55 protein-coding genes and 3 pseudogenes (1 of these 58 cut by a window edge) are annotated in these 57,671 nt (G+C 46.1%); 45 read left to right on the top strand and 13 right to left on the bottom strand.

Annotation, left to right across the window (positions count from 1 at the left end):
• Nucleotides 1-210: 210 nt before the first annotated feature.
• Nucleotides 211-1,308 (top strand): helix-turn-helix transcriptional regulator, encoded by a 1,098-nt coding sequence (locus IAE55_RS18525; RefSeq protein WP_200633492.1) that lies wholly within the window; start codon nucleotides 211-213, stop codon nucleotides 1,306-1,308.
• 310 nt (nucleotides 1,309-1,618) lie between these two features.
• Here the strand turns inward: IAE55_RS18525 and IAE55_RS18520 are convergent, their stop codons facing one another.
• Nucleotides 1,619-1,942, bottom strand: a complete 324-nt coding sequence (locus IAE55_RS18520; RefSeq protein WP_200633491.1) for a hypothetical protein — start codon at nucleotides 1,940-1,942, stop codon at nucleotides 1,619-1,621.
• Between the two features lie 350 nt (nucleotides 1,943-2,292).
• Here IAE55_RS18520 and IAE55_RS18515 point away from each other — a divergent pair, with 350 nt between their 5' ends.
• The 8 genes and pseudogenes from IAE55_RS18515 (at nucleotide 2,293) to IAE55_RS18485 (ending at nucleotide 7,699) form a co-directional block, all read left to right on the top strand.
• On the top strand, nucleotides 2,293-2,619 hold the full coding sequence (locus tag IAE55_RS18515; RefSeq protein WP_105442745.1) for an ArsR/SmtB family transcription factor: 327 nt from the start codon (nucleotides 2,293-2,295) through the stop codon (nucleotides 2,617-2,619).
• Nucleotides 2,620-2,706: 87 nt separating this feature from the next.
• Nucleotides 2,707-3,708 carry an NADP-dependent oxidoreductase gene (locus IAE55_RS18510; protein ID WP_145945552.1) on the top strand — a complete coding sequence of 334 codons (1,002 nt, stop codon included), beginning with the start codon at nucleotides 2,707-2,709 and terminating at the stop codon, nucleotides 3,706-3,708.
• Between the two features lie 112 nt (nucleotides 3,709-3,820).
• Entirely contained in the window at nucleotides 3,821-4,288 is a 468-nt protein-coding gene (locus IAE55_RS18505) for an NUDIX hydrolase (RefSeq protein ID WP_200633490.1), read from the top strand.
• A 142-nt stretch (nucleotides 4,289-4,430) separates the two neighbouring features.
• Nucleotides 4,431-4,760, top strand: coding sequence for a helix-turn-helix domain-containing protein (locus IAE55_RS18500; RefSeq protein ID WP_105442747.1), 330 nt, complete (start codon nucleotides 4,431-4,433; stop codon nucleotides 4,758-4,760).
• A gap of 180 nt (nucleotides 4,761-4,940) precedes the next feature.
• Nucleotides 4,941-5,030: pseudogene (locus IAE55_RS34370) on the top strand (hypothetical protein); the annotation flags it as partial.
• Between the two features lie 16 nt (nucleotides 5,031-5,046).
• Nucleotides 5,047-5,526 (top strand): hypothetical protein, encoded by a 480-nt coding sequence (locus IAE55_RS18495; protein ID WP_145163756.1) that lies wholly within the window; start codon nucleotides 5,047-5,049, stop codon nucleotides 5,524-5,526.
• Between the two features lie 179 nt (nucleotides 5,527-5,705).
• The gene (locus tag IAE55_RS18490) at nucleotides 5,706-5,921 is read left to right on the top strand and encodes a transcriptional regulator (RefSeq protein WP_105442751.1); all 216 of its coding nucleotides are present in this window, start codon (nucleotides 5,706-5,708) and stop codon (nucleotides 5,919-5,921) included.
• Nucleotides 5,922-6,328: 407 nt separating this feature from the next.
• Nucleotides 6,329-7,699: a flavin monoamine oxidase family protein gene (locus tag IAE55_RS18485; RefSeq protein ID WP_200633489.1), complete on the top strand. Its 1,371-nt coding sequence runs from the start codon at nucleotides 6,329-6,331 to the stop codon at nucleotides 7,697-7,699.
• A gap of 107 nt (nucleotides 7,700-7,806) precedes the next feature.
• Here the strand turns inward: IAE55_RS18485 and IAE55_RS18480 are convergent, their stop codons facing one another.
• A complete protein-coding gene (locus IAE55_RS18480; protein WP_200633488.1) occupies nucleotides 7,807-8,733 on the bottom strand; it encodes a S66 peptidase family protein in 927 nt (308 codons plus the stop codon).
• 261 nt (nucleotides 8,734-8,994) lie between these two features.
• On the opposite strand from IAE55_RS18480, the gene IAE55_RS18475 reads away from it, so the two are divergent.
• Nucleotides 8,995-9,864, top strand: coding sequence for a chemotaxis protein (locus IAE55_RS18475; RefSeq protein ID WP_200633487.1), 870 nt, complete (start codon nucleotides 8,995-8,997; stop codon nucleotides 9,862-9,864).
• 60 nt (nucleotides 9,865-9,924) lie between these two features.
• On the opposite strand, the gene IAE55_RS18470 is transcribed toward IAE55_RS18475, so the two are convergent.
• Nucleotides 9,925-10,800, bottom strand: coding sequence for an AraC family transcriptional regulator (locus IAE55_RS18470; RefSeq protein WP_145945557.1), 876 nt, complete (start codon nucleotides 10,798-10,800; stop codon nucleotides 9,925-9,927).
• A 150-nt stretch (nucleotides 10,801-10,950) separates the two neighbouring features.
• Between IAE55_RS18470 and IAE55_RS18465 the strand changes: the two genes are divergently transcribed.
• From IAE55_RS18465 to IAE55_RS18440, 6 genes are all read left to right on the top strand, one after another.
• Complete coding sequence (locus IAE55_RS18465) at nucleotides 10,951-11,790, top strand: phytanoyl-CoA dioxygenase family protein (RefSeq protein ID WP_200633486.1); 840 nt, start codon at nucleotides 10,951-10,953, stop codon at nucleotides 11,788-11,790.
• Nucleotides 11,791-11,999: 209 nt separating this feature from the next.
• Nucleotides 12,000-13,193, top strand: coding sequence for a DNA glycosylase AlkZ-like family protein (locus tag IAE55_RS18460; RefSeq protein WP_200633485.1), 1,194 nt, complete (start codon nucleotides 12,000-12,002; stop codon nucleotides 13,191-13,193).
• Between the two features lie 83 nt (nucleotides 13,194-13,276).
• A complete protein-coding gene (locus tag IAE55_RS18455; RefSeq protein ID WP_145163770.1) occupies nucleotides 13,277-13,765 on the top strand; it encodes a GNAT family N-acetyltransferase in 489 nt (162 codons plus the stop codon).
• 539 nt (nucleotides 13,766-14,304) lie between these two features.
• A complete protein-coding gene (locus IAE55_RS18450; protein ID WP_145163774.1) occupies nucleotides 14,305-15,285 on the top strand; it encodes an SDR family oxidoreductase in 981 nt (326 codons plus the stop codon).
• Between the two features lie 456 nt (nucleotides 15,286-15,741).
• The gene (locus tag IAE55_RS18445) at nucleotides 15,742-16,512 is read left to right on the top strand and encodes an SDR family NAD(P)-dependent oxidoreductase (RefSeq protein ID WP_260986993.1); all 771 of its coding nucleotides are present in this window, start codon (nucleotides 15,742-15,744) and stop codon (nucleotides 16,510-16,512) included.
• A 235-nt stretch (nucleotides 16,513-16,747) separates the two neighbouring features.
• The gene (locus IAE55_RS18440) at nucleotides 16,748-17,845 is read left to right on the top strand and encodes an L-dopachrome tautomerase-related protein (RefSeq protein ID WP_200633484.1); all 1,098 of its coding nucleotides are present in this window, start codon (nucleotides 16,748-16,750) and stop codon (nucleotides 17,843-17,845) included.
• 270 nt (nucleotides 17,846-18,115) lie between these two features.
• On the opposite strand, the gene IAE55_RS18435 is transcribed toward IAE55_RS18440, so the two are convergent.
• Together IAE55_RS18435 and IAE55_RS18430 are read right to left on the bottom strand one after the other, a co-directional pair.
• Nucleotides 18,116-18,850 (bottom strand): DUF4241 domain-containing protein, encoded by a 735-nt coding sequence (locus tag IAE55_RS18435; RefSeq protein ID WP_234489666.1) that lies wholly within the window; start codon nucleotides 18,848-18,850, stop codon nucleotides 18,116-18,118.
• Nucleotides 18,851-19,108: 258 nt separating this feature from the next.
• On the bottom strand, nucleotides 19,109-20,497 hold the full coding sequence (locus IAE55_RS18430; RefSeq protein WP_200633482.1) for an MFS transporter: 1,389 nt from the start codon (nucleotides 20,495-20,497) through the stop codon (nucleotides 19,109-19,111).
• Between the two features lie 346 nt (nucleotides 20,498-20,843).
• Here IAE55_RS18430 and IAE55_RS18425 point away from each other — a divergent pair, with 346 nt between their 5' ends.
• Nucleotides 20,844-21,443 carry a TetR/AcrR family transcriptional regulator gene (locus IAE55_RS18425; RefSeq protein ID WP_200633481.1) on the top strand — a complete coding sequence of 200 codons (600 nt, stop codon included), beginning with the start codon at nucleotides 20,844-20,846 and terminating at the stop codon, nucleotides 21,441-21,443.
• A 205-nt stretch (nucleotides 21,444-21,648) separates the two neighbouring features.
• On the opposite strand, the gene IAE55_RS18420 is transcribed toward IAE55_RS18425, so the two are convergent.
• Complete coding sequence (locus tag IAE55_RS18420) at nucleotides 21,649-22,401, bottom strand: SDR family oxidoreductase (protein ID WP_145163962.1); 753 nt, start codon at nucleotides 22,399-22,401, stop codon at nucleotides 21,649-21,651.
• 164 nt (nucleotides 22,402-22,565) lie between these two features.
• Between IAE55_RS18420 and IAE55_RS18415 the strand changes: the two genes are divergently transcribed.
• The 4 genes from IAE55_RS18415 to IAE55_RS18400 all read left to right on the top strand — a co-directional run bounded on the left by IAE55_RS18415 (nucleotide 22,566) and on the right by IAE55_RS18400 (nucleotide 31,506).
• Complete coding sequence (locus tag IAE55_RS18415; protein ID WP_145163783.1) at nucleotides 22,566-23,450, top strand: AraC family transcriptional regulator; 885 nt, start codon at nucleotides 22,566-22,568, stop codon at nucleotides 23,448-23,450.
• Between the two features lie 340 nt (nucleotides 23,451-23,790).
• A complete protein-coding gene (locus tag IAE55_RS18410; protein WP_234489665.1) occupies nucleotides 23,791-26,304 on the top strand; it encodes a LuxR C-terminal-related transcriptional regulator in 2,514 nt (837 codons plus the stop codon).
• Nucleotides 26,305-26,435: 131 nt separating this feature from the next.
• Complete coding sequence (locus IAE55_RS18405; RefSeq protein WP_200633479.1) at nucleotides 26,436-30,611, top strand: S-layer homology domain-containing protein; 4,176 nt, start codon at nucleotides 26,436-26,438, stop codon at nucleotides 30,609-30,611.
• 337 nt (nucleotides 30,612-30,948) lie between these two features.
• A complete protein-coding gene (locus tag IAE55_RS18400; protein WP_200633478.1) occupies nucleotides 30,949-31,506 on the top strand; it encodes a DUF4362 domain-containing protein in 558 nt (185 codons plus the stop codon).
• Between the two features lie 201 nt (nucleotides 31,507-31,707).
• Here IAE55_RS18400 and IAE55_RS18395 read toward each other — a convergent pair whose 3' ends face one another.
• Nucleotides 31,708-32,055 carry a winged helix-turn-helix transcriptional regulator gene (locus tag IAE55_RS18395; RefSeq protein ID WP_105442765.1) on the bottom strand — a complete coding sequence of 116 codons (348 nt, stop codon included), beginning with the start codon at nucleotides 32,053-32,055 and terminating at the stop codon, nucleotides 31,708-31,710.
• A gap of 399 nt (nucleotides 32,056-32,454) precedes the next feature.
• On the opposite strand from IAE55_RS18395, the gene IAE55_RS18390 reads away from it, so the two are divergent.
• The 4 genes from IAE55_RS18390 to IAE55_RS18375 all read left to right on the top strand — a co-directional run bounded on the left by IAE55_RS18390 (nucleotide 32,455) and on the right by IAE55_RS18375 (nucleotide 35,599).
• The gene (locus IAE55_RS18390) at nucleotides 32,455-32,880 is read left to right on the top strand and encodes a MarR family winged helix-turn-helix transcriptional regulator (RefSeq protein WP_200633477.1); all 426 of its coding nucleotides are present in this window, start codon (nucleotides 32,455-32,457) and stop codon (nucleotides 32,878-32,880) included.
• A gap of 204 nt (nucleotides 32,881-33,084) precedes the next feature.
• Nucleotides 33,085-33,816 carry an NADPH-dependent F420 reductase gene (locus tag IAE55_RS18385; protein WP_200633476.1) on the top strand — a complete coding sequence of 244 codons (732 nt, stop codon included), beginning with the start codon at nucleotides 33,085-33,087 and terminating at the stop codon, nucleotides 33,814-33,816.
• Between the two features lie 325 nt (nucleotides 33,817-34,141).
• A complete protein-coding gene (locus IAE55_RS18380; RefSeq protein ID WP_145163793.1) occupies nucleotides 34,142-35,098 on the top strand; it encodes a sigma-70 family RNA polymerase sigma factor in 957 nt (318 codons plus the stop codon).
• A gap of 75 nt (nucleotides 35,099-35,173) precedes the next feature.
• Nucleotides 35,174-35,599 carry an SRPBCC family protein gene (locus IAE55_RS18375; RefSeq protein ID WP_076165061.1) on the top strand — a complete coding sequence of 142 codons (426 nt, stop codon included), beginning with the start codon at nucleotides 35,174-35,176 and terminating at the stop codon, nucleotides 35,597-35,599.
• 80 nt (nucleotides 35,600-35,679) lie between these two features.
• Here IAE55_RS18375 and IAE55_RS18370 read toward each other — a convergent pair whose 3' ends face one another.
• Both IAE55_RS18370 and IAE55_RS18365 read right to left on the bottom strand, forming a co-directional pair.
• Nucleotides 35,680-36,096, bottom strand: a complete 417-nt coding sequence (locus IAE55_RS18370; RefSeq protein ID WP_200633475.1) for a VOC family protein — start codon at nucleotides 36,094-36,096, stop codon at nucleotides 35,680-35,682.
• Nucleotides 36,097-36,194: 98 nt separating this feature from the next.
• Nucleotides 36,195-36,542: a hypothetical protein gene (locus tag IAE55_RS18365; protein ID WP_200633474.1), complete on the bottom strand. Its 348-nt coding sequence runs from the start codon at nucleotides 36,540-36,542 to the stop codon at nucleotides 36,195-36,197.
• A gap of 216 nt (nucleotides 36,543-36,758) precedes the next feature.
• On the opposite strand from IAE55_RS18365, the gene IAE55_RS18360 reads away from it, so the two are divergent.
• Together IAE55_RS18360 and IAE55_RS18355 are read left to right on the top strand one after the other, a co-directional pair.
• Entirely contained in the window at nucleotides 36,759-37,682 is a 924-nt protein-coding gene (locus tag IAE55_RS18360) for a ketopantoate reductase family protein (protein ID WP_145163797.1), read from the top strand.
• Between the two features lie 148 nt (nucleotides 37,683-37,830).
• Complete coding sequence (locus IAE55_RS18355) at nucleotides 37,831-38,595, top strand: alpha/beta fold hydrolase (protein ID WP_186382086.1); 765 nt, start codon at nucleotides 37,831-37,833, stop codon at nucleotides 38,593-38,595.
• Nucleotides 38,596-38,643: 48 nt separating this feature from the next.
• Here the strand turns inward: IAE55_RS18355 and IAE55_RS18350 are convergent, their stop codons facing one another.
• Nucleotides 38,644-39,450, bottom strand: a complete 807-nt coding sequence (locus IAE55_RS18350; RefSeq protein ID WP_116230296.1) for an AraC family transcriptional regulator — start codon at nucleotides 39,448-39,450, stop codon at nucleotides 38,644-38,646.
• Nucleotides 39,451-39,546: 96 nt separating this feature from the next.
• Here IAE55_RS18350 and IAE55_RS18345 point away from each other — a divergent pair, with 96 nt between their 5' ends.
• The 9 genes and pseudogenes from IAE55_RS18345 (at nucleotide 39,547) to IAE55_RS18310 (ending at nucleotide 47,516) form a co-directional block, all read left to right on the top strand.
• The gene (locus IAE55_RS18345) at nucleotides 39,547-41,475 is read left to right on the top strand and encodes a glutaminase domain-containing protein (protein ID WP_200633473.1); all 1,929 of its coding nucleotides are present in this window, start codon (nucleotides 39,547-39,549) and stop codon (nucleotides 41,473-41,475) included.
• 385 nt (nucleotides 41,476-41,860) lie between these two features.
• Nucleotides 41,861-42,160 (top strand): IDEAL domain-containing protein, encoded by a 300-nt coding sequence (locus IAE55_RS18340; RefSeq protein WP_145163804.1) that lies wholly within the window; start codon nucleotides 41,861-41,863, stop codon nucleotides 42,158-42,160.
• Nucleotides 42,161-42,380: 220 nt separating this feature from the next.
• Entirely contained in the window at nucleotides 42,381-42,863 is a 483-nt protein-coding gene (locus IAE55_RS18335; protein ID WP_200633472.1) for a DUF2975 domain-containing protein, read from the top strand.
• A gap of 1 nt (nucleotide 42,864) precedes the next feature.
• Nucleotides 42,865-42,939 (top strand): annotated as a pseudogene (locus IAE55_RS34365) (helix-turn-helix domain-containing protein); the annotation flags it as partial.
• 93 nt (nucleotides 42,940-43,032) lie between these two features.
• A complete protein-coding gene (rarD, locus tag IAE55_RS18330) occupies nucleotides 43,033-43,911 on the top strand; it encodes an EamA family transporter RarD (protein ID WP_200633600.1) in 879 nt (292 codons plus the stop codon).
• Between the two features lie 283 nt (nucleotides 43,912-44,194).
• Nucleotides 44,195-44,653 (top strand): MarR family winged helix-turn-helix transcriptional regulator, encoded by a 459-nt coding sequence (locus IAE55_RS18325; protein WP_200633471.1) that lies wholly within the window; start codon nucleotides 44,195-44,197, stop codon nucleotides 44,651-44,653.
• Between the two features lie 78 nt (nucleotides 44,654-44,731).
• Complete coding sequence (locus IAE55_RS18320) at nucleotides 44,732-45,715, top strand: aldo/keto reductase (protein ID WP_234489664.1); 984 nt, start codon at nucleotides 44,732-44,734, stop codon at nucleotides 45,713-45,715.
• A gap of 34 nt (nucleotides 45,716-45,749) precedes the next feature.
• On the top strand, nucleotides 45,750-46,628 hold the full coding sequence (locus IAE55_RS18315; protein ID WP_145163814.1) for an SDR family oxidoreductase: 879 nt from the start codon (nucleotides 45,750-45,752) through the stop codon (nucleotides 46,626-46,628).
• Between the two features lie 342 nt (nucleotides 46,629-46,970).
• Nucleotides 46,971-47,516 carry an HAD-IIIA family hydrolase gene (locus tag IAE55_RS18310; protein WP_200633470.1) on the top strand — a complete coding sequence of 182 codons (546 nt, stop codon included), beginning with the start codon at nucleotides 46,971-46,973 and terminating at the stop codon, nucleotides 47,514-47,516.
• A 38-nt stretch (nucleotides 47,517-47,554) separates the two neighbouring features.
• Here the strand turns inward: IAE55_RS18310 and IAE55_RS18305 are convergent.
• Nucleotides 47,555-47,704, bottom strand: a pseudogene (locus tag IAE55_RS18305) (TetR-like C-terminal domain-containing protein); the annotation flags it as partial.
• A gap of 50 nt (nucleotides 47,705-47,754) precedes the next feature.
• On the opposite strand from IAE55_RS18305, the gene IAE55_RS18300 reads away from it, so the two are divergent.
• On the top strand, nucleotides 47,755-48,177 hold the full coding sequence (locus tag IAE55_RS18300) for a hypothetical protein (RefSeq protein ID WP_116230307.1): 423 nt from the start codon (nucleotides 47,755-47,757) through the stop codon (nucleotides 48,175-48,177).
• Between the two features lie 430 nt (nucleotides 48,178-48,607).
• Nucleotides 48,608-50,098 (top strand): alpha/beta hydrolase family protein, encoded by a 1,491-nt coding sequence (locus tag IAE55_RS18295; protein WP_200633469.1) that lies wholly within the window; start codon nucleotides 48,608-48,610, stop codon nucleotides 50,096-50,098.
• A 138-nt stretch (nucleotides 50,099-50,236) separates the two neighbouring features.
• On the opposite strand, the gene IAE55_RS18290 is transcribed toward IAE55_RS18295, so the two are convergent.
• Complete coding sequence (locus tag IAE55_RS18290) at nucleotides 50,237-50,947, bottom strand: SDR family NAD(P)-dependent oxidoreductase (protein WP_145163821.1); 711 nt, start codon at nucleotides 50,945-50,947, stop codon at nucleotides 50,237-50,239.
• 103 nt (nucleotides 50,948-51,050) lie between these two features.
• Here IAE55_RS18290 and IAE55_RS18285 point away from each other — a divergent pair, with 103 nt between their 5' ends.
• Nucleotides 51,051-51,410 (top strand): MerR family transcriptional regulator, encoded by a 360-nt coding sequence (locus tag IAE55_RS18285; protein ID WP_105442783.1) that lies wholly within the window; start codon nucleotides 51,051-51,053, stop codon nucleotides 51,408-51,410.
• A 300-nt stretch (nucleotides 51,411-51,710) separates the two neighbouring features.
• Here the strand turns inward: IAE55_RS18285 and IAE55_RS18280 are convergent, their stop codons facing one another.
• A complete protein-coding gene (locus tag IAE55_RS18280; protein WP_325168664.1) occupies nucleotides 51,711-52,355 on the bottom strand; it encodes a TetR/AcrR family transcriptional regulator in 645 nt (214 codons plus the stop codon).
• Between the two features lie 86 nt (nucleotides 52,356-52,441).
• On the opposite strand from IAE55_RS18280, the gene IAE55_RS18275 reads away from it, so the two are divergent.
• The 6 genes from IAE55_RS18275 to IAE55_RS18250 all read left to right on the top strand — a co-directional run.
• The gene (locus IAE55_RS18275; protein ID WP_200633468.1) at nucleotides 52,442-53,002 is read left to right on the top strand and encodes a cysteine hydrolase family protein; all 561 of its coding nucleotides are present in this window, start codon (nucleotides 52,442-52,444) and stop codon (nucleotides 53,000-53,002) included.
• A gap of 16 nt (nucleotides 53,003-53,018) precedes the next feature.
• Nucleotides 53,019-54,221 carry a multidrug efflux MFS transporter gene (locus IAE55_RS18270; protein WP_200633467.1) on the top strand — a complete coding sequence of 401 codons (1,203 nt, stop codon included), beginning with the start codon at nucleotides 53,019-53,021 and terminating at the stop codon, nucleotides 54,219-54,221.
• 205 nt (nucleotides 54,222-54,426) lie between these two features.
• Nucleotides 54,427-55,077 (top strand): MBL fold metallo-hydrolase, encoded by a 651-nt coding sequence (locus tag IAE55_RS18265; protein ID WP_200633466.1) that lies wholly within the window; start codon nucleotides 54,427-54,429, stop codon nucleotides 55,075-55,077.
• Between the two features lie 272 nt (nucleotides 55,078-55,349).
• Nucleotides 55,350-55,802: a DinB family protein gene (locus IAE55_RS18260; protein ID WP_200633465.1), complete on the top strand. Its 453-nt coding sequence runs from the start codon at nucleotides 55,350-55,352 to the stop codon at nucleotides 55,800-55,802.
• Nucleotides 55,803-56,232: 430 nt separating this feature from the next.
• Complete coding sequence (locus IAE55_RS18255; protein WP_200633464.1) at nucleotides 56,233-56,910, top strand: response regulator transcription factor; 678 nt, start codon at nucleotides 56,233-56,235, stop codon at nucleotides 56,908-56,910.
• On the top strand, nucleotides 56,907-57,671 hold the 5' portion of the coding sequence (locus IAE55_RS18250) for a sensor histidine kinase (RefSeq protein ID WP_200633463.1). The gene runs 246 nt beyond the window's last position; 765 of the gene's 1,011 nt are visible here — the first part of the coding sequence; the start codon lies at nucleotides 56,907-56,909; the stop codon falls past the right edge of the window. The genes IAE55_RS18255 and IAE55_RS18250 overlap by 4 nt, the downstream gene beginning before the upstream one ends.

Genomic DNA, 57,671 nt, shown 5'->3' with positions numbered 1-57,671 from the left:
AATTATATGTTGGCGAAATGAAATGATTTTCCGCCAAAAGATATTGCCTTTTAGAGTAAAACAATTTACTTTATAGAGCATTCTACCGGCAGTTGAATAAAGCGGTTGTGCCGATTCAACCAACGCTTGATAGGATGACGTTTTTGGAAATGTTATGCTGTTTTCGACAGTGCGCACTGTACATTTTGTTTAATTGGAGGTAGGTATACGATGCTCGACTTACGTAAAATTGGAGCTTATATTTCGAAGCTTCGCAAAGACCGGGACCTGACACAATTGGAACTAGCCGATCAACTGAATGTAAGCCATCAAGCGGTATCGAAATGGGAACGGGGCGACTCGTTACCGGATATCGGAACGCTTCCGCAGTTGGCTAGATTATTCGGCAAAACGGTAGACGACATTCTAAATGCAGGAGATCACACAGAAGTTCGGGAGCACCTGCACCTAGGAACGATCGTGGAGGAGATCGCTGAGAACAAGCCGGAACAAGTTGCAGAGAGAGTTAATGCCGGTGAGGTGGAACTCGAAGAGCTTGTAGAAGTAGCGCCGTTTGTAAAAGCAAGCGCTTTGCATAAGGTGACTGAACGATTAGACAGCAGCGTCCTTAAGGTAGACGTGATCTTGAGTCTGGCGCCGTTCCTCGGAACAGATACATTAGATGAACTGGTTCGTCAAGTAGAAGGAAGCGAAATTCTGTGGGACGCTATTACCGGACTTGCTCCATTCGTTAGCAGTGACACATTAAACCGACTGGTGGATAAATCGATTGACGGCTCCTTAGAAGTGCATCGTCTGGTTGAAATTGCTCCGTTTCTTGGAAGAGAACAAGTAGATCGGTTGGTACAGCATGTCGAAGAGGGTGGCTTGAGTTGGCATTTGGTCCAAGAGCTGGCACCTTTTATCAGCAAAGAGACATTAAATCGTTTGGTAGACCGGGTTGTAGACGGCACCATCGATGCGAACCGGATCGTAAGCCTCGCCCCTTTTCTGGGTAGGGAGCAGGTGGATCGGTTGATACTAGAAGCTGAAGAAGGCAGCGTGAGCTGGAATGTCGTGAATGAACTCGCACCCTTCATCAGCAGAGAGACGTTAGGTCGTTTGGCAGATCGGGTTGTAGACGGCACCATCGATGCAAACCGGATCATTAGCCTCGCCCCTTTTCTGGGCAGGGAAAATCTCGAAAAGTTGATTGCTGGAGTTGAAGTTGAACATCTTAGCCCGGATCTGCTGGCGAGTCTTGCTCCTTTTATCGATCAAGGGACATTGAGCAGAATGGTAACAAACTTATTAAATAAAGTAAAATAGCCGCGGAGGTTCGGAGCTTGGTGATCCAGAGACCGTCGGCGATCCCTAGAAGTACCCGCTTGAAATCCGGTTTTTCATTGATTTTCGGATCTTTGAACCAGCAAGGTGCTGGTCAATAGGTAACGACGTCAAGTTAACGGGGAGCAATACGACGGCATCCGGCCAAAATCATCGGCTGCCGTCGCAATGTTAATAGGCAGGATCGTACAACTTTCGGTTGACGAAGATGTCACGCGCTTAATATAACAACTGGTGCTACACCCACATAAACCATGGCAGATCCTGCGTCTGAAACAGATCCTAAAGCCGTTTAACTTTGGCTGCTGTCGGCGGATGTAACTACTTGAATTCGGTACTTTATTTCCTTGATCGAATCTGGGTTTATCGCGGGTTCCATTGCATTACGCAAACCATTTTGAATGGCACGATCCCATTCCACTTCATTCTCCTGTAAGTATTCATATACCTCATTCGGGAGTTCTACAACTAACTGGACCTGTTTGGGATCTCGGGCGGGATTGATTTTGGCCAACCACTCAAGCTCGTTTTCAGATGCATTGATATGCACTGGTTTTTTGCGGAATTTGGGCCGGGGTGAGACCGTTTTTGATCGGCCCTTATTTTTCTTGTTCATCAAAAGCCTTTTCCTCCTTACTCACATTGGATAAATCAGTCTATGCATCCGATGGGATTTTGGGCCGGGCGAGAGGGCTCTTATTGTAACCATGGCATGGACGGGGCATGAGGATTTTGCGGATGCAGTCCCACATCCACCGAAAGATAATGACATAAAGGCCTCCCTTTCAAGACATATGAAGAGGAGGCCATCAAATTAAATTGAAATCGGATAGGTAACTCATTCAGATGAACCTTATCACGAAGGCACAAATTATAGGTGTGGTTTTGCATTCGCTTGATTTTGTTATTAAAAGCTCTATAATTATGTTTAATAGATTAAACCAATGAACTTAAGAGGTGAATGGCATGAGCCAGCAAACGGAGGATATTCTACAACAATTTAAAGATTGTATCCCTCTATTGGAGGTGCTGACCGATGTAAACCGTCAAGCTATTATTATGCTGTTAGCACAGAACAAATCGGGACTTAATGTGAATACAATAGCAGGACATATCAATTTGTCCAGACCGGCTGTATCCCATCATTTAAAGGTATTGAAACAGTCTGGTTTTATTAAATCCGAAAAAAAAGGCGTAGAAAACTACTATGTGTTGACTGTCCGTAAACCACTTGAACAACTCAAGTCATTAATTACTGCCGTTGAAGACGAATGCGATGGTCTCAGTGATTAACCAAAAGACTTAAGTTCTAGGGAGATTTTATTCGACATTTGGTTTAATTGTTTAAACCAATAATCATATTATTAGGAGTGATAAGAAATGAAAGCTATGATCATTAACAAGTACGGAAAAAATGTTCCATTAGTCATGACAGAACAACCTATGCCGAATATCGGAGAACATGATGTACTGGTGGAAATTCATGCAGCCAGCTTAAATCCTATTGACTATAAAATTAAGGAAGGGAAAATGAAAATATTATTGAATTACAAGTTTCCTCTAATTTTGGGGAATGATTTCTCAGGAGTTGTAGTCAAGGTTGGCAGCCGGGTCAATACGTTTAAACCTGGAGATGAAGTTTATGGAAGACCACGCAAGAACCGGATCGGAACATTAGCTGAGTTTATTGCTGTTCATGAGGAAGATATTTGGCTGAAACCGGAGAATCTGACCTTTGAAGAGGCAGCATCGATACCGCTGATTGGACTTACGACTTACCAAGCATTTGTTGATATTTTAAATCTTAAAAAAGGCCAAAAAATCTTGATTCACGCAGGTTCGGGAGGCGTAGGAACCTTCGCCATCCAACTGGCCAAGCTGATGGGTGCATTTGTTGCTACAACTGCAAGTGAAAAAGGCTATGAGTTGGTCAAATCGTTGGGGGCTGATCTAATTATTAATTATAAAAAAGAGAATTTTGAAGAAATCCTTAACGGATATGACGCTGTTTTGGATACTTTGGGTGGAGAAGCTTTGGACAAATCATTCCGCATACTGAAACCAGGCGGACAAATTGTATCCATTTCCGGCATGCCGAACGCCAGATTTGGAAGAGAAGCGAAATTGGGTTGGGTGAAAACAACCATTTTGTCTATCGCGAGCCGTAAGATCAAAGCCCATGAGAAAAAGAGCCAAACGACCTATCACTTCCTTTTTATGAAACCGAGCGGAGAACAATTAAAGGTTATAAAGGGGTATATTGAAGGCGGACTCATTAAGCCGATTATTGATAAGGTGTATCTTTTGAAAGATGCCGAGCAAGCATTTCATTACCTAGAAAGCGGAAGGGCTAAGGGAAAAGTAGTTATTAGAATAAAGTAATGTAAGACGACAAGAACTATATATCCATGCACGAGTTACAAAAATCCATTCCACGCCTAATCCATTAAACATAGACTATTGTTATGATTGGCTAGTAGAGTGGAGGGTGTAGATGGATTACATACAACATTTAAGGTCAATGGTGGGGAACGAGAAGGTCATTATGGTTGTAGCTGGTGCATTTGTTTTTGACAAAGAAAACCGAGTCCTGATGCAGAAACGTTCAGATAATGGTCAATGGGGTTTTCCAGGCGGGTTTATGGATTTAGGAGAGAGCGTAGAAGATACAGCAAGAAGAGAAATTTACGAAGAGACGGGGCTTATATTAGAAGAACTTAAGTTATTCGGGATCTATTCTGGGCCTCAGTATGACAAAACGTTTTCTAATGGCGACCAAGTCTCACTAGTCCTTATATCATTTGTTTGTGATCAGTATAGTGGTAAGTTAGTTGAAAGTAACGAGGAGTCGCTTCAAAATAAATTTTATTCTCTTAAGGAATTACCAGAGAATATATTCACTGAACATAAGATGCTTATTGAGGATTTATTATCGAATAAACGGCTGCCGATTATTGGTTAAAGTAGGGTAAGCCGAGCAAGAAAAATCAGGGCCGAGACTAATTTCATAAAAGGGCAACCTGCCATGGGACTTTTTCGATTTTCGTGCGTTCTATCTTTAGACGATACAGTCTATAGAATTTCTATGGAGGAGTGGCCGATGCATGGCAAAGACACAATTGGAGGATATCGCCGTACGTTTGCGCAACGCCCGTATTAACCGTAAACTAACGCAAATGGAAGTATTTCGTTTGACGCAAATCAACAATAAAACCTTGAGCGCGTATGAAACCGCAAAGACCGAACCGGATCTGGTATCGCTGTCCAGGCTGGCCGACCTGTACAAGGTGTCCACCGATTGGATTATTACCGGATTTGAGTTCAAAGGAACAGGCAGGTCAGAAGATGCAGAGGCCGAAATTGGCCGGCTCAAGGACAAGCTTAAGGCACGGGAGCAGATCATCCGGGGAATCCGGGAACTTGTCTCAGAGTAAAAATGAAGAATTGGTTAGCCTTAATTGATATGAATTACAAATACAAGGTCGACGCTTATAACGTTGATAGGGCTTAGCAGAACTTTCTTTGGGTTGGAAAGATAAAGAGGGGTTTGAGAAATGGAGGCACGAGTTATCTAGAAAACGGTGTCCCTGATTGCAGCATTGCTGACAATTGCCATGACCGCAAATGCTTGCAGTATAAGAACACCAACTGTGATATTAATTCCGGAAGGTTACGTGGGTTGGGTACAGATTATTTATAGTCAGCGAGATGGAGAGAAATTTGAAAACAGGGGTGGTAAAAATATCATCCATAAGCACAGAGGTGAGGTTAAATTTGCTGCGTACTTTACATCTTTTAATAATATTGGTTCTGATTGCGTCCGTTACCATTATTGCGGGCTGCCAAGGGGAAAGCAATAAGGATACTTTTCCTGAAGTCGGACAAAGTTTGTCCAAAAGTATAAAACAAATTGATAAACAACCTGGCATACTTTTAACGGGGTTCGCTGCCGACCTCAAAGTGAAACGATACAAAGTTGGAATTGAATATGATCCGGGTCAAATAAGCAATGACCAATTAAAACAAATTATTACTGATTATCTCAGCCATGCGGCTTCAAATTTGTCGCCTCCCAACAATTGGGAAGAGATGCTTAAACCATATCAATTGCGCATTGAAAAGTTAGGGGATGCTCAAAAAGCACCCGTGATAGCTGAAAAAGATATCGGCTCAACAGAAATAAAATGGTTTTTTGAATAAAATAGCACTGCTTTGCAGATTAAACTAACGGACGATAGCCCAGCGATGGAACTCGACCTATTGGGCATACGCATGTGGAATCTTATCGTTATGACCTCCATTATAAAGTATACTCTTGCTGGCAATGGACAACGCTTAAGGTTAAATAACTATTTTCTTACGCGGGAGGTCATCGCTAATTGAAATTTGAACTTGGACGTTGCTTGCTGAATGAACGATTGGTGGAATCCGGAAAGTCAGCAGAATGGCTGGCAAAAGACTTGCTTTTTAAACCGGAACGGGTTTATGACTTTATTGAAAACAAAAGAGTGATGCCACTCAAAATGGCCATATCGATCGCAGATTCCATCGGCTGTGATGTTCGTGACTTGTATGAATTAATTCCGAACGAATAAGAAGTAAAGGGAGATATTAACGAAATAAGTGAAAGGTATAGAGGCTGAACTAAATTGTGCTTATCCATTTGGATGGAGGGTCTAGCCATGGGCATTAGGAATTATCTGATTGAAGGGGGTTCCGGCACCGGCAAAACTTCGGTCTGCAAAGAATTGCAGCGGCGCGGCTACCATGCCATTCAAGGTGACCAATACAGTAACGTACAGACACTTACGGACAGCCCAAAACACCAGCGCACCTGGGTACGAATTTTCCCATTTACTGCGCTCGGGAAATCATAGTTCAAAATAAGGGAGCAGAATGCCATGAGCCGGCACTGTTCCTTTTTTATTGAAGTGCCTAGGAACCAATTGGATTACAAACACACATAATGTCTATAAAGTAATATTTGGAGGAATCGGGTTGTATGGTAACAGGTCGTTTTCCTGAGCGGATTGTAGTTATTGGGGCAGGGATGGCGGGTTTGGTATGTACTTTGGAGCTTATGAAACAAGGATATAACGTGCGTTTATTAGAGGCCAATAGCCAACCGGGTGGTCGCATATACACGATGCGGGATCATTTTGCCGACGGATTGTTTTGTGAGCTCGGGGCTGCATTCATTGGCGAGCATCATTTTCTCACATTGAGTTATGCCCAGCAAGCCGGGGTTCAATTGATAAATTTACCTGTCCCCAATAGAAGTTTGTCATATATCGGCGGGAGATTAATCATAGATTCTCCTGCTGAACCTGCATTATGGCCTGTTCCACTTACAGCCGAGGAAAGAATTTTAGGTTATGCGGGAATGTTGGAAAAGTATCTCACGCCGGGGCTTAATGCGACGGGTAATCCTTTTTTGCCTGGCTGGCCCACAAAACAAGCGATACAGCTCGATTCAATGACAATGGAAGAATATCTTAGAGGTCAAGGAGCATCTTCGGGTGCGATTAAGCTGTTTGAAATGGGATATATGCAGATGTTAGGAGATGGTATTCGCAAAGTATCTGCATTACAGCGTCTGCTTGATTTAAAAATGGCCGGTTCCGAAAGAAGCTCAAAAACGATAGTAGGTGGAATGGATCAACTACCGAAAAAGCTTGCCCTTACCATTGGCTCAAATATCAGTTATGGATGTGCTGTGACGCATATTGAACATAGTAATAAAGAAGTAACAATCCGATTTAATCATTCCGGCGAAGTTTTCACGATCAGCTGTGATCGGGTCATTGTAGCCATTCCCTCTACAGTCTTGCGTACAATTCATTTTTCTCCTTCCCTTAGAAAAGAAAAAAATGATGTCATTCAAAATCAACTTTCAACTTCCGTTACGCGTACCGTCATACAAAGCAGAACTAGATTCTGGAACAACCTAAGTTCCTTTACTACAGTAAATACGGATCTGAAAATTGGATGGTTGCTTGATGCTACATTCTCGCAAACGACATCAAGGAGGGGGTTAATTTGTTCGTACTCCTCCGGTGAATCAGCGCGAGAATTATCTAGAGCTGGTAATTTTAACTCAGCTGTATCAGAAATCAAACAGGTGCTTCCTGAATTGTCTTATAATTATGAAGGTGGGACGGTCTTTTCTTGGGATCATCATCCTTACTCTCGAGGTGCGTATGCTTGGTATAAGCCGAAACAGATGATTCGAATGCTCCCAACACTGACTGCCGAAGAAGGTAGAATTTACTTTGCTGGCGATAATACAAGTCTTTTTCCCGGTTGGATTGAAGGTGCGATCTCTTCTGCGTTACGAACTGTAAATCAAATTATTACCGGAAACAGCATATAATACAGTAATGTATGTATTAATAACTTAATGCAGATTAGTAGTGTTCACTGTTACGCTAACGGATAACCTTAGCACTATAAAGACAGGCTGATCGTTGGTCATAATGATCAGATAACGCTGATGGTAGGTTCAATTATAGTTATTCTATTATTGACTGAATTGAGATTGATGGTTGCGCCAATCGGCAAAGCGGCTTTATATAAGCCATGACCAGTGGCAAGGTTCGTTATCAGTGGCTTACCGAGAGGTACAACAAATTCGTTGATTATATCCTCATACGATTTACCATAAGCAACCTGGCAGCCCGAGCACTCCCCCATAATGATGCCGATGCAGTCACGGAATTTTCCGGCAAGCTTCAAATGATTCAAGTACCTGTAGACGGTATTGGTAGGCTCATGAGTTTCTTCAAGAACAAGAATTTTACCCCTTGTATCGATTTCGAAAGGCGTGCCCAACGTATCGACAAAGGATGTCAAATTACCGCCTACAAGCTGCCCAGTAACGTTGCCCGGAACACGGCTGATCAGCGGCATCCCCGGCGGATTGAAGATGGTCCGGGTTGATGAATACACGGATGTCGCAGAGAAAAACTGATCGAAATTATAAGCGGGCGTATCGGGTTTGAAGTCAATGAGCAGCAGACTATGGAATGTTATTAAATCTACATATTGATGCATTACATTTAAAAGTACCGTTATATCGCTGTAACCTGTCACAATTTTTGGGTTATTGCGGATCACCGTATAATCAAGGTAAGGAAGAATTCCCGCCACTCCTGTACCGCCTCTGGTGGGTAGGATCATTTTAACCCGCTCGTCTTGAAACATCATCATCAAATCAGATGCCCGCTGCTCGTCTGTGCCGGCAAGAAACCCGTTTTGTGCATATACATATTGACCCAATACAACATTGAATCCCATTGCTCTCAAAATTTCGATCCGTGCATTAATTACGTCTGCAGCGAGGGGACTCCCCAAAGTAACGACTCCAACGGTATCGCCCCTCTGCAACATTGGCGGACTTATCGGCATGTGCTGATCTTCCTTCCTGAAAATAGAAGAAGCCATTGTCATATCATATCTTTAGAGTATATTGGCAAAATCCCAAGCACAGTACTAAAAAGGAACTTGAATGAACGAAGAAACCCTCTTTCATCATTTCCGGCCATGCTCCTCGAGCACACGCCATAATTCAGAGGCAGCACCTGTTCTTTGTTGGAACGGCGCCTATGCTTTCCCTTATAATTAGAATGATATGGAAGTTGATCTGCGATGAAGGTGGTGGGGAATTCGATGAAAATCGCGGTAGGGTTTGTGCACGGCATTGGAAAGCAAAAAGAACATTTTCATGAGGCGATGGCAGGGCTCATTAGCAAGCGGTTAGGTGAAATATGTCCAGCGGTGGAGCTGGTCAGCAAGGGGATTTATTGGGCGGACATTACGGACCGTCTTGAAGATGAGCTCAAGGAAAAGCTTGCGCCTGACCATTTGCACTGGAACAAGTGGATCGATGCTCGGGGGTACGCGATTAGCTTTCTTGGTGACGCGATTGCCTATCAACCGCTGCCCCACAAAGCAGGTGACGATGACAGGAACTACATCTACACCGCAATTCACGAACGATTTTATGAAAAGCTGCAGGAGCTCGCGCAGTGCACAGGACCCAGCGCCCCGCTGTGCATCATAAGCCACAGTCTTGGCACGATCATCGCGAGTAACTTCATATACGACCTGCAAAACGGCAGGCTGCCAAGCGGCAAGCTTGCATCAATAAGTGAAAATCCTTCGGCACTCGTTCGTGGTGATACGCTAACACATTTTTACACAATGGGCAGCCCGATTGCGATCTGGACGATGCGGTATAACGACTTTGGCAAGCCGATATCGTTTCCTTCGCCTGCTCTTTTGGCCGAAGGGCTCCCATACGGCGAATGGGTTAATTTCTACGATAAAGATGATGTGATCGCCTATCCGCTTAAACGTTTAAGCGCGGAGTATAATGCGGCTGTGACAGAAGATGTGGAGGTCAGAAACCCAGGTTTTCTGGCCAGCACCCCCCTTAATTCACACGGCGGGTATTACCGTTCTAAGACGGTCATCGAGCGGATTGCCAAATCGCTTGCTGACCTTTACGACCAAACAACCCGACAATCGATTCGTTAAGCCAGCGCCGGCAGCCGGTAATAATGAACGGCTAAGCTATTCCAACGATGGCCAAAGGCGCTATCCATCTCCGCCGGTCCGGCCGTTCATTCGGAATTCCGTAGGCGTGAGACCTGTCTCCTGCTTGAATTGATAACTGAAATAGTGAAGGCTCTTGAAACCGAATCTTTCCGCGATCAACTCCAGCTTCTCACCCTGCAGAAGCGCGAGCTTCGCCCGTTTGATCCTTTCTCTGATAATAAAATGCTTCGGTGTCACCCCCATTTCATGTTTGAACAGCTTGGTGAAATGTACCGGATGATAGCCGCACAAGCTCGCAAGTGCGGCAACCGACCAGTTTATGCCGGGCTCATCCTGCATCGCTTGAATGGCCGGTTCGATCTTGTTCCTCGAACCCTGTACGTGGTCGTTCCCGAGCAGCTGTCGACAGATCAGGGTAATCGCCTGCATCATAAGCGAACGCAATGTCAGCGTATATCCCGGGAGCTCGGATTCGTATTCATTAACCATTTTAGACAGGATCGGTTCAAGTCCGGCAATGGTTAGCAGGGTTGGAATCTTGACTTCTCCGTAAGACGGTATATGAAAAACGGACAGTTGCGGGGCACTGAACGAACCCGGATCGCCATATTTGATTTGGAGACCGGGATGGACGGGCAAAGGAGAAGAGGCGTGCCAATGGAAATGAACGCTGATATAATCAGTCGTTCGAATCGCCGTCAGCTTCGTTTGGCATTCCGGACCGTAACAAACGCATTCTCCCGGCAGAATGGCTACTTTTTGTCCTCCTATTTCGAGCTCTGCGCAGCCGGACACGACATAGAAAAGCTGATTGTCGGGGATCCTCCGATACCCCCAGTCTGTTCCCGCCTCCGCCGTTGCCCGTGCAGAAAAATTGACCGTTGGCGTAATCGTGTCTAATGTTCCGGTATACATGACCAATCTCCTCCGTCTGAAGCTTAAACTTGCAAATACCCAAAAAGATAATGGATTTCGGAAAATACAATAATGAGCATACCATCTATGATAAATCTATAGAAGGCGTTTACATCCATCATTATAAAACGGGCGGGAGCGTGAGGTAAGTTGCTGAATGCAAATCAATTGGCCGAATTCGAGAAAAACGGTTTTGTGAAGGGCGGCATTGTCTTAAACGACGAGGAAGTGGAGCGACTGCGCCAAGAGCTTGATTTAGTCATGGAAGGGAAGTCGGTGAATAAACCGGTACTGAATCGAAACATGCTCGCGGAAAGCAGCGATTCCCTTCATGAGGGGATGAAAATGACGGTCAGTGAGAAAGTGGTGCAAATCGTCAACATTTGGATGGCCAGCGACGCTTTCTTTCAGCACGCAGCTCACCCGGTCATTTGTGAGGAGATCGCCCAGCTGTGCGGCACCGATACGCTGCGGATATGGCATGATCAAATCCAATACAAACCACCCGTCTCCGGCGGTCCGACACACTGGCACCAGGACCACCCGCTTTGGCCGATCATTCAACCCGCGGATTTGGTCAGCGCTTGGGTCGCGCTCGACGATGCGGTCATCGAGAACGGCTGCATGTGGATGGTGCCTGGCAGCCATAAGTGGGGGAATCATCAAACCTATTTGGCGAACACGCCCGATTTCATGCCTTACCATCGTCAGCCGGAGCTGCTGCCGAAGGAAGCAAAAGTGGAAGCGATACCGTTTGAAATCAAGAAGGGGCAGGTTGGCTACCACCATTGCCTCACTTGGCACGGAAGCCCCCACAACCGTTCAGAGCGCAAACGGCGGGCAATCGCCGTTCACTACATGCCGGGACATACCCGTTACGACCCGGACGGCAGCCATCCGATGCTGTCATATGTCACGGTTAACAAAGGGGACATTCTGATGGGCGATCATTTCCCGGTCGTCTATTCATCAGCTGCCAACAGACGATGAAGGCTTGGTGATAGAGGTTGAAGGGGCACTCGAAATCGGGTGCCCCTTTTCCTTGGAAGATCCGATCGGCCGAGGCTTATTTTTCAATCCTTCTTGTTTTTATTATCTAGATAATGGTAAAATGTAAGGGAACATGTGTTTGTTTTTCGTTCTCCACAGTTAGGGGGAATAGGCGTGGTTGGAACCGTTGAAAAAGAGCCGATGCGTTCATGATCGAATTGACAAACCGCCAGGCAAGACAATTTCTGTTATTGAAGCACGGGCTCTTTGGTGAATATCAATTTGCTGGAAAGGAGGGAGTGTTGGATTTTGTGCGGCAGGTCGGCTGTATTCAATACGATCCCATCGATGTTTGCGGAAAAAACGCCGAATTGGTGCTGCAGTCGCGAATCAAAGGATTTACCAAGAACATGCTCGACGAGCTGCTGTATAAAGATAGATTCCTGATCGATTATCCTGACAAGAATCTGGCTATTATACCTCTCGAGGACTGGCCGTATTTTGAGCGGTACAGGCAGGCCGCCCGACAACATGCCAAGCGCTACCCCGGAATGGAAGAGTTGACTGAGCAAGTGCGGGTTCACATCCACAATCACGGTGCGCTAAGCTCGGATGATCTACAATTGGATGGGAATTTCTCGTGGCAATCGGCCATCCACTGGAGCGGCGGAAACAATACCTCCCGGTCGGTGCTGGAACAGATGTACTCGACAGGCGAGTTGATTATCCATCATAAAAAAGGAACACGTAAATATTACGATATCGCCGAGAAATACATACCGCCAAATCTGCTGAATGCGCCGGAGCCGCTGAAGGCCGAGATTGATCATCACAAGTGGCGGGTACTGCGCCGGATCGGTGCTGTTGGCCTGTTATGGAATCGGGCATCCGATGCTTGGCTGAACATATGGGGATTGAAAGCGGAGCAGCGTAACGAGGTTTTCCGCCAGTTGTTGGACGAAGCTCGCATTGTGGCTATTGCCGTAGAGCAATTGAAGGATACGCTGTACTGCCGCGCAGAGGACTGGCCGCTCATTGAAGCCGTCCTGCAAAATCCGGAACCGAAATTTCGCTGCGAGCTGATTGCCCCGCTGGACAATTTGATTTGGGACAGAAAGCTGATCAGTGAATTGTTTGGCTTCGATTACACCTGGGAGATTTACACGCCCGCAATCAAACGGAAATTCGGTTATTATGTGCTGCCTCTATTATACGGAGAAAGCCTAATCGGACGAGCCGAAGTCATCGCGGAGCGAAAAACCGGGACACTCGTTGTTAAAAATATCTGGTACGAGAACGGCATACAGCCAACAAAGCAGTTGCGAACAGCAATGAACCATTGTTTTCAGCATTTCGCATTATTCAACGGATGCGGGACGATTTCGACAGAGTCTATGGACTGATATTTTCATTTCCCCAATGAAAGGACGTTTTCAAAAGGGCGTTATCGTTCGGTTCGGAAAACATCACTTAGTGAGGTGGAAATATGAATAACGAAGTGATATTGCGAGACGTGAATAAAGATGACTTACCGATATTTTTTGAGCAGCAATTGGACAAGACTGCCAACCATATGGCTGCCTTTACTGCCAAAGATCCAACGGACAAGATCGCCTTTATGTCTCACTGGCACAAGATATTAGACGACGACCGGATTATAAAAAAGACCGTGCTTTTTAACGATCAAGTTGCGGGGCATGTATCGAGTTTTGAACAGTTCGGTGAACCAGAAGTCAGCTACTGGATCGGACGAGAGTACTGGGGAAGAGGTATTGCAACTAGATCACTTTCTCAACTTCTTGACTATGTAAACATTCGTCCCTTATTTGCTCGTGCAGCAAAAGATAATACAGCTTCTATTCGGGTATTGGAAAAATGCGGATTTAAGATTTGTGGTGAAGACAAGGGGTTTTCCAATGCACGTGCTGAGGAAGTCGAAGAATATGTTTTTAAGCTGCCTTCTAATGCAGAGTAGCGTTAGCTCAATAAACATTGAAGGCAGCCGCCCCCAAAAGCCGGCTGTCTTTTTCCTACTTACAGAAAGATAGAACATGTCTGTTGCAAGTAAAAATAACAGCATTTGCAATAAAATGGGGGAAACCGGTTTGCACATTCAGGCTACGATTCCTGAACGAACCACGGCCACGCTTGTGATGCCTCCTGTGATGGTGACTGCCGAGAATCAGCCCCATACTCAAGAATTAAACCCGGGGCGACACATCTTCTCCATCCCGTTCATTAGTGGGCAATCCGATGCTTAACCAACAGTAAGATGACAAGAACGGACACACTTATACTGCCGCATAGTTGCGGCTTTTTTTCGTTTTAAATGCTGGAAGGAGCTAGAATTTTGAGTAAGGCTTCTTGTCTAAAGGTCAGTTCAATAACGTAAAATGCTGTCTCTTATGAGAGAAAATACGCTTCTGTGTCGATAAGCAAACAATTTTTTTACTTTATTTGCAGTAAACAACATATACATCCTATAGATGAAAATTATTCCTATTGGAGGTTTCCATGGATCAAAAGGACCAAAGTCGTCAATTAGACCAAATAAAACAAATGCAACAAATGTTTAAAGCGAACATGATAACTCAACCTTATCCTATGTACCCTAACTATGGGAAAATCACACGTTACGAAGAAATTCCGATAAGTTTGCCTGAACAGCGCCAGCTCCGCCATCCCGGCGTGGAAAAATTAATGGTACCCCTTCCGATTATCGAAAATCCGAATTATGAAGGGAGCGAAAAGTTAACAGGAAAAGTTGCACTTATTACAGGAGGTGACAGTGGTATTGGTGCGGCCGTTGCAATTGCGTTTGCTAAAGAAGGAGCAGATGTTGCTATTTCATACTTAGATGAACATGAGGATGCAAATAGAACAAAAACGAGGATTGAACAACTCGGACAACGTTGTATTCTAATGCCTGGTGACTTGCGAGACAAACAACAGTGTATCTCCATTGTAGAACAAACAGTAAATACGTTTGGACGTCTAGATATTCTTTGTAACCACGTAGGCATTCAATTTCAACAACTAAGTCTGCTTGACATTACGGATGAGCAATTTGATGACACCTTCAAAGTAAATATATACTCTCATTTTTACACAACAAGAGCAGCGCTTCCCCATTTAAAACCAGGCAGCTCAATCATAGGCACTTCTTCAGTAGTGACGTATGTGGGTGAGCAGCAAATGATTGATTATACGTCCACAAAAGGCGCAATCGTTGGTTGGACACGTGCCTTGGCAAAAAATGTCGTGAAACAAGGCATCCGAGTCAATGCCGTCGCCCCCGGCCGAATTTGGACCCCACTTATTTCAGCAAGTTTCTCGTCAGACCAAGTCGCTGTATATGGAGCATTTAATCCAATGGAACGAGTTGCCCATCCATTTGAACTTGCGCCAACCTATGTCTATCTTGCTTCCGATGATTCTCGTTTTGTTACTGGTCAAGTTCTTCATGTTGATGGGGGAGAATCCACACATTCTTAATGGAAGGGAGTTACCACTTTGAGATATGAATTTAATCCAGAAGTAAAGCTATTGCTAGTAAACCATTCAAATGAAAAAGTAAAGATGGTCTATATAGAGGATTCCTGGCCGATGTCTAAAATTGGACTTAGACCACCGTACTATTGCTACCCGAGTTACAAGTTGAATTATCCAATCATCTGATTGGGTTGAACTCGTATCATTGATATTTCAGATCCAACCTAATGGAAACACATTATAGTCCCAAATCATCAAGCCAATTCGTCATGAAGTCAGGCTGACCCTGAGGTGATTATGAACACTAACAGGGTCAGCTTTTTAATTTTTCACAGGAATTTGAGATATAATAAAGCTATAGCGGTAGGGATTTTCCTGATTTTTAACCATTCCAGGTGTTTTAGATAACGAAAGTAAGATTGAGCTTGGAGAAATTTAAACCCAACATGAGGTGAAAAAGTGGCAAAAGTATTATCTGGCGTACATGCTGTCGTTACAGGTGGATCAAGCGGCTTAGGATATGCCATGGTAGAAGCACTTCTTGTTGAAGGAGCAACTGTTGCAGTGGCATCCCGTCCGGGAGCAAAAATGACGGAAGCTGTAGAAAAACTTCAAGAAAAAGGATATTCGAATGTTTTTGAACTTCCGTTGGATGTCAGGTCAGAGGAATCGGTGCAAGATGCAGTGAACTGGGTAAAAGCGGAATGGGGGAAAATCGATGTCCTCGTGAACAATGCCGGGATAGGCATGAGGACTGTAAACCCAAAATTCCTTACAGAACCGCACCCTTTCTATCAGGTCACTCCTGAAGGATTTCGAAATTTAATCGATACAAATGTGACCGGTTATTTCCTAACCTCCCGGGGATTCGCTCCCCTGATGGTTGAGCAGGGAAGAGGAAAAATCATCAATATATCGATGAATTATGAAACTATGAAACGAAAAGGATTTGTCCCATATGGCCCTTCTCGTGCCGCGACAGAGTCCCTGTCATTGATCATGGCTGAAGACCTGCGTGAATTTGGAGTGACGGTAAATATGCTTCTTCCTGGCGGGGCCACCGTAACCGGAATGATACCCGAGGAAGTGAAAAGGGAACTTGAAGGAAACTCTCAGCTTCTGAAGCCGGAAATCATGGCAAAACCTATCGTTTATCTTGCTTCCGAGCAATCTGAAGGATTAACAGGTGAACGCCTTGTTGCAACTGAATTTGACAGCTGGTTAAAATAAACAAAAACGTGTCGCGAACCACTGTGGTTTTACGCGTTTTACCGGGACGTAAAGGTGTCAGGACGTAATGTGTTCATCGCACCATCAAAAGGCTTCGACTTGTGTCGAAGCTTTTTGTTTTGAGCTGAAACCCACAATATCCATCACGATAGATAAATTTAACAAGAACCAGGCACTACATCAAATTTTCATCATATATAGATGATATCCGTTTAGAATTGATGAGGAGGATATCATGCAACCTATGTTACCTATGGAAAAGTATTTTGGGCAGTTTGAGCTAGTGCATGCTTTTTATGGGGCTATGCCTACAGGTGTCAGCGTTTCGGAAACCGGTCGTATTTTTGTATGCTTTCCGAAATGGGGAGACGATGTCCAATTTACTGTGGCGGAAATTGTAAAGGGGCAGTTGCAGCCTTATCCCAACTTAGAAACCAATTTGGTTAATACTGCGAATATTACGATGTCTTTCGTCAGTGTCCAAAGTATCGTTGCTGACGGAAGAGGAACACTTTGGGTACTGGATACAGGGGCACCAAATTTTTCTGAACCTATTCAAGGGGGAGCAAAATTAGTTGCTGTTGATTTAAGCACGAACACAATAAGGAGAGTATATACCTTTACTGAAGATGTTGTTTTGCCAACAACTTATCTGAATGACGTCCGTTTGGATTTTCGAGTAGGTAGAGCAGGCTATGCATATATAACGGATTCTTCTTCCAGAGGGCCAGGGGCTATTATCGTCGTGGATTTAGAAAATGGGAACGCGTTTAGACGGTTAAATGGGGCAGTATCAACTTCACCTGATTCTAATTTTTTACCAAAAGTAGAAGGTAGAATTTTGATGAATCGAAACCCTGACGGCTCAACTTCACCTTTTAGAATGGCTTCCGATAGTTTAGCGATTTCTCTGGATGGTAAGGTTTTATTTTATGCTCCGCTAACCAGCCGTCAACTGTTCTCGATCTCAACAGAAGCCCTAAGAGACAGAAGGATACAGGACATGAATTTATCTCAATATGTGCACTATTGGGGGGAAAAGGGTGCGTCTGATGGAATGATCACCGGCTCAAAAGGAACCGTTTATGCAGGAGACTATGAAAATAATAGCATCCGGAAAATATTGCCGAATGGCGCAATGGAAACCATCGCACATGATCCGAGAATTTTATGGCCGGATACTTTTTCGATTGGCCCCGATCAATACTTATATGTCATTGTGAATCAATTACATCGGCAGGCGAGATTTCATTATGGGAGAGACCTGCGGGAAAAACCATATAGTTTACTACGTATGAGAATTGATGAATTCCCTGCTCCTACCTTTTCATAGTCATCGTAAACGAGCAAAAGACTGGCTTTACTCACATTGTAAAATCATACCAGTGTATGTGAGGAGTAAGGAGAGGTGGTACATATGTAACAAGCAGGGGTAATCCTCTGTATTCACTGAAGTGATGAATATATCGAAGCTCGTCATCCGGAATTTTTGGTGGTGTGGCCTCGGTGAAGGTTACGCCTAGCAGTTAGCAAGAGGGGAAATAAAAGTTTCAGTGTGACGAGGAGGAGAACGCCTATAACGGTCGTTCTCCTTTGAACTGACTTACGTATATGCCAATTGAATGTCAATAAACTGAACGACGATTTGGCAGATTTCACCTGCTTGATCGTATCCCCAATAAACCGGATAGGCGCCATCGCCAAATCCGGATTGGAACATGGGGATATGGTAATCGGTGTCGGGAATTTTCCAGTTTAGCCAATCGCCACCATTTCGTTGATACTGTGGATTTTCGCGATAACTCTTGGCAAACAGGGCTGCAAAATAATCATCGTAAAGATTGCCATCAGGATGTTCTGTATGCCACCGACTAGCAAAGTCGCAAAAAGCTTGATGCGCCTGCTTATCGCAAATACATGCCAGACCAGCATCTACATTGAAGCCAAAAAACTCTTCGTTCCCCATCCCTAAAATATCTTCATGTCCAATCAGAGCTTCCTCGAACCGGACGGCAGGAACATCGGAAAATCGCAGACGAACGGCGGCATAGCGGGCACAGTCACCATCCTCGTCCGGCTTCACCACACAGGCTTCGGCTGAGTATGTTCCAACGGACGCCGTTAGGAAATAAGGCTGCTCCTCTATACTTCCCAAATAACATAGCGGGTCGCGGACAAGAATTTGGCCGGTAGGAATGGAGGTGGGACCAAAATCTATAACTGCCAGCTGCTTGCCTGCCATTTCAGACAAAATAAAATAATCATTCAAATCTACAGGGCATTTCAATTTGTCACGCTGCTGCTCCCACTGGGACAGCCATTCACTTGTTGGGATCATGGGCATTTACCTCCTGATATAGGCTTGTAAAAGTAGTGCGTTTTGAGGGTATTGAAGTTACAGGCATTAACACCAAAGTGGCATCCTCCCTATGTTAGAACAGCAACTCGCCTTGAATCAACTGCCTAATGAAATAAACTTTGAACATTCTCATGCTGAAGATCGAAGTTTAACCGCTTAAAAGCTGCGTTGCTGCGACTTTATATGGTTAACCCTATTTAATATGGCTATCAATTAATGTACTCCATATTAACCTTGCTAAGATGAAGATGACGATGTGGCTTTTGGGGCTATTCGTCTTAGGTACATAAAGGCACACAAATTGGATATAGCCGCCACCACGGCAAGCCCCCAGAATAGGTTGGCATACGTCTGGCTAGGCGGAAGATGCTTTTGCCATTCCATTGCACTTGACATCACCGCAATGCTGAATGCGCCGCCGATAAACTGCATCAGTTGGTACAATCCCGTTCCTGAACCCATCTGAGAAGAGGGGAGTAAGCACGAAATTTCGTTAGAAACGCAGCTGCTAATGATAGCAAAGCCTAAATTCATCAGCATGTACACAAAAACATTGGCCACCCAAAAGTGGGTGCCCAGTCCTGCGAATAATACGGCTGCCAATAATACGAGCATAGGAGTCGTACGCAGCATTCTGCTGCTTCCCCGCTCGTCGATCATCGCCCCGACCCTTCTTGATAGCAATGTAGACAAAATAGCACCTGGAAAAATAACAAAACCGGCATGACTTGCACTCAAACCAAAATGTTTCAACAGCATTTGCGGCAGCAAAAAAAGCGTTGCAAAGTTGCATAAATAGGCTAAGACCCCAGTTAAGGCAAGCATAAGATAGGTTCTGTTAGCTAATAATGACGGCATCACAAACGGATGTTTCGCTCGGCGGATATGCAGAGTAAAGACGATTATCCCTGAAATTCCGATCAACAAGGCAACGGGATGATAGTTGGTGAAAAATAGCAGCAGACCTGCTGTACCTGCACTCAGTGTCAGTGCTCCCATTACATCGAAAGACCGTTTGGACATCGACTCTTTTGGAATAAAACACATAAGCAGCGGGGCAATGCACAACAGCGAGGATGTAATGGCAAAAAGATATTTCCAACCGAGATATTGCACCACAAAGCCGCCAATCACCGGGCCAAGTCCAAAACCCAGTGACACGGAGGACATGATGAACGTCATCGATTTCCCCCGGCGCACCTGAGGTATGTAACGGGCTAGGAGCACTATGGACAGGGAGAGTGCCGCCCCGGCCCCGGCAGCTTGCACGATGCGGGCAGTTAGCAGCACCCAGAAATGGTTACTCAGCATCGCTCCAACCGAGGCGCCTCCCGTCAAAACCAGACTAATGCCGAACAATCGGTTAAGCGGAACCAAATCAGACAACCGGCTGTAGGTGATCGAGGAGATGGCGAACATGATAGAATAGCCGGTGACGGTCAACGAAACGATAGATGAAGGCAGGTTATATTCGTGGCTTAAATCGCTTAATGCCAAATTAAACATGGCCGTATTCATCGTGACCAACACAACAGTCATGCAAAGCAACGTAATAATGAAGCCTTCACGGGGAAGCAAGAGAACTACATTTTTCTCGGTCTTCGTATTGTGGAGAGCATCCTCCATGAGATTTCCTTCTTTCCTTCTTAAATTGTGAGAGGTTACATATCTAGCGCTCTAATGCCTATTTCTACAGTCATTGAAAAACCCTCCTAAAACGTTTATTTACTCCAAACAAGCGAAAGCCTGTCATGAAATCAATTGGAGTCCGCTTTTTTCTCGATCATTGCATTTACGTCCCATTGATGAATGGCCAGCCCAGGGCTATTTCATTTTGGAATGGCTTGCTGTACAATAAAAAGAGACCGAAAGGTATCTTTTATATTATCAGGATTCTAGTAAATGACAAGGCCAGAATTGTATAATTTATTTAAATCCATTGAAATAAAAGAGGTTCATACGGGAGGAGCTCATGAAAAAAGGGGATCGAACACGGGAACATATCATTATGAAATCGGCTGAAATTTTTAACCAGAGAGGATATGCCGGCACATCGCTAAACGATATCATTGCTGACACAGGAATTAAGAAGGGGGGCATCTATCGACATTTTGCCAGTAAAGACGAGATTGCGCTGGAAGCTTACAATTACGCTGCCGGCATGGTCAACAGAAAATTTTGTGAGGCGGTCGACCAAGAGCAGTCTGCTTCAGGAAAGTTAATGGCTTTTTTTCGTGTCTATGAGGATGTTGTAAACAATCCACCATTTATCGGCGGATGTCCTATGCAGAATACAGCTGTAGAAAGTGACGATACGCATTCAGAGCTTTGTGGTCGGGCAAGACAAGGTTTGCATACTTTCTTGGATATGATGAAAAGTATTATTCGTGACGGCATTCAAGCTGGGGAGTTTAGAGAGGATCTGGATGTTGATGCGCTAGCATCATTTGCATTTTCCTTGTTGGAGGGAGGGATTTTACTCAGCAAGCTGGATGGAGATAACAAGCACATGTTAATAAATATAACAATCTTCTCGTCCTATTTGCAGCAGTGCTGCTTAAAGACACGTTAATCTGGTGTTCTGGCACACCGCACTAAATAAGCTGTTATAAAGAAGGGCGTACCGAAACAGCAACGCAGTGCAGTGGTACGTCCTTTTACTGGTAGCTGAATACCTGACTCACGTATGTGCTCTAATACTATTCCTTACTTTTGAACAATTTTAAGGTAACGATAAATGGTAGCTTCTGATGTTTTTAGTCAGCATTATCCGTTTCCTATCCTTGCGCTGTCGGGCGGACCACGATTTCACTGACATCCACGTCATGGGGCTGCTCAATTGCAAACGCAATAGCTTTAGCGATCGAGTAGGGGGATAACCCAATATTCTGATAAGCTTCGAGTTTGGCTTTCATCTCTGGGTCCCTTATAGCGTCCAGAGCATCCGATTGCATGGAGCCAGGTGTGTTTGTGAATCCGGGTGAAACAATTGTTACACGAAGCTTATCGCCGGCTTCTTGACGCAGACCTTCTGAAATCGCACGAACGGCAAGCTTTGTCCCTGCATAAACCGACATATTAGGCAAAATGCGATAGGCTGCCGTGGAAGCAATGTTAATAAAATGTCCTGAGCCCTGATTCCGAAAAGTGGGTAGTGCCGCTGCTATCCCATATAGAACTCCTTTAATGTTAATGTCGATCATGTCTTCCCATTCCTCGACCCGCAGATCGTCAAAGGGAGACATGGGCATGAAACCAGCATTATTAATAAGAACATCAAGCTTCCCGAATTTCTCGCTTGCCAATTGGACAAGGTTTGAAAGGTCTTCGGACCGCTTCACGTCAGTAACGAGATAAGCTGCCTTACCGCCAGACTTCTCAATCCGGTTAGCTATAGCTTCAAGCTGATCCGATCGCCGCGCGCCAAGTACAACTTGGGCTCCTCTCTCGGCAAGCAGCATTGCAGTTGCTTCACCGATCCCACCACTTGCGCCTGTTATTACAATGACTTTATCTTGTATTCCGGACACACTCACCACTTCTTTCTTCTATAATATATGTCTCTTACACATTTCATTTTAAGAAAAGTGGGGGTTCAACCGGTAGACCATTCACGCCCGTTCCTTGCCTATTCCCGCCAGAGAAGTATAATGGGTTTAACTGATTTTTGAACAAAAGAGGTTGGTGCATAAACTTGAAAGAGCTCATTTCCGAGTTAGTCCGGTACATTGATCGTCTTACACCGATGGATGGCGTGCACAGCATGGCAATTCCTGAGCTTTATTTCAGACGTCAATCTCAGCAGTCACGGCCAGTGTACAGCAACAGCCATCCTTCCCTTTACATCGTTGCTCAAGGTTCTAAAACGGTGGACTTAGCCGAGGAAAGATATGATGTGGACCCAGGGAGCTATTTGGTCTCTCCGGTACATCTGCCTGTGATCGGACAAATTACTCAAGCATCGCCAAGCTATCCATACCTAAGTTTACAACTGACCTTCGATCCGGATCTTCTTCTCGATATATCGAAAACATCCAGTCCTTCGAAGAAGATGACGACTGAACGAGGAATCCTACTCAATCCGTCTACCTCGGACTTGCTCAAAGCGGTTTTACGCCTTGTAGAACTTCTGGAGACCCCCTCTGATATTGAGGTGCTGGCTCCCTTGATCATTAAGGAAATATTTTATAGGGTTCTTCAGGGCGAGAAGGGAGAACTGCTGAAGCAATATGCCGTGATCGGAAGCTATGCTCAATGTATATCCGAAGCCATACAATGGATCAGAAATCATTATTCCGAGCCTCTAATCATTGAAGAGCTGGCTAAGACGGTCAAGATGAGTCCGAGGAGCTTGCATAGACATTTCAAGAAAGTAACGGCCATGAGTCCGCTTCAATATCAAAAGATCATTCGCTTGCAAACAGCAAGACAACTGCTGCTAACGGAAAACCTGGATGCAGCTAACGCGGGATTTCGTGTTGGGTATGAAAGTCCTTCACAATTTAATCGAGAGTACGCCCGCTTATTTGGACGTCCCCCGATAAGAGATATTCATGATTTACGTGAATTTTCCTTGTAGAGGATATCTGCACATAACAAGAACATACACACTTAACAGCCGCATTGATGCGGCTTTTTTTTGCGGCTCGGCGTTGTAGACGCCATAGTAGGCTGCGCTTCCGGAACAAATCCGTACTTTAAGGGTTCATAGCTAGTATACTCGAGATCTGTGAAGCCGCGATTATTCGTCTTTCTCCCGATTCGACATGTTAAAATAGAAAGCACGAATACGAAAACGAATCCTTCACTTGGGAAAGGACCAGACGATGACGAGCGATTGGAATAACAACAACCCTGAGATTCTTTTATCAAAATTACGGATTCCCCACCTTCCTGTCCAATACGTGTCACGCCCACATTTGATCGAGCGATTGAATGAAGGCATGGCTGGGAAGGCGACATTTCTGACCGCACCGGCGGGGTACGGCAAAACGACCTTGGTCAGCGAATGGGCACGTCAATCGGACGTTCCCGTCGGCTGGCTATCGCTGGACGAAAAGGATAACGATCTGGTCCGGTTTTGGCGTTATGTCACGACTTCTATCGAGCGGTCGATCGGAGAGTTGCCGAGCTCGGTCCATGCTGCAGCTGACGCGCTGAATCCTGGACAGGCCGAACAGTTTCTCGTGAATTTATTGAACGAATTGAACCGCCTGCAAAATCCGCTCGCGTTGATCTGGGATGATTGGCACCTGATCGTGGAACCGGAGATCGTCGAATCCGTTTCATTCTTCTTGGAATATTTACCTCCTTCCGTGTACCTTCTATTCGCAAGCCGTGCCTCAGCCAGTATTGTCAAGGCGAGATGGCGGAGCCGTGACTGGATCCATGAAATTGATGCCGATCCGATGCGATTCGATTTGCGGGAGACGGTGGATTTCTTCCGGATCTATTCCGGGCGGGAGCTGCGAAGGGAGCAGATCGAACGTTACCTCGCCGAGACGGAGGGCTGGGTGACCGGCTTGAAGTTAATTTCGTTATCTTGGCGTTACGGAGGCCGTACAGATGCCGGGAAGAGGCGCCATTCTCCGGAAGGAGGGAGCTTGGAACAGTATTTGTTGGAGGAAGTGTTCGAAGCTTTGGACGAGCGGACTCAGCGTTTCTTGCTGGATGTGTCGGTTCTGGAACGCATGAACGGTCCTCTGTGCGAAAAGGTTGGCGGAGGTAACGGCTCGGTGAAGCTCGCGGAGTTGGTAGACGTCGGCCTGTTTCTCGTCCCGTTGGATGACCGTAGGGAGTGGTACCGGTTCCACCACTTGTTCGGAGAGTTTTTGCGGAATCGGCTAGAGCTCCAAGATCCCGTCAGAACGAACGCCTTGTTCCAAGCCGCCGCCGAATGGTGTGAGGGACAGGAGATGCTTGAGGAAGCGGTCGGTTATTATTTGGCCGGGCAGCGGTATGAGGAAGCCATGCGCTTGCTGGAAAGGATGCGCAGCGTCATGATCCGCCGGGAGTTCCACGCAATCCGGTCCTGGTTGCAAGCGATTCCTGAGCAGATGTTGATCCAGCGACCCTACCTGTTCTTTTCGTATATTTTCTCGCTGTTATGGTCCCATGATGTTGAGAAGGCGAACCGGTATTTGCTGCTGGCCGAGCAGTATTATGAGGAAACCTCGTCCATGTGGGGAGAAGGGGAAAAGAACCGTTATCTGGGTTACCTGTATTACGTTCGCAATTTCAAGGCGACCCAGTATGACATGGACATGATCCGAGCGCTGGAGTATATCCGTTTGTCGCTCCGACATAGTCCCGAAGGAACGGATTTAATTTTCGCGTCTCCCTATATGCCGCTGGCTCCATCGGTTTTCCGCTCGTATAACGGCAAACGGGGCAAGCATCTGCCCAGGGGCCTGTCGGACGACTTTTTCGCGAGCATGATCGAATTCATGGGACGGATAGGCTTGCAGGACTTGACGGTGATTTGCTATGGGGAACTGCTGTACGAACGGAACGAGTTGGAGCAGGCGGAGAACTATTTGAAGCAAGGACTCGCGGGCAGGAGCCATAAAGCCTATCAGCCGGAAAAAGCGTATGTCCCCGCAAGCCTATTCCTGTCGCGGATCGGAAGAGCGAAGCAAGACGTCGCCCTGGCGGAGAAGTGGCTGGAGGAGGCTTGCGCGAGAGCGCAAAAGGAGGAAGCCGATGCAGCGCCGATTCTCGTCGAAGCGGAGATGGCCGCTTTGCGGCTCGAACAGGGGGACCTTACGGAGGCCGTCCGGTGGAAGGAACGGTACAAGCTCTCCGCGGACGATCCGGTGTCCGTGTATCAGCTGTTCGTTTACGTCTTCCTCGTCCGGGTGTTGATGGAGACGGGTGAGCAGCAAGAGCCTTGGGAGTTGTCGGAAAAGCTATTTTCCATCGCGGTCAAGGGCCATCGTCCGATGGATGCACTGGATCTACAGATTCTGCAAGCGATGATGCTCCAGCGCGAGGACAAGTCGGAGGAGGCTCTGCTCAAGCTGGAAGAGGCGTTAGGGTACGCTGAGCCGGACGACTACGTCCGCGTGTTCGTCGACAAGGGCAAGCCTGTCGCGGAGCTACTCGCGGAATACGTGCGGCAGCGCCAAAAAGGGAATATCCGAGACCGCAATGCGCCCTCTCTCACTTACGTCCGCAAACTTTTGGCCTGTTACGGCGGAACGGCCGATCCGCTGAATATCCCGCCAGCCGCTCTGGAGACGCTTCTGACGCCTAAGGAGTATGCGATTTTCCGCCACATGGAAGTGGGCATGGACAATGCGGCGATCGCAGCAACGCTCGAAATCAGCATGGGCACCCTTAAAGCGCATATTAACCGCATTTATAGTAAGCTGCAGGCGAAAAACCGCTTGGAGGCGATAAAGCGCGGACGAGAGCTGCGGGGTGACCGCTGATACTTCCAAATTCGATCTAATCTTCTATAACCAAGGCTATAACCGCGGTTAGATTCAATAGCCAAAAGGATCTTTTATAATTTCTTTTGAAAGACTATTGATTGAGAGAAAGAAAGGATCGGCTGGATGGTATGAAGCGCGTTTTCTTATGGTTAATGGTTCTGCTGCTGGCATTTGATATTCTTCCAATGCCCATCTACGCGGAGTCGGAGGGAACCGACATGGCCGGCAGCGGGTCTGCGGAGGATCCCTTTATTATCACGGGGCTGGATCAACTCAACGCCATGCGCAACGATTTGTCGGCACACTATCGCCTTGCCGCGGATATCGATGCGTCGGATACGGCGAATTGGGACGGCGGAGCGGGCTGGAAGCCGATCGGGGAGCGGGGTAACAGTGACGAATCCGAGCAGTTCACCGGAGAGTTCGATGGAGCGGGATACGTTATTCGAAATTTGACGATCAATCGCCCCTCCGAGCAGGGTGTCGGCCTGTTTGGGATGATCGGCACGGGAGGGGTGGTCCGGAATCTCGGTATTGAAGGCGGCTCCGTCATCGGCAGCAATTTTACCGGCGCGCTGGCGGGGAACAATAATGGGACGGTCGAGCGAGCTCATGCAAGCGTCGATGTCACGGGATATGGAGCGGTTGGAGGGCTGGTCGGTTATGATTACGGCCATATCATCTCTTCCTACGCCACAGGCAATGTAAGCGGAACTAATAACGTTGGGGGATTGGCGGGTCGCAGCGACAGAACGATAACGGAGTCGTACGCAACTGGCAACGTAGTGGGGGAAAATGACGTAGGCGGACTTGTCGGACTGCTGTTTGGAGGAAACTTGACTCGGTCCTATTTCTCCGGCAAAGTTATGGCCCGTGGCTATTACATAGGAGGGCTCGTTGGAAGTCTGGACAGTGGAGACGTAAGTCAATCGTACAACATCGGTTCCGTCAGCGGAGACCGTGTCGCCGGCGGACTTGTTGGCATCTCGGTTTACGGACATATCGGTAAGACGTATACCTCCGGTACCGTTACCACTGCGTCAGGCGATGTCGGCGGAGTACTCGGTGCCAATAACGGCGCCATGATGGAAAATAACTACTGGGATTCGGAGACTTCTGGCCAGAGCAGCGGTTGCAGCTATAACAACGATGATTACGGAGTCGAATGCGTAGTGACCAAGCTCACTACCGCACAAGCCCTCAGCCAAACGAGCTATACAGGGTTCGACTTCGATGCGGACTGGTTCACGGTTGGCGGTTCGACCCGGCCGTTCCTCCGCTCGGAATGGTCGCAGACGATCAGCAACGTTCACCAGCTTCAGTTGATGGCGATGGATCCGACGGCGAACTATACGCTTGCGGATAACATCGATTTCGGCAATCTCTTCAAGGACGATAGCCGGGCGGATATGTGGGGGACGAGCGACGAAGCAGGAGCCGGATTCGCTCCGATCGGCGATTCGGCGCTCGGGTCCTTCACCGGCAGGTTGGACGGCCAAGGGCATGCGGTCCGGGGCTTAATCATTAACCGCCCTGATACAGGACAGGTCGGTTTGATCGGTTACCTCGGCGATGGTGGCCTCGTCCGCAGCATAGGGGTGGATGGCGGCAGTGTCCGCGGAGGGTATTCCAGCGGCGGATTAGTCGGGGACATGGGCGGAGGTACAGTCGAATTGTCCTATTCATCGGCGGATGTAAGCGGCATTGACAATGTCGGAGGGCTGGTCGGCAAGATGTTTCCCGGTGTCGTCAGGCAGTCCTACGCGACAGGCGCCGTCACTGGCACGTATGCTGTCGGTGGACTGGTGGGCCGCGCCGACCTAGGGAGTTTGGTCGAGGATACATACGCAACCGGCTCCGTCGAGGGAAAAGCGGAAGTCGGAGGGCTGGTCGGACGGCATGTTGGCACGATCAACCGAGCCTATGCCGCTGGACGCGTATCGGGCTCCGGTTCGGAGGTCGGAGGGTTAGTTGGGAGGGATTTCAGCCCGACTTCCATCGTAACTTCGGGATACTACGATGCCGCAGCGACAGGACATGGAGGCGGTCAGACGACGGCGTCCTTGAAGCAGAAGTCGACCTTCGAGAGCTGGGATTTCAGTGGGATCTGGACGATCGAGGAAGGGAAAACGTATCCTTTCTTGCAAGGAATTACGGCGAATATAGGCCGGGACGCAGCTCCCCCGGCGATCGTGAACATTCGGATCGAACAGCCGGATAGCATCCTGCTGACGTTCGATGAAGAGGTGAACTTGCTGTCTGCAGGAGGCTTCTCCGTTCTAGCGGACGGGGTTGATGTCACAGTGGTCGGTACCATAATGGCCGGGGCAAAGACCATGAAGCTGACGGTGGGTGAACCATTGCGCAGCGGCCAGGATATCAGGCTGTCGTACGATTCGCAAGCGGGAAGTATCGTCGATCTGGCGAATAATCCTTTGCCCAGCGTGTCGGATCAACCCTGGCCGCCGAATATCGAGGTCACAATGACAACGGCTGACGGCAGCAATTACCAAGACGGAACGTGGACAAACCAACCAGTGTCGGTGAGCGCATCCGTTTATGAGAGGACAGCCGAGGTTAACGAGTTTGTCTACTCGTTGGATGGAGGCGAGACTTGGTCGCCTTATACGACTAGCATTGAATTGCAGGACGACGGTATCCATGTCCTCGATTTCAAGGCGGCAGATGCGGCGGGAATGGAAACGGCGGAACGGCGCACGGTTAAAATCGGTTCAAGCGGGTTGGCATTGACCCCGACGATGGTAAAATCGGACGGAGGCACTTATACGGAAGGGGAATGGACGAACCAGAGCGTGACCGTCAGCGTATACGCTGAGGGGGGAACCGGCGGGATTGCCTCGTTCACCTATACGTTAGACGGCGGATCACCGCAAGCCTATACGAACAGTTCCCCGATCGAAATCACCGAGGATGGCGACCATGCGATCGTCTTCCAAGCGGAGGATGAGGCCGGCCATCAGTTGTCCGACGTGCTGAAGGTGAAGATCGATCGAACGCCTCCTGCCATCACGTTCTCCCCGAACGGCAGGGAATCCGTGGCTCCATCGGCTTCATCCCGGACGACGGCAGTGGATACCGGAAGCGGAATCGATCATTCAACGCTTCAATATGCTTGGACGACGGATCTCTCCGCTCCAGCGGAAGGTTGGGTGCCGGTTGCCAGCGGCACCGATCTGACGAAGAGCGGGGCGACCGGCGATTGGTACTTGCACGTAAGAGCATCGGATCGGGTGGGGAACTCGACGGAAGCCGTATCGAATCGGTTCCGTCTGGGCCAGGGAAGCAGCAGTTCGGCGCCATTGCCGGCAAACACGAACCTGGACGGATTGAATTGCGGTGCGGCAAGCGTGGTCGGATTGAAGGGCGGTGTAGTTAAGTTCGAAGGCGGCGAGATCTCGTTTCCCGCCTGTGCATTGGACCGCCCTTTCCAAGTGACGGTTAACAAAATAACCGATACGGATACTCTCCCGTTGTCCGATCATGAGCGTCTAGTCAGCCGAGTATTTGAAATGAAGAAAGACGTGCCGGGGAATTTCCTTGTTAATGTGACCGTCAAGCTGCGCTTGAACGCTGATGTGACCCGGCAGGATGGCGATCCAATTCTGCTCTGCTGGCTAAACGAGGATACCGGGCAATGGGTGCCATTGGGGGATCCGCAAATCGACTTTGAGAACGGCATGGTCAGCGGCACGATCAACCACCTCGGCAAGTTCGCGGCCATCGCCCGAACGGTCGTTAACAACGAATCCGCAGCCGTATTTACGGATATCCGGGGCCATTGGGCTGAAGAAACGATCCAGCATCTGGCGGGAAGCGGGATTGTAAAAGGGTATCCGGACGGCACATTCCGGCCGAATCGTCCGATTACACGGGCAGAGTTTGTTTCGATTCTGACCGCGGTCCTGCAATGGAAACCTAAGGCGGATAAAGTATTCATCGATACAGAGAACCATTGGGCCCGGGCTGCGATCTCCACGGCTTATGCCAATGGAATGATCCGGGGTTACGACGGTAATACCTTCTTGCCGGATCAGCCCATCACGAGGGAGCAGATGGCGGTGATGGCGGCGAATGCCTTACATTTGGAGAACTCGAAGGGTACTCCGTCCTTCACTGACGGGGATCGGATCTCGCAATGGGCGAAAAATGCAGTTGCGTCCGCGGTAGAACGAGGGATCCTCTCGGGATACCCTGATCGTACAGTGAAGCCCCAAGCTCAAGCGACCCGGGCGGAAGCGGTCACGGTGATCAAGAAAATCATTAGTAATATAGAAGATAAATAGAGGCGAATCAGAATAGGCCGTTCCTACAGGTCAAAAAGACCTGAGGCACGGCCTGTTTTTTTTATTGCAATGTGGTCCATATTCATATATATCAATATTATAAAAAAAATTCTGATAATACATAAATATTCTAACAGGAAAATAATCTAACGGGAAAAAATAGCTCAATGAAGACAAATGAAGGCAGCCGCCCACAAAACCGGCTGCCTTTTTCCTCAACTAGCGATGCAGTATGGTGTAAAAAACTAATTTAATTAGTCATGGAGTTAATGAACTCGCGTCTGCGATTGAAACATTCGTACTCGCTATAGCGTTGTTAAATATGAGGTGATCATTCATGATCAAACAGGTGTTAATATTAGCGGCTACGTTAGTTTTGCTATCGGGCTGCAATGAGAAGTCGGACAGACCTGGCGATAATACGACCAGTTCTTTCACTGCTCCTGTACCGGGGGAGACGGTTTCACCGCCAGCAAAGCCGAAAGCGTTCCCTGCTGTGTCTGACCCTTATGGTGCTGACCTAGCAGCCGCGAATGGAGATATCGTGAACGTTCACGGGAAGATGTACAATCCCGACAAGTGGAAGTTGTTTTTGGAGAATCTCGACAAGGGTGTGCCGAATCAGGTGCGTATAACGCAATATACAATTGAAGGTGACCCGATCTTCTATGAGCTGGTCTATGATGGGGCTGAGGCGATTACGTATACGTATGACAACTCGAGGGACGGGTTTGGTAGTGATGCAGGTCGTCCGAGCACGGTGTGTCGGGGGATTGAGCTCGAGAAGAACAAAGAGTTAGGCTCCCATTACAAGCTAACGGGATGTGATAATGAAACCAGTAATACGTTCTGGTTCACGAACATAGATGCTGAAGCCGAGGAGGGCGGCCAATAAGCACATAACTACACCGGGTCGCCACAACATGATTAAAGAACTCAGGAGGATGAAAATTTGAGAAAACTTGTCATCTTGCTTGCTCTAGTAATATAAAGAAGGGAAATCCATACCCTAGAAAATATAGAGATTATTAAGGATTCTCCAGCAAATCATCTTAAAGTGAAATTTTATAGTGATCAAATTAAGCTGGGATTCATCCTAACTGCCGAATTCCTTACCGAAGTCCTCCATTTTTTCAAGGATCGGCAGTAATTTATTTCCCTTATCGGTTAACGAATACTCTACTCGTGGTGGGACTTCCGGGTAAACAACACGTCTAATAACTCCATCGGTTTCCAGCTCTTTTAGCTGCTTTGTAAGAGAACCTTGTGATAACCCCCCAAGAAATTTTTTTATATCCGTATAACGACGTGTATCCCCTTTTAAATACCATAATATAAAGTATTTCCACCGTCCTGAAAGAATATTTTGTGTAAAGGCAATCGCGTACATATCCCTATTTTCATCCATAAACTCTTTATCGAATCCTTCATTACAGACTCTCATTGATATCACTCCCAATCCAAAGGTACAAAAAGATGTACTACGTTCATTTATTTTGCCCTCTTTGCAGATCCATCAAAACAATTTATGATGATGTCAATGCCATTGAGCAGTCAACTGAAATAAACATTTATTTAGCAGGCTAAGTAATATTCTAACACAAAAGAGAGTGATTTATCTCTAAGCCTATACAGAATGAAGGTGAAGAAAAAACATGAGCGGACAACATGAGAAGCAGCTTGCTTAACAAATGGTCTGTGGGAGGTTCAGTTCACCTTTTAAGAAATTCGCAGCCCACTGCATTCCATCCTGTTATGTATAGCTCAGTTGACACCAGAATTTCACCATGATATATTGAGCCCGCTTCATCATAACAAGATGCTTAAATGAGGAGATAAATGAATGTCAGATACAGTGGATTGTGATATTCGTCAGTCGTTAGATAGAATTTCTTCCCAAATGCGCAGGGATTACAGCGAGTCGCTAAGAGAACTTAACCTTTATGTCGGTCAAGAAAATTTACTTTATCGATTATGGTTAGGCGATGGGGTAACACAAATGCAGCTATGTGAACATTTAAAATGTGAACCGCCTACAGTAACTAATATGGTTAAATCACTGGAGCAAAACGGATTTATATATCGTAAACGTGATGAACATGATGCTAGGGTAATGCGAATCTTTCTAACCGACAAAGGCAAAGCATTAGAGAACCCGGTTGCAATGAAATGGAGACAACAGCAGGAAAAATTACTGCACTCCATTTTACCCGAAGAACGCTTGTTATTAAGAAGGCTTTTAAAGCAAATGGAGAGTAACTTATTATAAGTGATCTCTTCGGAATTTTACTTAGCAAACTAACTAACTCCATCAAGGAGATACAGGATCGGTTGACAACAGGCTACTTACTAACACTTGGTATTTTAGGGATCCAAAAATAGAAATTAAGTTCTTGTTAACCGTCGTAGTTGCCAGTCAACCAGACTGTCACCACGGTAATATAACGCTTAGAATAGGATAGGAGAAATGAAAATGAGATTTGGAATTATAGGTGCAGGACCAATCGCGTTAAATATTTCAAAAAAATTAGTTGAGAATGGACATGATGTCAAAATTGCAGATGCTCGCAGTATTGAACGGCTAGAAGGAAAAGAACTTGCAGGAACACCTGTGAATGTAAATGAGGTAATTACAAACATTGATGTTCTAGTCATATCTATCCCTTTCCACGCACTGCCAAGTATTCGCAACATTGTAGATCAAGCGGGGGAGGACGTAGTCATTCTAGACACCTCAAACTATTATCCATATAGAGATAACAAAATCCATGAAATTGAGAAAGGGATGGTTGAAAGTGTTTGGGTATCAAATCAATTAGGGAGACCCATCACTAAAGCTTTCAACAATCTGTTAGCCTATACGTTAGAACATAAAGGGTCTCCCGAAGGTACGAGAGGCCGCATTGCCATAGCGATTGCTGGTGATAACCAGTTGCATAAACAAATAACCATGAACATCGTAAATGAGCTAGGCTTCGACCCAGTAGATAGCGGATCTTTAAGTGATTCGTGGAGACAACAGCCGGGAACGCCTGCATACTGCACAGAACTTACCAAAGAGGAACTAACCGAAGCATTAAATAAGGCAAATAAAGAAAAGGCCCCATTCCTACGGGATGAAGTGATAGAGAGACTATCGGCAGCCAACGGGGGATATTCGCACCAGGACATTGTGAATCTGAATAGAGATATATTTAGTTCTTAACACGCTTGAGTGCCGCGTAACTGCGGCTTTTTTTGTTTTAACAATATGACAAGAACATATATGGTTAACCGTGGTTGAGCATCCTCGATAAGCCATGTTTGTCTCTCAATATAGATGGGGTACTTCGATGGCTAAGGTGTGGTCATGCATTCTTGTTTGAAAATAATCAGATGTATAATCCAGTTTTACATGCTAATCATCTAGGTGTCCCTTGGGATGAAAAATGCCCAGACATAAGAATGCCCAGAAAAGTTGATGAATTAGACCGCTTCATTACATATAATGAAGGTACTGCCCTTCGGGGAGATCGTTAAGGGAGGACACGATGAACGAGAAAGCATTTGACGAACCATTATTTGCAAGCTTGAAGCCGGGCTTAACCTCGTTCTGTTACCGAATGCTAGGCTCCATGGACGATGCGGATGATGCCGTTCAGGAGACGAGTATTCGGGTCTGGCAGAGCTGGAGCACGTTCAGACAGGATTCCTCGTTCAAAACCTGGGTCTATCGGATTGCCACCAACCTGTGCTTGGACAAGCTGAGGCAATCCAAACGCCGCGCGCTTCCCGTTGACCTGTTCGACCCGGCTGTCGGCATCGTCGAGCCGCGCGACACGCTGCCGGACTCTGCCTGGATCTGGCCGTCTCCCGACTTTGGGGGCAATCCGGAGGATCGGCTCGTCCGCAGAGATACCCTTCAACTGTGCTTCATTGCTCTCCTGCAGACTTTGCCACCGCGGCAGCGCGCGGTACTCATTTTGAAGGATGTATTTGAATGGTCCACCAAGCAGATCGCTGAAACGTTGGCGATGTCGCCGGCAGCGGTGAACAGCGCCTTGCAGAGAGCCCGAGAGACGATGGACCGGGCGCAGCTTCGCTCGGATGAGCTCAGCAGCATGGAGGTTCAACCGGAGCAGGAGCTGCTGTCCCGGTATGTGGAGGCCTTCGAGCAATTCGATATTGCTGCGCTAGTAGCGCTGTTCCACGAGGAAGGCTGCATGTCGATGCCGCCCTTCGAGATGTGGATCCACGGCAAGGAAGATTTGTCCGCCTTCTATTCGCTTACTCGCTGGCATTGCGAAGGTTCGCGTTTTGTGCCCATTACGGTGAATGGCGGTTATCCGGCGTTAGCCCAGTATATGCCGGACAAAGAGGGCTCTGGCCTGGTACCCTGGGGCATTCACGTCATCGAAACCAAAGAAAATCAAATCCTGCACGTTCAAAACTTCATCAATACAAAATTATTTTCGCGATTTGGGCTGTCTGAGCGACTCGACCGATGAATTTCGTATTTAGCATTCGTCTATATCATTGAGACTAACCAAACGACGAATATTATGAGAGAGGTGTCTAATCAAATGGAAACGAATCAACCAACGAAAGTAACCGTACAAACCGTCATTCAAGCCCCCGTCGAGAAAGTATGGCGCTATTGGTCCGAGCCGGAGCACATCACAAAGTGGAATCAAGCGTCCGAGGACTGGCATGCGCCGAGAGCGGAAAACGATCTGCGGGTTGGCGGCAAGTTTTCGACGCGGATGGAAGCGAAGGATGGCAGCATGGGCTTTGATTTTGGCGGCGTCTACGATGTAGTGAATCGGCATGAGGCGATCGGCTACACGATGGAAGACGGAAGAAGAGTAGATATTGCTTTCGTCGATCAAGGGAATGAGACGAAGGTCATTGAAACGTTCGACGCGGAAAGCTCCAATCCCGTCGAGTTCCAGCAAGCAGGCTGGCAAGCGATCATGGACAATTTCAAAGCCTATACCGAACAAAACTAATCATCGCGAAGAAGACGCCGGGGAAGATGCCCGGCGTCTTTCCTTTTTAAACCCTGGTATGAGCATGCTCCCCGTTAGCTTTAACCTTGTGCCGCATCCATGTTCATGTAGTTAATGGCCCACAGATGGCCGTCCAAGTCCACGAAGCCCCAATGATACATGATCCCATGATCTTCAGGTTCAGCGTGCAATTTCCCGCCCAAGGAGACCGCAGTATTCACGATTTCATCGACCTTTTCCCGGCTCTCGAAGGCCAATGCGATCGTCATCTGCGCATACTTGCTCGTATCGACGGTTTCCCTCTCCGTGAGCGTATTAAAGAATGCTTGATTGATCAGCATGACCTGCAGGTTGTCGCCGATCACGATGGCTACCGAATTCTCGTTATCGGGGAATTGCGGATTGAGCTCGAATCCGAGTCCGGTGAAGAACACCTTCGACTGTGCTACGTTTTTTACAGGCAGGTTGAAGCTCGTGAATGCGGACATTAATGCCATTTTCAAAACACCTCTTCGTCAAATTAGTTTGTGTTTATTTATGCCTTCGTTTATATAGACGACAGCCGATCCCGGAATTCATCGGTCTGAAGATAGACTTATTCTTTAAAATAGGGCGTAATCCCGCTAGAATATAGGCTCTCCACTAGCTTGAAAAATTGTTCTGACGATAAATCCTTTTGACGCTGGATCCAAAGCCGAAATAAAGAAAGGGAAGTTGTCAGGTAAAACTCAATGAAGTATGGCGTTAAGGCATGGTTTTGCGGAACGTTTAATTCTAATTGCCCCAAAGTGATCTCTTTTTTTAAGCGTTTTAAAAAACGGGCGCTTCCATAATCTCCTAAAAGGGCATTAAGAACCAGGAGATGTTCTCTTTTGTCCAGACAATAGAGCGTATCTTGAAACGTATGTATCGATAGCTCTTGATTCGCCAATTCTTTTTTCATGTCATTCAATAAGTCATTTTCAACAGAGTCTAACAATTCGTAAATGTCAGTAAAGTATTGATAAAAGGTGCTGCGGTTATATCGCCAATAGAAATATTATCCGACAAATCCTAAAATACTGATGGTTGATCAAGGAATAATAAAGATTTATGATCACATCATACAACACGTTGTCTGATAATCCAAAGGAAATGTTAATAAGATGGGGTGGTTTTCATGTCAGCAAAACAAGCCAGAATTTTAATTTTTGGTGCAGGTGTCATCGGGAGCATGTACGCAATGAAGCTTATTGAAGCAGGGTTTGACGTTACGCTGTTTGCACATTCTAAAAGATTTAAATCATTAAGCGAAAATGGCCTGCAGTATAAAGAAAAAGGTTCCGTTAAATCGATACAAGTGAAGGTCATTGATACGCTCGAAAATGACGATATATACGATTTTATTTTCGTCACCGTTCGTTATGACCGGTCCGAATCAGCGTTGTTAGCGCTAAAAGATAATCAAAGCAAACATATCGTTACGATGACTAGTAATTCAATTGGGTTTTCTTCGTGGCTGGATATCGTAGGGGATCGACTTTTACCCGCTTTCCCCGGCTTCGGCGGACAGATGAAAGATGGAGTATTGCATGCTCGATTTCTACCAAAGATTATAGCGGCAACTGCATTTGGAGAAGTGAATGGTGAAGTGACAGAACGCATCGAAAAACTCGCGAAATTATTTAAAACAGCAAAGCTTCCCTACGTTATTAAAAAGGATATGCAAGCGTATCTCATCACACATTCCGTATCCGACATTGCCATGCTGAGCGTTTTGCACTCTGAAGATAAAATAACTGACAAAAAAACAGTCAGAACCAGAAAGACGGCACGCCAAATAACAGTCACTTTAAAAGCGTATCTAAGGGCCATACAAAAAGCTGGCGTTTCAATAGATCCACCCATGCTTAAAATGGTGGTTAAATTTCCAAACTTATTATTGGATCTGTTCTTTATGACATGGCTACGAACTAAAATGGTTCGCGATATGATGTTACCGGACTATGCGAATCGTGCTAACAATGAGATTGTGCAGCTGAGTCATGATTTAATGAAATTTTTAAGTCAAAAGGATATCAAATCGGTTGCGCATTCCATCTGAATAGAGGGAAGACGACAAGAACATGGTTGAAGATAGCAATCCAAAAGAACTTGGAAACTTTTGTTGTGATACTATTAAAAATACCAGTCGTCCGAAGATCGAAACTTGAATGTACGATCTTACAAATACAACGCAAGGAGGCTTAAGCATGAGTGAAAAAAAATGTGGTTACGAGAAAGTAAATGGACTAAATATGTATTATGAAATCCATGGGAGTGGTAAACCACTAATTTTGCTCCATGGCCAGTTTGCGACTGCCAGCATGTTCGATCCCATATTACCGGAGTTGGCTCTTCACCGCCAGGTAGTTTTAATTGAACAGCAAGGCCATGGTCATACCGCAGACATTAACCGCCCCTTAAGTTTTGCTCAAATGGGTCGTGACACCGCTGAACTTGTGAGTCAATTAGGGATCACGGAAGCGGATGTGTTTGGATACAGTGCTGGTGGAACAGTCGCACTGCATCTGGCGAAGTCTAATCCTCACCTTGTTCGCAAGCTGGCACTAGCCTCGACTATTTATAGTATGGATGGCTATTTTCCATATATAGTTGAAGGCATAAAACATGCTTCTGCCGAAGCTTTTCCATTACAGATGAGGCAAGAATACGAACGTGTAGCCCCCCATCCTGATAACTGGTCCAAACTTATTGCCAAAGGTGCAGAAATGGCGAATAACCCGAATTCAGAGGATTTTCTTGAACCGACGCAATTGCAACAAATTACCGCGCCCGTCCTCCTCGTCAATGGAGACAGTGATATTATTCGCCCAGAGTATGCCAATGAAATGGCAAAGCTGCTTCACACCAGCCTCATCGTAGTGCCTGGAGATCATGTTTCGTATATTTCTACTCAACCTCAGATTTTGCTTGGTCATCTAAAGAAATTTTTCGAGTTATCCCATAACCAGTAAAGCCTAAGGTATCACCGCAGCAGCTTCTGATGATTCTGTCATTCTTTATTATTTAATCTGCCGATACTCTGAAGGGGAAACACCGGCGATGGATTTGAAGACGGAGGAGAAATAATGTTGATCGGCGAAATTCAGCTTGTTTGAAATTTCGTTAATGCTGAGATGGGTATTCAGTAAATATTGCTCGGCCAATTCAATTTTGTGTTTGCGAAAATAGGCGTAAGGCGTGATCCCGTACGTTTCCCGAAACATCTTGATCATATGATTTTTCGAATAGCCGAGTTGTTCACACAGATCGTCCAAATCCACCTTATTCTCGATATTGCCGTCCAGATACGACTTGATCTGTTCGGATATGGTTGGCGCTTTATGTTTTAAATGGTTCTTTAAGCGCAATACGATTTTAAGAAGAAGGACGGTTACTTCGTCTATAAAGCTGGGATAGTCCATATGTGTGGCCGACGATAGGTTAATGATCTCATTCATATAGGAGAGAATGTTGCACTCCTTGATGAGATACGTATTTTCAGGGAGATATTGTTTGAATAAAGATTCGGCAAAATCACCATTAAAAATAATCCAAATTTTAATCCAGGGCTGATCTTCGCTGGAATAATAGATATGGTCGCTGTTTTTAGTCAATATGTAAACGTCGTTTTTCTGAGGGTACAGCGTTTGGGAATTGATCTCTAGAACGCCGCTGCCGTCGATGATATATTCAAACGAATACAGGTTTTCTCCATGGCGTTCGATCCGGTAATTCTTATCACAGTAAGAGATGCCCGACATGAGCACATTGAGTGGAAGCTTGGAATCATTAAGATGCCAAAAATTGAAAATGGTTTCGTTCATCATGATAATCCTCACATTTACAATGATAAATCCTATTAAATTACGTTTTGGAACATGATAAATTATACACTAAGAAACGCATTAATGGGAGGAATCCAAATGAATCTTCGTGCACCAGCTGTTCCGCTGATTACGGTTGACCCTTATTTTTCCATCTGGTCTATGGCAGACAAGCTCAATGAATCGGACACCAAGCATTGGACGGGCAAACCTCACCGGATGACCGGCACTGTGCTGGTTGATGGGAAAGAATATGTTTTCATGGGCATTAAGCCGGATAGCCTGCTCATGGAGCAGACAAAATTGGATATTCATGCTTTGTCGAGCCAATACGAGTTTGCATGCGATGAAATTCGGTTAACCGTTACGTTCACGACTCCGCTGTTGTTGGATGATTTGAAGCTCATGTCCAGACCGGTGTCTTATATTCATGTGAAAACCGAGTCGAACGACGCGAAAAAACATGACGTCACAGTGGCCATCAGTGTAGATGGAGAGCTATGCCAAAACTTGAAATACGAGTTTCCGACCGTGTATACGGATCTGAGCGAACCTGGTTTTGCTTGCGGCAAGGTGGGCAGCAGCATTCAGCATCCGTTAACCAGAAGCGGAGATGATCTTCGAATTAACTGGGGCTACGTCTATCTCGCATCCAATCATAGCGGCGCTTCAGTAAGCGCTTCCGAAGATACAAACCTCTACGGAACCGTAAATCATGCCATGGGGCTATCGATCGTTCTGGATACGGAGCAAAATGCAGAAGGGCTTTTTGCAGTCGGCTATGACGATATCAAATCGATCGAATATTTTCATCAACATCTGGATGCCTATTGGAGAAAAGACGGAGAGACGATTGAAGAGGCGATAAAGCAGGCGCTAAATGAATATGATACGTTGTATGAAAAATGCGAACGGTTTGCTGAAAAATTGTATCAAGACGCCTCGGCATCGGGAAGCGAAAAGTATGCAGACCTGGTATCCCTCGCTTACCGGCAAGCGATTGCCGCCCATAAAATCGTAGCGGGTCCGGATGGAGAAGTTCTGTTCATTTCTAAGGAGAACTTCAGCAATGGCTGTGCGGCTACGCTTGACGTGACTTACCCATCCATTCCACAATTTTTGCTATATAATCCCGAATTAGTGAAAGGGATGCTTCGGCCGATATTCAAGTACGCTTCAACCGAGGTTTGGCATTATGACTTTGCTCCCCACGATGTGGGCACCTACCCGCTTCTGAATGGGCAAGTATACAGCAACGGAACTACACCCGACTGGCAAATGCCGGTTGAAGAATGCGGCAATATGTTAATATGCGCTGCGGCTGTCGCGATAGCGGAGCAGGATGTTTCATTTGCGCAAGAAAACTGGGGACATCTTGAAACTTGGTGTCAGTATTTGATCCAAAACGGCATTGATCCGGATAACCAGCTGTGTACGGACGATTTTGCAGGGCACTTGGCCCATAACTGCAACTTGTCGCTTAAAGCGATTATGGGTATTGCCAGCTTTTCTATCTTGAACCGCATGGCAGGAAACGAGGAAAAGGCAGAGGAACTCATGGAACTCGCCCGATCGATGGCGGAGCAATGGAAGTCTATGGCTGCGAACGATGACGGTACGTTCCGTCTGGCATTCGATCGCCCCGGCTCTTTTAGCATGAAGTATAATGCCATCTGGGATAAAATCTTCGGCCTGAACTTATTCCCTGAAGATACGTTCAAGGCAGAGACGCAAGCCTATATCGAGAAGCATTCGGGTACCTACGGCCTTATGCTGGACAATCGCAACACCTACACTAAATCCGATTGGATCGTGTGGAGTGCCGCGCTCTGCGAAGACAAGGATGATTTCAATACGATCGTCGATCGGTTATGGCTCGCATACGATCAATCGGAGAGCCGCGTTCCGATGACCGATTGGTTCCAGACGACCGACGCGAAGATGGTTGGTTTCCAGAACAGATCGGTACAGGGCGGGTTATTCATCAAGCTTATTATGGATAAGGAGATTTGCAAGCTTCAATCGTAGTCAACGACTTGCATTAGAATAGCGAAATTGTCAAATCCCCCTTTGAATATTTATTCCGAAGGGGGATTTGCTGTCTTTAGTGGACAAGGTAGATATCAGCTGAAAAATCACAATGCGTGCCAAGAAAGCCAATGGTGATAACGTTTATTTGAGTTAGATTACATTAAGCTAAAGGGGAACCGATAGCTCAATGAATACAGGTGAAGGTTACAGCGAACATTATGATCCGCGATCCAATAATATAAACTGACCAGACGCTAACCAAAGGTAACTAGGAATATTCAGGCGCTTTTTTCTAATTTGATGTCATTAAGCATAAACATAAACATAAACAAAGGCGATCCTTTAATTCTAAGTAACAGATTCATTGGAGGCTGATGGGATTATGACCGAAGGAGATTGGGTATTTGCCAGCTACAGAGGGCAGAAGGTAACCGGCTTTTTGTTGCTGATGCGGGAATCCACGGTTTTGGTTCAAGCCACAATTCCACATGATTTGGGAATTATCGAAGTTTCTACGGATCGGGTTTCTTGGAATAACAACGCTGTGATATGTATGGACGATTTACCGGAACTTATAGATCTCTCCTTGGATTGGAAAGATAAAGAGTGGTTTGAGAAGTGGACACACGAACTATCGTTATGGAAGCGGTTAACGGATCAAAATGTATCGATGAGGTCGTGAATGAACAGGCCCGGTGTTAAACCGATGCTATATCTGGGCTGCAGTCGTTAAGTTAACGGACAGTTTTGTTGAATGAGTTGTCAATTTAACATTTTAAAGGAAGAGCATTTCTTTGTCATGAGAAATGCTCTTTATTTTTATATAAAACGATATTAATTTATTGTAAACAATAAATTATGTGGCAAAGTAAAAACTGACATTAAATAAGTGAGGTGCACTTATGAAACGAGGAACAACACTCTTTTTAAAGATGGCTGTTATTATGATCGGAATACCAATTCTCGCATTGTGCATATTTTTAGTGCCTAAGATTGGGAATTTTGCTGGAGAATTGTATCCCACAATAGTTTATATGAAATCTCTCGTTTTAATGGATATGTACGCAGCAGCGATTCCTTTTTACTTTGCTCTGTATAATGCCTTTAAACTTTTAAGCTATATTGATAAGAACCAAGCGTTCTCGGGATTATCGGTAAGAGCATTAAGAAATATAAGATACTGTGCCATCACAATCAGTACCCTGTACCTGTTAGGTATGCCACTCTACTATCTCATGGGAAGGAGAGTTGACCCTCCAAGTTTCATACCGATGGGATTGGTCATTATTTTCGCCTCTATGGTGATCGCCGTTTTTGCCGCTGTTCTCCAAAGACTTTTACAAGAAGCAATTCATATAAAATCAGAAAATGATTTAACGGTCTGAAGTGGAGCAAATGGCGATTATTTTTACAATTGATGTGATGTTAGTAAAACGAAAAATGAGCGTAACGGAGCTTTCGGGGATTTGAGCTAAAATATTAATCCCTTTACTTAAACGATGATCGAGGCGTATAATCCGTTAAGACATCGGAGTAAGGAGAGGGAAAGTGATGATGAACAACGGGTTGGTTAATGCTATTATCGCGTATATTATGTGGGGGGTTCTCCCGCTTTATTGGAAGTTGTTTAACGATGTGCCGGCAGGCGAGATACTGTCACATCGGGTTGTCTGGTCGTTCGTCTTCATGGGAATTTTCGTCGCCGTCCAGCGTCGCTGGGGTGACATGAAACGGATTGCGGCTAGCCGCTCGCTCCTGCTGTCGCTCACCGCTAGCGGACTGCTGATCGCTGCCAATTGGCTCATCTTCATCTGGGCGGTCAACAACGACCATGTCGTCGAGACAAGTCTCGGCTATTATTTGAACCCGTTGGTGAACGTGCTGCTTGCGGTTGTCTTCCTTCGTGAGAAGCCAAACCGTGGCCAATGGCTCGCGATTGCCATTGCTGGCGCCGCGGTGCTCATCATCGCCATCGACTACGGACGGTTCCCATGGATCTCAATCTCACTGGCTGCGACGTTTGGTTTGTACGGCCTCGCGAAGAAGAAGATCGGACAAGACGCTTCTGTAGGCTTGCTATCGGAGACAGCTGTAGTCCTGCCCGTTGCGCTTGGTTACTGGATCTATTTGGCGGCTGTGGGAAAAACGACGGCATGGACGTTACCTGTGTCCACTTTCGTCGAACTGCTTCTTTCTGGCGTGGTAACAGCGCTACCGCTGCTATTCTTTGCGCGAGCGGCCGCCCGGATGTCGCTGTCCACGCTCGGCTTCGTACAATATATCGGGCCGACGATCATGCTGTTACTGAGCGTATTCGTGTTCAAGGAATCGGTCTCGCCGGTTCTTCTCATTGGCTTTGCGCTCATCTGGACAGCGCTTGTCGTATACGCTACGGCATCGGTTCGCGGCACGAAACTCGCGAAGGCTCGCTGACGGCGGCATAACGTCTACCCGGTACCGTTATATCAGCCATTTCCGTCCGCTGAGGGGGAGATGGCTGTTTTCTGTTCGGGGTTAAACTAACGGGCAGGATAGTTTAAGATTCATGTGCGGTGAATGTTATCCTAAGTAACTGCGAATTCAGTGAATAAAAGGTTAAAGAGGCCCTGCAGGAGAGATGGAATGAGGGCAGTGGCGTACAATACATACGAGTTATTGACAAAAATAACTACCCCATATATAGTGTAGTCATCTACATAAATTAAAGGAGAAACCTATGCCAAGCTTTTTCGATATGTACCCTTATAGCCTATACATCAAAGTTATTGCACAACGGGTCCGGGAAATCATCGACCAGCTTCTGAAGGACCATGGCTTGAATAGCTCGCAAGCGATTCTTCTCTCGCATATTCATCAATCCATTGAGGAGCATATAGAGATCAATCGAAAGTATCTTGAAAAAACAATGGCTTTAAGCGGTCCATCTGTGACAAATTTATTGAACGGTTTGGAAAAGTCCGGATTTATCACGCGTACTAGCAACCCTAAAGATGGACGCAACCTTCGTATTGACATAACAGATAAAGCCAAACAATTTCTTAGCGAGAGGAGTGATGCCTTCTCGAAATCTGAAGAATTGATCACACAAGGGATGTCGGATGCCGAAAAAGCCATGTTTGTTTCTTTGCTGACCCGTGCTTTTGAAAACGTTGAAAAACTGCCGCCGAATGGATGAATTTACCACATTTGATTATTTTTTTGAACAAATATGTAGACGGCTACATAATTTTATTTTTAAGTTCAGGAGGTTTCCATGATGAATGTTCAACCAAACGGACTGGAGCTATCCAGAATCGGACTCGGCTGCGGCCATATGTCAAATGTCAATGAAGCTGTCAAAAGTGCAGGCATTGCTGCCATTCATACCGCTTTTGAGAGCGGAATCAATCATTTCAACACAGGGGACTTTTACGGTGCCGGCCGAAGCGAAATGGTCATCGCCGAAGCGCTCAAGGGGTACAAAAGGGATGACTATTTTATATCGCTGAAGTTCGGAGCACTGAATACGCCAAGCGGCTCCTTGTACGGACTGGATGTTTCCCCCCAACATGTTAAAAACTATCTTGCCTATTCGCTCACACGACTCAATCTTGACTATATTGATCTGTATCAGTCCGCAAGAATTGATCTGGGTATTCCTGTAGAAGAAACGATCGGCGCCATTTCCGATTTGGTTAAGGCCGGCTATGTCAGACAGATTGGAGTCAGCCAGGTTGACGCAGAGACGCTGAGAAGAGCGCATGCCACGCATCCGATCAGCTGGGTGGAAGTCGAATATTCGCTTTTTAACCGAAGTATCGAGAAAGAACTTTTGCCAACTGCGAGGGAATTGGGCATCGGCGTTGTTGCTTTTGGGGCATTGGCTCACGGTCTTCTTGCCGGCCAATGGACAGATGAGCGGATCGAAAAGAGCAAAGGCGGCTATGTTCCATTGTTTTTTGAAGAGAATATAGGAAAGAACGTTGCCCTGGCCAAAATACTAGAAGAGATCGCCGTAAAAAAACAAATGACGTTATCCCAACTGGCGTTTGCATGGATATTATCCAAAGGTGAAGACATCATACCGCTTATCGGTACCGTATCGCCGGTTCATCTTCAAGAAGCTTTGCAATCACTCGATATTCATTTGACCGAAGAAGATATCAGGGAAATTGAAGATGCAATACCAGAACAGGAGATCGCCGGCGCTTCTTTTCCCAATATGCAATTCAGAAACGGGAAGACTGTTTGCGTATAAACACGATCATACAAATGAAAGGATGTTGTTTGTTATGATTATCGTTACCGGAGCCAATGGGAAATTGGGGCGGGCCGTGGTAGAACAACTACTCAAGCGAGTACCTGCCGAGGAGATCGGTGTCAGCGTCCGCGATCCGAATCAAGCACAAGAGCTTCGAGAACGTGGAGTTCGTGTCCGTCGGGGCGACTACGACGATGCCGAGAGTCTGCACCACGCTTTTGAGGGGGCGTCACAGGTTCTCATCGTTTCGTCCGGCATCATGGGCGAGGCTGACATCCCGCATGGCATTCAGCAGCATCAAACCGCGATTGACACGGCAAAGAGGGCAGGAGTTACTCGGGTGCTATACACAAGTCATATAGGTTCTTCCTCAACATCACACTTCGCCCCTATGATTCACCATGCGGCTACGGAAAAACTGCTGAAAGCTTCAGGTATGGCCTTCACATCGCTCCGTAATGGCTACTACGCCGCATCGGCACTCCTGTTGATCGGTGGAGCCATAAAAACAGGGGAACTGATCGCTCCTGAGGATGGTCCGGTTGCCTGGACAGCCCACTCCGATTTGGCCGAGGCTGCGGCGGCGATCATCAGCGAGCAGAAACTGGATGACATAACCCCCCATCTTACGGGATCCGAGGCCATTGACATGGAAGGGATTGCGTCAATCGCTTCCGAGGTCTTGGGGCGGACCATCCGCCGAATCGTTGTGTCGGACGAAGAGTTTCGAGACCGCATGATGGCTCAAGGCGTGCCGGAAGCGAGTATAAATATGCGGATGGGGATGTTTCTGGCAAGCCGTCAGGGCGACTTCGCTCAAGTCGATCCGGTTCTGGCTGATTTGATCGGCCGGCCTCCGAAAAGTTTTAGAGAGGTCCTGAAAGAGTCGATTTCTCAACAGCAAGGTTGATTGAATTAAAATATGCTAAGAGGGCGTCCATATGACTGCTCCAAACTGTCGGTAAAGTGACGGTGTAAGACGACAAGACAGCATATTCGTTTGGTAGCCGCGTATCTGCGGCTATTTTTGTTTTAACGATATATGTTCTTGTCAAACCCGACAACAAGAACATTATGGTTTACGGAAGCAATTCGACGTCCATTTGGACCCTCCGTTCTCGGGTTTCGCAAGTAGTTCTATCATGATAAGATAGTAGCCGGTCAGAATGACCACCTGCTTTAAATTACTTCATAGGATAGTATTAATGAGAGGCAGCATATAACTTTTATAAAACAATTTGGTGGTGATTACTTGTCAACTTCGAATAAAATTCAGGCTGTATTTATCGACAGGGATGGGACGATTGGTGGCTCTGAAGAGGTTATTTACCCTGGTGCCTTCAAATTATTTCCTTTCACGAAACAATCGTTCGAAAACCTTGGGAATGCTGGGCTACCAATTTATGCCTTTACAAATCAACCAGGTATATCGCGCGGAGAAGCAACGATTGATGATTTTCAGAATGAACTAACATCCTTTGGCTTTGATCATATATATATATGCCCACACCAACATGAGGAGGGCTGCACCTGCCGCAAACCCTCTCCAGCTTTGCTAATACAGGCAGCAGTAGATCACGCTTTGGAGTTGAAGAATTGTGCTGTTATTGGTGATAGGTGGACCGATATGATTGCTGCTCAAAGAGCGGGGTGTATCAAGGTGCTAGTAAAAACAGGATCTGGAGAGAAGGATTTTGCCAGATATCGTGATAATCAATTTTTTGGGGAGTGGCTTGAAGCTGCTCCAGATTATGTAGCTGAAAATGTATTAGAGGCTGTCAGCTGGCTTTTAAAATAGCTATTCAACTACCGGAATGACAAATGACCAGTAATGTTCTATAGACTTCTCTCCAATAAGGTTCCAACTTGTTTGGCCATAATTTGCGGGGGATACGGCATTTCGTTTCTACTCCACCATTCTATTATCCCTACATAAGCGGTATTAGCATATTGCAGCATAAAATCTTCACTTAAATCCACTTTTTCTGCCCATACTTTTGAAGCAGAGTGAACAAGGAGGAAAGATAATAGAGTTTATGAAAAATCGATTAGAACAAGACATCATTTCAACAGCGGAGAGCTTTGCGGAAAATTTTTCGGATCGGGGTCATTTTGATTTTAGCATTCAAAGTCTACGAAAACTAGACGATATTCTCGAAGAGTTATGTGATTACAAATTAGATAACGACGCATTGAATTCTGTTTCATCTATGGCTGGAAGTTACATCTTTGAAGTGGCAAGAAGGAATTATGGAGGCCAGTACTATTGGGTACAGGATAGAGACCAACCTGTTTTGGTTACCGGTGAGCCTGATTATTCAATTTCTATATTTGCATTTGATAAAGTTAAAGGCAGAATCCAGAACGGTAAAGAAGATGAGATTCCATATTATTTTGACGGCTATATTGAGGCAGTTAAAAAAGGTAAGAAAACCGGTTACCGCGCTACTATAGTTTAGATGATAGGAGATGAAGCGAACGAGGAACGTTAGATGAACATAAAGTAAGGACGCCGTTCATCCTGACGACGAGTCCAGAGCAAAAGAGATTTTAGCAACGCTCGAGGACGGCGGACAAGTGGAGATGCCGCTTAGAAGATGGATTGGAGCCCGCTAATCGTGAAAGACAAGTTCGGGGTTGCGTTCCATGTGAAAGTCCGGGCGAGCAGTCGAAGCAATAAGCAGGAGAAACAAGTACTTCTTTACATTCAGGGCTTTTACACTGACCCCGACTCATCATCGGGGCTTTTTTGTTTTGTATGGATGATTGCGTAGAAGCGTCTTACTAAATTGCAAGGGAGATGTAAGGAAAGTCGATAGCTTAGACCAGCCTGGCAAGGATAACATTGGAGCAAACGAAAACCGAGATTTTCTAAAAGGAGGAATCGAGATGAGGCTGTTTGAACTGTTGCTTTTGTTGTCGAATATCGGCATGTTTGCCTTAACAGTCCTATTGAAAAAAGGACGGCGTAGAGTTCCAGTATTCGTTGTAAGCGGGATCGCCACACTTGTACTGGTCATTCATTGGACGGTGGAAGGATACAGAGTTCAGCTCCTATTCTCATATGGTATTACGATCATATTTTTAGCCATTTCAGGTTATCGCTATTTTAATAAAAAAGGTCCCAGAAAAATCCCTCGATTCATATTGGGTTCTGTTTATACCGCTATAGCGATCATGCTGGTCGTCACAGCGGGTCTCATGTATGCTTTTCCAGTGTTTAACCTACCCGAGCCGACAGGCAATTTTAAGGTAGGAACGCAGACTTTTCATCTCGTGGATACAAATAGAGAAGAGATTTTCGACGAAGCTAGAGATCGTAAGAGAGAGTTGATGGTCCAGGTATGGTATCCGGCTCAAGCAGGTACTGGCAAATACGCTCCCTTTATTCCCGATACCCCGATTTTACGTTACATGGCTGCGAACTATGGCCTTCCCGGATTTACATTTCAACATCTGAAGTATGTATCTAATCACGCTTATTCGGAGGCTGAAATCTCTTCGGCACAGACATCATACCCGCTGATCCTTGCGAATCCCGGCAACGGCTCTTCCAGGTTCCTCCACACGTCGCAAGCCGAAAATCTCGCGAGTCACGGATATATCGTAGCCGTGATCGACCACTCCTATAATACATTTGCAACCGAGTTTCCGGACGGTCGAATCACGACCAGCACAACCGACAATTTATTCTCGCCCGACCATGATTACGCGACGGAAAGAGAGAATCGCGACAAGTTGGGAAAAGTGTTAACCGACGATGTGGCTTTTGTGCTGGACCAATTCGAGCTCATCCAATCGGGGCAGATTCCAAGTCAACTACATGGGAGGATTGATCTCGGTCATGTCGGAGTGTTCGGTCACTCCATTGGCGGAGCGACCGCCTATGATGCTGCTTACGATCCGCGCATTGCGGTGGGAATAGACCTTGATGGAGGGCTTTATCGTCTGCGTGACAAAGAGGGGCTGCGAAAGCCATTTTTATTCATCAACTCGGAAAGCTATTTCGAACAATTAACAAGGGTGATGAATAACCGGGTCTACTCGGATGAAGAGCTTAACCGTATGGGGTCAACAAGAGAGTGGGAAGATCAAGTAGCGGCGGATAAAAAGGTGGAGCTTGAACGGATGCGCGAAACGGTCGAGGAGGGGGGACAAGTTCTCTATATCGATAATACGGAGCATTTGAATTTTACTGACATACAGTTCATTTCTCCGATTTTTAAGATACTGGGCATTACAGGGGAAATGGCGCCGGAAAGAGCGAACACCGTTATCAATGCCTATATGCTGGATTTTTTCGATATGTATCTGAAAAATCAAGGGGGAATCTTAATGAAAGGAGAGGATAGCCACTTTCCGGAGGTCAACCGGATGTGATAATGAAACCAGTAAAATTTATAACGAGGAGAACGGCATCCTAAATAATACGAAGAAGGGAAATCCCTCTAGGATCTCCCTTCTTTGAACTACATGTGTTAGACCAGGAGCCTGCTAAACGCAAGGCTTAGAAGTTGATTACCAAGCGTAAATGCCTTTCTCATCCAGAAACTCGCCGTTATGACGTTTGCCATCTATGGCATAACCCACGATAATGGCAGCAGCGGCTTCCTTGGATTTACCGCCTGCGGCATTGCCGTTGAGATCGGTGGTTGTGAACCCTGGCGTTACCGCAAAGACTTGAGCGCCGCTGTTTCTAACTTCATAAGCCATCGATAATGTCATGGCATTGTTTGCCGTTTTGGAGGAATTATAATCAAAAGCGTTTAGAGTGGATTCCGCATTTTGCATATGATCCAAGGAGGCCATGTCGGTTGAGACGTTGATGATGGTTCCTTCGTTGTTCTTGATCAACGGGAACAGACGCTGGTTCAAACGGAAGGTGCCGAAAAAGTTAACTTCAAAGGCGTTTCGCAAATTCTCCTCTTTAGTATCCATAAACGAGCGGGAGAATGCACCAGGCATGCCAGCGTTGTTAATCAGCAGTCTCAAGTCAGGATAGTTTTGTTTGATCGTATTGGCAGCTTGTTCAATAGACTCTAAGGATTCCATGTCTACTTGTACAAATTCTACGTCCAGTCCTTTGGAAGTCAACCCAGATACGGCTGCTTCGCCGCGTTCGGTGCTGCGGGCGCCTAGAATGACTTTCCAGCCGGCTTCACTCAGCTGCTTAACGATTTCAAATCCGATTCCTTTATTTGCTCCGGTTACGAAGGCGGTTTTTTTCATCTCAAATCCCTCTTTCTGTATAATGGTTATGCTACCTGATTTATAAGTTACTATGCTACACTTAGTGTAGGTCAACATAAATTTTTAATAAGTGAGGGGTTATATGCTTACAATCGGAGAAGTAGCGAAATCAGTCGGAATCAACATCGGTGCGATCCGTTTTTACGAGAGAAAAGGATTGCTGGAACCGGCTGCACGCAGCGAGCAGAATAACCGTTTATATACGGAGAACGAGTTGAATTGGCTGGTGTTTATCAAATGTCTGCGTGAAACCGGAATGAGTGTGGAAGATATCAAAATGTATTACGACAAGGTCAAAGAGGGTACCTCGACCCTTCCGGAACGAATTCAACTGATTCAAGACCAGAAGCAAAAGCTGCTGGATGACATTGAAGCGAAAAAAAACCAGCTCGTCCATTTGGAACGAAAGCTTGAACGGTATTATCGCGGGGAAAATTACTAGAACTCTGGGGTGAAAATCGGTATAGGTAAGATACCAAGAGCATACACACTTGTAGCAATGTTATCGATTAGGCACCGAAAGAGCTTCCGCTGCTGCTTGGGCGATGAACTCCGCAACAGCGAGCTGATCGACGTATCGATGTTAATGTCTTCGCTCGAATCAGGTTGATATTTTGAGGAAAATAAATAAGGAATGGATACGAGCTTTTAGATAAACTGCCCCTAGACTTGAACGTAACTGTTCGAGCGCTAGGGGTTGTTTATTAGGGAGAGCTATTCGGAGGGTTCTCAAGAGTCTTTATCACAAGTGGAAAATAAAGCAGATCTGTTCAAATATCGACTCTGGCGAAAGGCCGCGGACATCTCTTTGGATAGAATAGAAGTCACGGCTCAGCACCATCTGGAGCATATCGGCTTTAAAAACACTGTCACTGTCTGCACTTAATGTCTCGGAAGCCGCAATCTTATCGAATAACGACACAAAAATTTTGTTCAGCTCAATGTAGATGGGGCTGCTTGTCCGCGACTTGGGTCGGTTTGTCTGCGAGGAGTCTTCGACGCCAATCAAGAGCTGCGATTTCTTCTCGCGAAACCGGATGAACAATCGGATAAAATATTTCAACTGCTCTTGCGCCGGCTCCTTGTGGTGTTGCTCCAAGTAGGACTCGTATTCTTCGAATAGAAGGTCGGCGCTGTCGCGGATCAAATCCAGGCACAATTCACTTTTGTTCTTGTATCGCCGATAGAGCGTTCCAGGCCCGACCTGCGCTTCCGATGCGATCTGGTTCATGCTGACGGCTTCTACACCATGTTGTTCAAACAGCTGAAGCGCCGCATCCAAGATGCGCTGACGATTCGCCGCCGCGTCGCGGCGTTCGGAACGGGCTGGGGATGTATCGGTTTCTTTCATCTGCACATCACGTCCTTGAATTTCGATTTCAATCACGGTTGACAAGTGGAGACATCTCCGCTTAATATGAAGTGGAGGGTTCTCCGCTTAATCATATCATATGGACTAGGAGTGTTCAACGAATGACACAAATCAATTGTGCTTTGTTAGTTATGGACTTGCAGAACGCCATTGCCGGGCACCTCGGCGACAAGAAAACGCTGTTCCCGTATAAGATGGCGCTGGAAGCCGCACGCAATCACAACATTCCGGTCGTCTTCGTGCGGGTCGCCTTCCGCGAAGGCTATCCGGAGATCAGCCCGATGAACCAAATGTTCGCGAGAGCGGCTCAATACGGCGGCATGACGCTGAACGACGAGACGACGCAAATTCATCCGGAGCTGGCTCCTCAGCCAGGAGAGCCGATCGTTACCAAGAAGCGCATCAGTGCCTTCACCGGCAGCGATCTGGAGATGATTCTTCGCGCTAAGGGCATCAACAAGCTTATTCTGAGCGGCATCTCCACGAGCGGCGTTGTACTGTCGACGTTGACGGAAGCAGCGGACAAAGATTATCAGCTTACCGTTCTATCCGATGCTTGCTTCGATCCCGATCCAGAAGTGCACCGCGTTCTGCTCGAGAAAGTATTCACCAAACGGGCGGATGTTGTGACGGTAGACGCGTGGGTCGATACTTTGGTGTAAAGAAGGCGTATTTGTAATGGAGATTTGGAAAAGAAATTTATGGGTCTGCTGGTTCGGCATGTTCATGACGGGTGTTGGCATGAGCCAGATCGCGCCTGTCTTGCCTCTCTTCATTAAGCAGCTAGGCGTTGAGAACGCATCCTGGATCTCCCAATTGTCCGGCGTCGCATTCGGTGTGACTTATATTATCTCCGCCATATTCTCGCCAATCTGGGGACGCGCGGCTGACAAATACGGTCGCAAGCCTATGTTGCTCAGAGCCAGCCTTGGCATGGCGATCGTCATCGGCTGCATGGGCTTTGCGCCGAATGTCTACTGGCTGATCGGTTTAAGGTTGCTGCAAGGCGTTATTACGGGCTATGGCACGGCCTGCACGACGCTGATCGCGACCCAGACGAGCAAGGAACATTCGGGTTGGGCTCTGGGCACGCTATCAACGGCCAACATCGCGGGCTCCCTGCTTGGACCGTTGATCGGCGGCTTAATCGAAGAGCATTTCGGGATGCAGAACATTTTTTACATCACGGGTGGCTTCATGTTCATCGCCTTCCTGACGACCTTATTCTTCGTGAAAGAGACGTTCGTCCGTACGGAAAAAAAGGTGCCGAGCTTCAAGGAAGTCTGGGCTCAAGTTCCGCAGCCAAGCTTAACGATCACCTTGTTCATTACGTACTTCGTAATGTCGATCGCCACATATTCGGTCCAACCGGTGCTTACGGTCTTTGTCGATCAAATCGCACATCATCTGGGCCACGTCGCATTGATCTCAGGAGCGATTTTCTCGGCTTCGGGATTGGCTAATATCATTGCTGCTCCTCGGTTGGGGAAGCTGTCAGATAAGATCGGGGCACATCAGATCATGCTCTTCACTCTGATCGTGGCAGGTATATTGTTCATCCCGCAGGCGTTCGTCCATAATCCTTGGGAACTGATGGCGCTTCGCTTCCTGCTAGGATTGGCGGCAGGCGGGCTAAATCCTTCGGTCAACGTCTTACTGAAGAAGATCACCCCGTCCAATCTGACAGGCCGCGTGTTCGGATTGAATATGTCGGCTGCCTATCTCGGCGTCTTTGGCGGTTCGGTGCTTGGCGGTCAAATCGCAGGGCATCTCGGCGTCCGATATGTTTTCCTTGTCACTGGCGCATTGCTCTTAATGAATGCCATTTGGGTTTACTTCAAAGTGTACGGTAAGCTGCAGAGGGAGAAATTGCTAGAATAACGCTCAGAAACAAAGCTCAGAAACAAAGCTCAGAAACAAAGCAAGGAACAAAGCAAGAGACAAAGCTCGGAAACAAAGCTTAAGGTACAAATTGCATGCACAGCCAAAGCTAAAAACGCCCCAAAGTGATATGTATTTACTTTCTGTTGCTGGGGAACAAGGGGCCGGAGTCGCGACCCGATAAACGAAAGGAGCGCATCAAATCATGCAGATCAAGTGGTATGGCCATTCGTCATTCCAGTTCACCTCGGACGCCGGAACCAGGATTCTTATCGATCCCTACTACAAGTTCCTCGGCTACCGCATGCCGGTCCCGATCGAATCGGACATCGTCGTCGTGACTCACGATCACGGAGATCACAATAAGATTCAAGCCGCCTCAGGCGATTACTTGGTCGTGAACGAGCCGAAGGAGTACAGCGTAGGAGACGTGGATATTAGCGGCTTCCGCACGTTCCACGACAAGGTGAACGGTCAGAAAAGAGGCCCGAACATCGTGTTCCGCTTCCGGATGGACGGGTTGACGATCTGTCACTGCGGGGATCTGGGCCATCTGTTAACGGAGGAGCAAGCGAAAGCCATCGGCCCGGTGGATGTCCTCCTCGTTCCCGTGGGCGGAAGGATGACGCTGGACGGGGAGGAGGCGGCACAGGTGATGCGGCAATTGCAGGCGACCGTGGCGATTCCGATGCACTACAGCACGAAGGCGCTCGGCCTACTCGGACGATTGTTCTTCGCTAAGGAGGATAAGTTTCTCCAGGCTGTAGGGGCGAAGACGACCCACGTTCAGACGCTGAACTTGTCCAAGGAGAACGTGCCCCAATATGCCGGTACCGTGACGATGGAGTATAAATAGCAGCCAACCAGCTTCTGTGAGGAAGCTGGTTTTTTCCTTTTCTCCTCAAGCTTGGCTGCTGCCTTCGAATGAACTCTCCGAAGAACGGGACGCCCGTCGACAAGAACATACATGCCTTTAGTCGCTTAGCCGTGGTTTTTTTGTGATTTGAAATATGTTGTTGTCAAAACCCCATGTAATCCAAGGCACAAAAGTCAGAACTAACGTTCTTTACATATGCGTTGTTATTGGATTAAATTAACTTATCCCATATCAGAAATGGAGGTTAATAAATGAGTAATAAAGCAGCTTTAAGTTATGATCAAACAGCAGAAGAAATACTAAAGTATAAAGAATTCGATGAACAACGCCTTCTTGAGCCAATAAGTGAAGGTAAGTGGTCAGTCAAGGAAATCATAGGACATCTATATTATTGGGATAGGTTTATTTTACGGAATCATGTCCCATATATGAATGAGGGTGCAAACCTGAATGCTTTCCCTAATCATGACTTACATAATAGAGAAGCCATCGAATACATAAGTGTTTTTACAACAACAGGTTCTTTAATAGATGAGTTTGTCCTGAATCGAAGAATATTAATTAAAGCGATATCTGGAATCGACAGTAATGCTAAGTTCACAATTGGTTCTGGAAAACGTCAATTTACAGTTGATAAATACTTGAAGATATTCATTGACCACGATTTTCATCACCTTAAACAAATGAATGAACGACTAAGCTAACGGGATACCATAGTTGAATAACTTACAAGTAAGAAGCTGCCGGTTGCTGACCGGCGGCTTCATTTTGATCGCGCAAAGTTTTACCTTCTAGTTTAATACTTTGTAGTCTCTTCTTCCGCCATTGACAGAGGTGATTACCGAATGGTTACTTCCTGTAACAGAAACCATTCTCCTGATAAAGGAACTCGCCTTTTTGCTGAACGGCAACCTGATGCTACTCTAGGTTGAGGTATCGCATGATCCTGATGTATTTGCCAAGCAGAAGTAAAAAAACATTTTTGAGGGCGAGGATAATCCCAAAAATGAACCAGCAGCATTAAAGTAAGACGACAAGAGTAAGCGAACGATAAAATTGTCTTAACTGGAAACGATTATTTATATTGTGTTAATCTGGCTAGTGATGAACTCAATTTAGAGAGGGGGATGTTACTTGAAAAGAACCGTATTATATATTGAAGATAATGAGAAGATAGGCAGCCTGCTAAAAGAAGAATTGGAAAAACGAGGATTTTCAGTTCAGTGGCTGCTTTCTGGTGAAGGAGCCGAGAAAGAAGTAAATCAGCATGAGGTCGTTATATTGGATATCATGTTACCTGGTTTAGATGGTTTTACTGTGGGAAAACGATTAAAAAAGGCAGCTCCTGCTGTTCCTATTTTGCTGTTATCCGCTCGAACATCGATCGATGATAAGGTAGATGGCTTACAATTTGCTGATGACTATTTAACGAAACCATTCCATACGGATGAATTAGTTGCAAGATTGGAAGTATTAATCCGTCGAAGTGGTGGTTTACATTCCGAACGCATTTTATTAGGAAATCAGATTGAAGTAGATTCAGAAGGCCAAATGGTATTTGACAAACGCACAGGTGAAGAAATTATATTGACAGGGAAACAACATCAAATCTTAATGTACTTCTTACGGCACCCTAATCAAGTTATACCAAAAGAACAAATTTATGAAGCTATCTGGGAAGAAGTATATATAACTGGTGATAAAACATTAATGGTACATATTCATCGACTGCGTCAAAAGCTGGAACGTCATCCAGATTCCCCTGAGATTATTGAAACGTTGAAGGGAATAGGCTATCGGGTGAAATTATGAAGCATACTAGATCATTATTTCGTCGTTTTCTAAAAGTACATTTTCTATTTATCTTTCTTCCTCCGATAATGCTTATTTTCATCAGTGCGTTTTTTGGGGTTTCAAATACACATGAAAAAAATGTAAATACGTTAAATCTGTTTTACGTTTCCGTGCTATTGTTTGGTTTTATTATGGTCGCATTTGTTATATTATCTTGGCTGTTTTTCTTGAAACTTCAAAAACGTCTCGCCCGCTTACAGGAAGTCATGTCATCTTCAGCTAAAAATAACTCATTTCCTAAACCCATATCAGTTCAAGCGGATCGTATGGATGAGATTGACCAGTTAGGAAGTTCTTTTAATTGGATGATTCAGCAGCTTGAAGACAGTCGCAAGCGAGAGTATGAAGAGGAGTTATTACGAAAACGACTCATTGCGAATTTATCTCACGATTTACGAACGCCACTTACTATTTTGAGAGGACACGTCACCAGATTAAATAAAGAATCTATAAGTTTAGAAGGACAGAACTCATTAGCAGAGATAAACCATACGATTAGTAGAGTCGGAGATCTAATGGATGATTTACTTTCCTACACACTGCTTACATCAGGGAAACATCCTTATCAATCCATTGCAACAGATATTGGACGTTTAGTAAGAGCATCTGTTGCGGCGTGGTATCCTCTATTTGAAGAAAAAGAAATTCAGCTCGATGTTGATTTACCGACAGAGGAGACTTTTTATTGGGAAGCAGATCCTAAATGGATGACACGAGTT

The organism is Paenibacillus sp. S28, from assembly GCF_016624415.1.
Lineage (GTDB): Bacteria > Bacillota > Bacilli > Paenibacillales > Paenibacillaceae > Paenibacillus_AQ > Paenibacillus_AQ favisporus.
This window is presented reverse-complemented; position numbering and strand designations above follow the sequence as displayed.

Excerpts from the sequence above, each read along its gene's own strand:
- IAE55_RS18295 (WP_200633469.1), top strand. The coding sequence starts at position 48,608 with ATGAGGCTGTTTGAACTGTTGCTTTTGTTGTCGAATATCGGCATGTTT.
- IAE55_RS18325 (WP_200633471.1), top strand. The coding sequence starts at position 44,195 with ATGCCAAGCTTTTTCGATATGTACCCTTATAGCCTATACATCAAAGTT.
- IAE55_RS18430 (WP_200633482.1), bottom strand. The coding sequence starts at position 20,497 with ATGGAGGATGCTCTCCACAATACGAAGACCGAGAAAAATGTAGTTCTC.
- IAE55_RS18380 (WP_145163793.1), top strand. The coding sequence starts at position 34,142 with ATGAACGAGAAAGCATTTGACGAACCATTATTTGCAAGCTTGAAGCCG.
- IAE55_RS18260 (WP_200633465.1), top strand. The coding sequence starts at position 55,350 with ATGAGTAATAAAGCAGCTTTAAGTTATGATCAAACAGCAGAAGAAATA.
- IAE55_RS18320 (WP_234489664.1), top strand. The coding sequence starts at position 44,732 with ATGATGAATGTTCAACCAAACGGACTGGAGCTATCCAGAATCGGACTC.
- IAE55_RS18375 (WP_076165061.1), top strand. The coding sequence starts at position 35,174 with ATGGAAACGAATCAACCAACGAAAGTAACCGTACAAACCGTCATTCAA.
- IAE55_RS18340 (WP_145163804.1), top strand. The coding sequence starts at position 41,861 with ATGACCGAAGGAGATTGGGTATTTGCCAGCTACAGAGGGCAGAAGGTA.
- IAE55_RS18485 (WP_200633489.1), top strand. The coding sequence starts at position 6,329 with ATGGTAACAGGTCGTTTTCCTGAGCGGATTGTAGTTATTGGGGCAGGG.
- IAE55_RS18315 (WP_145163814.1), top strand. The coding sequence starts at position 45,750 with ATGATTATCGTTACCGGAGCCAATGGGAAATTGGGGCGGGCCGTGGTA.
- IAE55_RS18435 (WP_234489666.1), bottom strand. The coding sequence starts at position 18,850 with ATGATCCCAACAAGTGAATGGCTGTCCCAGTGGGAGCAGCAGCGTGAC.
- IAE55_RS18475 (WP_200633487.1), top strand. The coding sequence starts at position 8,995 with ATGAAAATCGCGGTAGGGTTTGTGCACGGCATTGGAAAGCAAAAAGAA.
- IAE55_RS18455 (WP_145163770.1), top strand. The coding sequence starts at position 13,277 with ATGAATAACGAAGTGATATTGCGAGACGTGAATAAAGATGACTTACCG.
- IAE55_RS18470 (WP_145945557.1), bottom strand. The coding sequence starts at position 10,800 with ATGTATACCGGAACATTAGACACGATTACGCCAACGGTCAATTTTTCT.
- IAE55_RS18365 (WP_200633474.1), bottom strand. The coding sequence starts at position 36,542 with ATGAAAAAAGAATTGGCGAATCAAGAGCTATCGATACATACGTTTCAA.
- IAE55_RS18355 (WP_186382086.1), top strand. The coding sequence starts at position 37,831 with ATGAGTGAAAAAAAATGTGGTTACGAGAAAGTAAATGGACTAAATATG.
- IAE55_RS18480 (WP_200633488.1), bottom strand. The coding sequence starts at position 8,733 with ATGCCGATAAGTCCGCCAATGTTGCAGAGGGGCGATACCGTTGGAGTC.
- IAE55_RS18500 (WP_105442747.1), top strand. The coding sequence starts at position 4,431 with ATGGCAAAGACACAATTGGAGGATATCGCCGTACGTTTGCGCAACGCC.
- IAE55_RS18335 (WP_200633472.1), top strand. The coding sequence starts at position 42,381 with ATGAAACGAGGAACAACACTCTTTTTAAAGATGGCTGTTATTATGATC.
- IAE55_RS18285 (WP_105442783.1), top strand. The coding sequence starts at position 51,051 with ATGCTTACAATCGGAGAAGTAGCGAAATCAGTCGGAATCAACATCGGT.
- IAE55_RS18385 (WP_200633476.1), top strand. The coding sequence starts at position 33,085 with ATGAGATTTGGAATTATAGGTGCAGGACCAATCGCGTTAAATATTTCA.
- IAE55_RS18400 (WP_200633478.1), top strand. The coding sequence starts at position 30,949 with ATGATCAAACAGGTGTTAATATTAGCGGCTACGTTAGTTTTGCTATCG.
- IAE55_RS18370 (WP_200633475.1), bottom strand. The coding sequence starts at position 36,096 with ATGGCATTAATGTCCGCATTCACGAGCTTCAACCTGCCTGTAAAAAAC.
- IAE55_RS18265 (WP_200633466.1), top strand. The coding sequence starts at position 54,427 with ATGCAGATCAAGTGGTATGGCCATTCGTCATTCCAGTTCACCTCGGAC.
- IAE55_RS18395 (WP_105442765.1), bottom strand. The coding sequence starts at position 32,055 with ATGAGAGTCTGTAATGAAGGATTCGATAAAGAGTTTATGGATGAAAAT.
- IAE55_RS18450 (WP_145163774.1), top strand. The coding sequence starts at position 14,305 with ATGGATCAAAAGGACCAAAGTCGTCAATTAGACCAAATAAAACAAATG.
- IAE55_RS18390 (WP_200633477.1), top strand. The coding sequence starts at position 32,455 with ATGTCAGATACAGTGGATTGTGATATTCGTCAGTCGTTAGATAGAATT.
- IAE55_RS18425 (WP_200633481.1), top strand. The coding sequence starts at position 20,844 with ATGAAAAAAGGGGATCGAACACGGGAACATATCATTATGAAATCGGCT.
- IAE55_RS18270 (WP_200633467.1), top strand. The coding sequence starts at position 53,019 with ATGGAGATTTGGAAAAGAAATTTATGGGTCTGCTGGTTCGGCATGTTC.
- IAE55_RS18505 (WP_200633490.1), top strand. The coding sequence starts at position 3,821 with ATGGATTACATACAACATTTAAGGTCAATGGTGGGGAACGAGAAGGTC.
- IAE55_RS18525 (WP_200633492.1), top strand. The coding sequence starts at position 211 with ATGCTCGACTTACGTAAAATTGGAGCTTATATTTCGAAGCTTCGCAAA.
- IAE55_RS18405 (WP_200633479.1), top strand. The coding sequence starts at position 26,436 with ATGAAGCGCGTTTTCTTATGGTTAATGGTTCTGCTGCTGGCATTTGAT.
- IAE55_RS18440 (WP_200633484.1), top strand. The coding sequence starts at position 16,748 with ATGCAACCTATGTTACCTATGGAAAAGTATTTTGGGCAGTTTGAGCTA.
- IAE55_RS18515 (WP_105442745.1), top strand. The coding sequence starts at position 2,293 with ATGAGCCAGCAAACGGAGGATATTCTACAACAATTTAAAGATTGTATC.
- IAE55_RS18510 (WP_145945552.1), top strand. The coding sequence starts at position 2,707 with ATGAAAGCTATGATCATTAACAAGTACGGAAAAAATGTTCCATTAGTC.
- IAE55_RS18300 (WP_116230307.1), top strand. The coding sequence starts at position 47,755 with ATGAAAAATCGATTAGAACAAGACATCATTTCAACAGCGGAGAGCTTT.
- rarD (WP_200633600.1), top strand. The coding sequence starts at position 43,033 with ATGAACAACGGGTTGGTTAATGCTATTATCGCGTATATTATGTGGGGG.
- IAE55_RS18290 (WP_145163821.1), bottom strand. The coding sequence starts at position 50,947 with ATGAAAAAAACCGCCTTCGTAACCGGAGCAAATAAAGGAATCGGATTT.
- IAE55_RS18275 (WP_200633468.1), top strand. The coding sequence starts at position 52,442 with ATGACACAAATCAATTGTGCTTTGTTAGTTATGGACTTGCAGAACGCC.
- IAE55_RS18460 (WP_200633485.1), top strand. The coding sequence starts at position 12,000 with ATGATCGAATTGACAAACCGCCAGGCAAGACAATTTCTGTTATTGAAG.
- IAE55_RS18360 (WP_145163797.1), top strand. The coding sequence starts at position 36,759 with ATGTCAGCAAAACAAGCCAGAATTTTAATTTTTGGTGCAGGTGTCATC.
- IAE55_RS18520 (WP_200633491.1), bottom strand. The coding sequence starts at position 1,942 with ATGAACAAGAAAAATAAGGGCCGATCAAAAACGGTCTCACCCCGGCCC.
- IAE55_RS18345 (WP_200633473.1), top strand. The coding sequence starts at position 39,547 with ATGAATCTTCGTGCACCAGCTGTTCCGCTGATTACGGTTGACCCTTAT.
- IAE55_RS18350 (WP_116230296.1), bottom strand. The coding sequence starts at position 39,450 with ATGATGAACGAAACCATTTTCAATTTTTGGCATCTTAATGATTCCAAG.